The sequence below is a fragment of the Kitasatospora sp. NPDC094015 genome (genome assembly GCF_040304075.1).
Taxonomy (GTDB): domain Bacteria; phylum Actinomycetota; class Actinomycetes; order Streptomycetales; family Streptomycetaceae; genus Kitasatospora.
The window spans coordinates 284,272-336,932 of the sequence record NZ_JBEOUL010000006.1 but is presented as its reverse complement, the minus strand read 5'-3'; the positions used below and the strand labels follow the sequence as shown (position 1 = coordinate 336,932).

Sequence of the window (52,661 nt, the reverse complement as noted above, 5' to 3'; positions counted from 1 at the left end):
GCGCCACCTCCTCGATCACCAGCACCGTCGCCAACGCATCCGCCCCCGCACCACCGAACTCCTCCGGCACGTGCACCGCATGCAGATCGTTGCCCCGCAACGCATCCAGCGCCTCCTGCGGGAACCGCCCCTGCTCGTCCACCTCCGCCGCGAACGGAGCGATCTTCGCCTCCGCCAACGACCGCACCGCCGCACGGAGCATCTCGTGCTCCTCGCTGAGCCGGAAGAGATCGAAGTCCGCCCCGGAGCTGCCCGCCATGTGACACAACCCTTCGTACGTTCATTACCGACCAGTAGTAACGGTCATCCTAGGGTCGGCCCACGGCGGCGCACAGGTGAGATCGGTGACACGGCAGGGCACTCAGCGGACGCTCTCCCCCAGGGTGTCGCTGGTGGTCCGGTGCTGGGCGAGGTAGTCGGTCATCCGGTCGTTGCGGATGGCCTCCCAGAGCGTGGCGGCCGCCGCGTCGTCGAGCTTCACCACGTCCTGGCCGCCGATGCTGTCGAAGCCGCCGAACGGCGCGTTCATGAACCGGACGTCGTCCGGGCGGACGTCGCGCAGGCTCCAACCGAGGTCGTAGAGATCGGAGTTGCTGAGCCGGTCGTCCACGCTGACCACGTCGCCGACGGCCTGGAGCAGGCCGGTCAGCCGGCCCGGGTTACCGAGCGTGCCGGCGTTCATGGTCTGGATCATCAGGGCGCGCAGGAAGTTCTGCTGCCGCTTGGTGCGGTCCAGGTCGCCGTTGGGCAGGCCGTGCCGCTCGCGGACGTAGAGCAGGGCCTCCTCGCCGCTCATGTGGTGGGTGCCCTTGAGCCACTCCCGGGCGTCGCCCTTGGCCTCGATGGTCTGCGGGATGGTGATGTCCACGCCGCCGACGGCGTCCGTGAGCTTCTTGAAGCCGTTCCAGTCGATCACCGCGATGTGGTCGATCCGGATGCCGGTGAGCTTCTGCACGGTGTCGACCATCAGCGGCGGGCCGCCCCAGGAGTAGGCGGCGTTGATCTTCGCCATGCCGTGGCCGGGCACCGGCACCCAGGTGTCCCGGGCTATCGAGACCAGCGAGACGCTCTTCCGGTCCGCCGAGAGGTGCATCAGCATCATCGTGTCGCTGCGGCTGGCGCCCTCCTTCCACGCCGGGGCCTTGGCCTGGCCGCCGGTGGTGGGCACGTCCGAGCGGGCGTCCAGGCCGACCAGCAGGAAGGTCGTGCCGGTGCCGGGGACGGGCTTGGGCTGGGCGGACTCCGGGACGCTGGGGAAGGCACCGGGGATCCGCTCGACCGAGGAGGCGTAGTGCTCGGCCGTCCAGTAGATCCCGCCGATGCCGGCACCGATCAGCACCAGCAGGGCGGTCAGCGTCCAGACCAGCACCCGCCTGGTCCGGCGCCGGCGCCGGCCGCGGGCCGCCTCGGCCGCCGGATCCCCGTCCTCGGGCGGCCCGTCGACCCCGTCGGCCGCGTCCTCCCCGCCCGCCCCGGCCGGCTCCCCGGCCCCGTCCCGCCCCTCGAAGAGGCTCAGCGATCCGGGCCGCTCGCCCGCCCCGTCCTCGTGCTCCCGCGCGTCCATGGGCGCATTCTGTCGGTCCGCCCGCGGGCGCGGTATTGAAACTCCCGTTCCCACCGCGACCGATACCCGCAGGTGGTCATCCCGTTACCCGGAGCTGCCGCCACCGCTTCCCCGGGCCCGGCCCACCGTCCCGCGTCCGGCGGATACCATCAGGGCCTGCGGCCTCGGGTATCCGACGACCCACCCGGCCAGCGTCCCGACCACAAAGGGGAAGCACGTGACCCTCCGGCTCACCGTGATCGGTACCGGCTACCTCGGCGCCACGCACGCCGCCTGCATGGCGGAGCTCGGCTTCGAGGTGCTCGGCCTGGACATCGACCCGGAGAAGGTGGCCGCGCTGTCGGCGGGCCGGGTGCCGATGTACGAGCCCGGCCTGGCCGACCTGTTGGTCAAGCACGTGGCCGGGCACGAGGGCTCGACCGGGCGGCTGCGCTTCACCGACTCCCCGCAGGAGGTCGCCGAATTCGGCGACGTGCACTTCATCTGCGTGAACACTCCGCAGAAGAAGGGCGAATTCGCGGCCGACATGTCCTACGTCGACGCCGCGCTGGACTCGCTGGCCCCGCACCTGACCCGGCCGACGCTGGTGGTCGGCAAGTCGACCGTGCCGGTCGGCAGCGCGGCCCGGCTGGCCGAGCGGCTGGCCGCCCTGGCCCCGGCCGGCGAGGCCGCCGAGCTGGCCTGGAACCCGGAGTTCCTGCGCGAGGGCTACGCGGTCGGCGACACCCTGCACCCGGACCGGCTGGTGGTCGGCGTGCGCAGCGAGCGCGCCGAGCAGCTGCTGCGCCAGGTGTACGCGACCCCGATCGCCGAGGGCGTGCCGTTCGTGGTGACCGACTTCCCGACCGCCGAGCTGGTCAAGGCCGCCGCCAACTCCTTCCTGGCCACCAAGATCTCCTTCATCAACGCGATGGCCGAGGTCTGCGAGAGCGCGGGCGCGGACGTGGTCCAGCTCAGCCGGGCGCTCGCGCACGACGAGCGGATCGGCGGCAAGTTCCTCAACGCCGGGCTCGGCTTCGGCGGCGGCTGCCTGCCCAAGGACATCCGGGCGTTCATGGCCCGGGCCGGGGAGCTGGGCGCCGACCAGGCGCTGACCTTCCTGCGCGAGGTCGACTCGATCAACATGCGGCGCCGCTCGCGGATGGTCGAGCTGGCCCGCGAGCAGTGCGGCGGCGGCTTCCTGGGCCGCCGGGTGGCGGTGCTGGGCGCCGCGTTCAAGCCCAACTCGGACGACATCCGGGACTCGCCCGCGCTCAACGTGGCCGGGCAGATCCAGCTCCAGGGCGCCCAGGTCACGGTCTACGACCCGAAGGCGATGGACAACGCCCGCAAGATGTTCCCGAGCCTCGCCTACGCGGCGTCGGCGCAGGAGGCCGTCGAGGGCGCGCACGTGGTGCTGCACCTGACGGAGTGGCAGGAGTTCCGCGAGCTGGACCCGGCGGCGCTGGGCACGCTGGTGGCCGAGCGGCGGATACTGGACGGCCGCAACATCCTGGACGTCGAGCGCTGGCGGGCGGCCGGCTGGACGTACCGGGCGATGGGCCGGCCCGGCGCGGAGTAGCAGCCGGACGCGGGCCGCCGGAATGCGGCGGCCCGCGCCGTGGTTTTTCGTGGCATGAGCTACGGAGACCGGGACACGGTGCGCAGGATCCTCCAGGACACCGGCGACACCTGGGCGGTGGTCGGCCTGTCGAACAACACCCGCCGGGCCGCGTACGGCGTCGCGCAGGTGCTGCAGCGCGCGGGCAAGCGGGTGGTGCCGGTGCACCCCAAGGCGGAGACGGTGCTGGGCGAGCCGGGCTACGCCTCGCTCGCCGAGATCCCGTTCGGGGTCGACGTGGTGGACGTGTTCGTGAACAGCGGCCTGGCCGGTGAGGTCGCCGACCAGGCCGTGGCGGTGGGTGCGCAGGCGGTCTGGTTCCAGCTGGACGTGGTCGACGAAGCCGCCTACGCGCGCACCACGGCCGCCGGGGTGGACATGGTCATGGACCGCTGCCCGGCGATCGAGCTGCCCCTGCTCGACCGGGCCTGAGCCCCGGCGCCGAGCCGGACGCTAGCCCAGCGGCACCGCGATGTCGCAGGCCGGGTCGCCCGGCCCGGCCTCGTCCCAGTCCGCGAAGTAGACCTCGCGCGGCCCGGCGGTGACCGTCGCACCGTGCTCCTTGACCCACTGGAAGACGGCGTCGTAGGCCGAGAGGATCTGCGGGTACACCACCTGGGCCTTGGTGAGGGTGGTGTACGCCTCGCGGTGGGCCGGCTCCACCCGGGCCGCCGCTGCGAAGGCGGCCGCCCGGGCCGGGTCCACCGGGACGCACAGCTCCACCGGCCCGTCACTGTCGTCGTTGACCTCCCCGTGGTAGACCACGAACGGCGCGCCGTACACCCCGCCGTCGCCCTCGGCGACCGCGAAGAGCCGCTCGCAGGCCGCCGGGATCCAGGCCGGCAGCTCCTCCGGCCGGATGCGCCGCCGCTCGGTCAGCACCAGCTGCTCCGGCACCTCGCGCTGCTGAATGTCGAACATGTCCAGGATCCCTTCGCCACCGGTGAGTTGGATGCGGAGGTAGGCCGCCAGCGCCCGCTGGGCGGCGGTCCGGCGTTCGACCCGCTCCCAGTACGCGGCGACCAGGTCGGCGCCCTGCGGGCCGGGGACGGCCAGCACCTCGGCCACCTCCGCCAGCGGCATGTCCAGACCGCGCAGCAGCCTGATCCGCCGGGCGTCGGTCAGCCGGCTCTCCCGGTAGGAGCGGTAGCCGGTGACCGGGTCCACCCGGTCGGGGCGCAGCACGCCCTGGCGGTCGTACAGCCGGAGCGCCTTCTGCGACAGCCGGGACCGGCGCGCGAACGCTCCGATGCCCAGCAGGGCGTCCTCCTCCACACCCGCCACACTTCCGTCTGCCCCAGGGGGAAGGTCAACCACGGCCGTCGAGCTGCTCGATGGTGGCCAGCGAGGGGCGGCGGGTGCGCCGCAGGCCGGCGGCCACCTGCTCGGCGTCCCGGAGCACCCGCACCGCGTTGTGCCAGGTGAGCTTGGAGACGTCGGCCCCGGACCAGCCGCGGCCGAGCAGCTCGGCGATCAGGTGCGGGTAGCCGGCGACGTCCTGGAGGTCCGCGGGGAGGAAGGCGGTGCCGTCGAAGTCGCCGCCGATGCCGATGTGGTCGATCCCGGCGACCTCCCGCATGTGGTCCAGGTGGTCGGCGACGGTGGCCGCGGTCGCCACCGGCCGTGGGTGGGCGGCCTCGTACGCGTGCTGGACCGCCATCGCCTCCGGGGTGGTCTCCAGCGGGTGGAAGCCGTGCGCGCGCAGGTTCTCGTCCGCGGCCGCGGTCCACTCGATGGCCGCCGGCAGGATGAACTTCGGGACGAAGGTGGCCATCGCCAGGCCACCGTTGGCGGGCAGCTGGGCGAGCACGTCGTCCGGGACGTTGCGGGGGTGGTCGCAGACGGCGCGGGCGGAGGAGTGCGAGAAGATCACCGGCGCGGTGGACACCCGGAGCGCCGCCCGCATGGTGTCGGCCGAGACGTGCGAGAGGTCGACCAGCATCCCGAGCCGGTTCATCTCCCGCACCACCTCCTCGCCGAAGGCGGTCAGCCCGCCGGCGGCCGGCTCGTCGGTGGCGGAGTCGGCCCAGGGCACGTTGTCGTTGTGGGTCAGCGTCAGGTAGCGCACGCCCAGTTCGAACATCATCCGCAGGGTGCCGAGCGAGCTGTTGATCGAGTGGCCGCCCTCGGCGCCCATCAGCGAGGCGATCCGGCCGTCGGCCCGGGCCGCCTCCATGTCGTCCGCGGTGAGGGCGAGCCGGAGCGCGGTCGGGTGCCGCTCGGCCATCGTCCGGACGAAGTCGACCTGTTCGAGGGTGGCGGTGACGGCCCGGTCGCCGGCGAAGTCCGAACGGACGTAGACCGACCAGAACTGCGCACCGACCCCGCCGGCGCGGAGCCGGCCGAGGTCGGTGTGCAGCCGGCCGCTCTGGTCGGCCGTCAGGTCGACGGCGTCCAGGTCGTAGCCGGCCTGGACCCGCATCGCCCAGGGCAGGTCGTTGTGGCCGTCCACCACCGGGGCCTCGCGGAGCACGGCGCGGGCTCGGTCGAGCAGTTCAGAGGTCATCCCCCTGTTCTACCGCCTGGTGGTGCGGGTACGGGCTACTTGCCGAAGCCGAACGAGCCGGAGCCGGCCACCTTGGCCCGCAGCTTCTTGCCCTTCTCGGTGGCCTGGGTGTTCAGGTCGGCCTGGAACTCCACCATCCGCTCGGCCAGTTCGGGGTCGAACGCGGCGAGCATCCGGACCGCCAGCAGGCCGGCGTTGCGGGCCCCGGCGACCGAGACGGTGGCCACCGGCACGCCGGCCGGCATCTGCACGATGGACAGCAGGCTGTCCATCCCGTCCAGGTAGCGCAGCGGCACCGGCACGCCGATCACCGGCAGCGGGGTGACCGAGGCCAGCATGCCCGGCAGGTGCGCGGCGCCGCCGGCACCCGCGATGATCGCCTTCAGCCCGCGCCCGTGCGCCCGCTCGCCGTAGGCCACCATCTCGCGCGGCATCCGGTGCGCGGAGACCACGTCGACCTCGTACGGGATCTCGAACTCTTCCAGCGCCTGGGCGGCCGCCTCCATCACGGGCCAGTCGGAGTCCGAACCCATGACGATGCCGATGATCGGGTCAGTCATTCTGTGATGGTCCCTCGCAGGTAGGCGGCCGCGTGGCGGGCGCGCTCGCGGACGTCGTCGAGGTCGTCCCCGAAGACGTTGACGTGGCCGACCTTGCGGCCGGGCTTCACGTCCTTCCCGTACATGTGGATCCGCAGCCCGGGGTCGCGGGCCATGCAGTGCAGGAAGGCGTGGTACATGTCGGGGTAGTCGCCGCCGAGGACGTTGACCATCACGGTCCACCTCGCGCGCGGGCGCGGGTCGCCCAGCGGGAGGTCGAGCACGGCCCGCAGGTGGTTCTCGAACTGCGAGGTGACCGAGCCGTCCTGGGTCCAGTGACCGGAGTTGTGCGGGCGCATGGCGAGCTCGTTGACCAGGATCCGGCCGTCGCGGGTCTGGAACAGCTCGACCGCCAGGTGGCCGGTGATGTCCAGCTCGCCGGCGATCCGCAGGGCCAGTGCCTGGGCCTCGCCGGCCAGTTCCGGGTCGAGGTCGGGCGCGGGCGCGGTGACCTCGGCGCAGACGCCGTTCTCCTGGAGGCTCTCCACCACCGGGTAGGCCACGGCCTGGCCGCTGGGCGAGCGGACCACGTTGGCGGCCAGCTCGCGCAGGAAGTCGACCTTCTCCTCGGCCAGCACCGGGACCCCGGCGAGGAACGGCGCGGCGGCCTCCTGCTCGTCGCGGACCACCCAGACGCCCTTGCCGTCGTAGCCGCCGCGGACGGTCTTCAGGACCACGGGGTAGCCGTCGCCCTCCCCCGCGAAGGCGGTGACGTCGGCCGGGTCGGCGACCAGCCGGTGTCGCGGGCAGGGCACGCCGATCGAGTCCAGCTTGGCCCGCATCACGCCCTTGTCCTGGGCGTTCACCAGCGCGTCGGGGCCAGGCCGGACGGCCACGCCGTCGGCCTGCAGCGCCCGCAGGTGCTCGGTGGGGACGTGCTCGTGGTCGAACGTGATCACGTCGCAGCCGGCCGCGAACCGGCGCAGGGTGTCGAGGTCCCGGTAGTCACCGAGGACGACGTCGGAGACCACCTGCGCGGCGGAGTCCTGAGGGGTGTCGGCGAGGAGCTTGAACCGGATGCCCAGCGGGATGCCCGCCTGGTGCGCCATCCGCGCCAGCTGTCCGCCGCCGACCACACCGACCACTGGAAAATTTGCCTTGCCCGCGAGAGTCACGCCGCCCAGGATATCCGGGCCGGTCATGGCGGGTGCACCGGCCGCCCGGGGGCGGTGGGCGGATGCCGGGGTGCGGACGGGCCTCCGGGGAGCGAGTAGCCTGGATGGCCGGACCCCACGAAGCACAATCCGATCATCTGTGTATATGGGGTACCGCCCGTGCCGCCGCGGCACGTGCAGGCATCCACGCAGGCGAGCACAGGAGACAGTCGGGTATGACGACCACCACCGATTCGAAGCCGTCGCTCGCGAACCGCCTGGACGGTGTCTCGGGCGAGGTGGTGAAGTTCGGGATCGTCGGGCTGAGCGGCGTCGCCGTCAACTTCGTCGTCTTCTGGGTCTGCATCAACGGTCTGGGGCTCGCCTCGCTGCGCTCCAACATCGCGGCCACCCTGATCGCGATCGCGACCAACTACCTCGGCTACCGCTACTGGCTCTACCGCGACCGGGACGCGGCCTCGCGCAAGCGCGAGATCACCCTGTTCCTGCTGTTCAGCGGGGCGGGCATGCTGATCGAGACCGGGGTCCTCGGCTTCTCGGTGTACGTCCTCGAACTCACCACGCACGTCGAGCAGCTCGCCGCCAAGCTGGTCGGGCTCGCGGCCGGCACGGTCTTCCGGTTCTTCTCGTACCGGACCTGGGTGTTCAAGGCGCTGCCGGAGCTGGCCGAACCGGCGGCGCCCGCCGCCACCCAGCCCCTCGCCGCCGAGCCCGCCGCGGCCGGTGCGCCCGCCGAGCCCGCCGAGCCCGAGGCGGTCGTCGCCGAGGCGGAGTTGCTGCTCGCCGCCAAGCGCAAGCCCTTTGCCGAGCAGCGCTGACGGCCGCTGCCGTCCGTGGGCGGCCGCTGCCCGCCTAGGCCCAATGCCGGTGACTTTGGCCTGTCTGACTCGTTGGTTGTGGTGTGGCGAGGGTGGGGCAGGTCAAGTCGCCTGCGGGTGAGCGGTTGTCGGATCGGATCGCGATCGGGGTGCTGACCCAGGCGTTTCCGCCGGGTCTGGTCGACGAGGTGATCGCCGAGACCGGGCGGATCGAACAGCGCAGTCGGCTGCTGCCGGCACGGGTGGTCGTGTACTTCGTGCTCGCGATGTGCCTGTTCTTCGGGCAGGGCTACGAGGAGGTCGCGCGGCTTCTGGGTGAGGGGCTCTGGGACGGGCGGCGGGTGTGGCGGGTGCCGACGACCGCCGCGATCGGCCGGGCTCGTCGAAGGCTGGGCCCGGAGCCCTTACGGCTGCTGTTCGCGCGGGTGTGCCGTCCGGTGGCCGTGGCCGGGACGGCGGGTGCCTTGTACCGACGCTGGCAACTGGTCGCTGTGGATGGCACCACGCTGGACCTGGCGGACACCGAGGCCAACGACGAGTTCTTCGGCCGGCCGGGCTCAGGGCGCGGGATCGGTGCGTTCCCGCAGGCCAGGCTGGTCGGACTGGCGGAGTGCGGCACCCACACCGTGTTCGGTGCCGCGCTCGGGCCGCTGTCGGTCAGCGAGCAGACCCTGTCCCGGCAGCTGTTCACCCACCTGCGGGCAGGGATGCTGCTGCTGGCCGACCGCGGCTTCTACGGGTTCGAGCTGTGGCAGCAGGCCCGGGCCACCGGCGCGAACCTGCTGTGGCGGGTCAAGAAGAACGCGGCACTGCCGATGACGCGGGTACTCGACGACGGCTCGTACCTCAGCGCGGTCCACGCCGAACAGGACCGTAGGACGCGCCGCAACCCGGTGACCGTCCGGGTCGTCGAGTACACACTCGCCCGCACCGGCGACGCGACCGTCTACCGCCTGATCACCACCCTCCTCGACCCCACCCGGGCGCCGGCAGCCGAGCTGGCCGCGCTCTACGCCCAGCGCTGGGAGATCGAGACCACCCTGGACGAGATCAAGACCCACCAGCGCGGCCCCAAACTCGTCCTGCGCTCCAGGTACCCGTGGGGAGTCGAGCAGGAGGTCTACGGCCTCCTGCTCGTCCACTACGCGATCCGACAGCTGATGCACCGGGCAGCCCTGCACGAGGGCCTGGATCCCGACCGGCTGTCCTTCACCCGCAGCCTGCGTGTCGTGCGCCGCCAAGTACCCGCCCAGGCGGGACTTTCCCCCCGGCAGACTCGCCGCGGCACTCACCCGAACCCTGGCTGAGATCACCGAACGCCTGCTACCCGAACGCCGCCAACGGACATGCCCCCGCGTCATCAAACGCAAGATGTCCAATTGGCCCCTCAAACGCACCCGACACCGCAACTGGCCACCACCAGAACCGGCAACAGTCACAATCACCCAGCCAGCCGCAACCCAAAGTCACCGGCATTGCGCCTAGGCCCGGCTCAGCCCCACGAAGAGGGCGAACACCGGGGGCCGCAGCGAGAGCAGCTCCAGCCGGCCGCCGTCCGCCTCGGCCAGGTCGCGGGCGACCGCCAGGCCGATGCCGGTGGAGTTGCGGCCGCTGACCGCCCGTTCGAAGACCCGGTTGCCCAGCTCCGGCGGCACCCCCGCACCCTCGTCCTGGACCTCGGCGACGATCGAGCTGCCGGAGCGGCGGATCCGCAGGGTGATGGTGCCCGCGCCGTGCATCAGCGAGTTCTCGATCAGGGTCGCCAGCACCTGGGCGACGGTGCCCGGGGTGCCGGTCACGTAGGCGCCCTGGAGCCCCTCGATCACCAGCCGCCGTCCGCTGTCGCGCAGCGGCGGCCCCCACTCCTCGACCTGCTGCTTGATCACCTCGTCCAGCGGGAAGCCGACCGCGGTCGGACTGCTGCGGTCGCGCTGGTTGGTGAGCAGCCGCTGCACCACGTCGGTCAGCCGCTCGACCTGCTGGAGGCCGATCGCGGCCTCCTCCCGGACCGTCCCCGGGTCCTCGGCGAGCGCGGTGATCTCCTCCAGCCGCATGGAGAGCGCGGTCAGCGGGGTGCGCAGCTGATGGGAGGCGTCGGCGGCGAGCCGGCGCTCGGCGGTGAGCATCCGGGCGATCCGCTCGGCGCTGGCGTCCAGCACCTCGGCGACCCGGTCGAGTTCCGGCACGCCGTAGCGGCGGTCGCGCGGGCGCGGGTCGCCCGAGCCGAGCCGTTCGGCGGTCTCGGCGAGGTCGGTGAGCGGGCGGGCCAGCCGCTTGGCCTGCCAGACCGCGAGGGCCACGGCCGCCTGGACGGCGAGCAGCGCGACCACGCCGAGCAGCAGCAGCATGTTGCCGATCTCGTGGTCGACCGACTCCCGGGACTGCATCACGGTGACGGTCTCGCCGCTCGCGCCCTCCTCGGTGGCGGTCAGCGCGGCGCCCTGCACCGGGCGGCCGGCCGCGATCAGCGGCTGCCCGGGGATGTCCACCAGGACGAACGAGCCGTCGGTGACCTGGGCGGCGAACTTCTCGCCGGTCACCGGCTCGCCCGCGGCCAGCCGGCTCTCCACCAGGCCGAGCACCCGGACGGCGGCCGCGTCGACCCGGTCGTTGGCGGCGCTGACGATGCTCTGCTTCTCGATCAGGGCCAGCGGCACGCAGAACACCGCGACCACCACCAGGACCACACCCAGCAGCGAATTGATCATCCTGCGCTTCACGCCGGGGGGTCCTCTGTCCTCGGTCCGTCTGGAAGGTGCGCTCGAACGGGCCCGGCAGGGGCTCAGAGCGCGGGCGCCGTCAGTTCTTCTCGAACCGGAAGCCGACGCCCCGGACGGTGGCGATGTAGCGCGGGTTGGCCGCGTCGTCGCCGAGCTTCTTGCGCAGCCAGGAGATGTGCATGTCCAGGGTCTTGGTGGAGGTCCACCAGGTGGTGTCCCAGACCTGGCGCATGATCTCCTCGCGGGTGACCACCCGGCCGGCGTCCCGGACCAGCACCCGGAGCAGCTCGAACTCCTTGGCGGAGAGCGTGAGCTCCTCCTCGCCGAGCCAGGCGCGGTGCGACTCGATGTCGATCTTCACGCCGTGCGCGCCGGTGGTGAGCTGGTCCACGTTGCCGCGGCGCAGCAGCGCCCGGACCCGGGCGAGCAGCTCGGCGAGCCGGAACGGCTTGGTGACGTAGTCGTCGGCGCCCGCGTCCAGGCCGACCACGGTGTCGACCTCGTCGGCGCGCGCGGTGAGGACCAGGACCGGGAAGCTCTTGCCGTCGGCCCGCAGCCGCCGGCAGACCTCCAGGCCGTCCATCTCGGGCAGGCCCAGGTCGAGCACGATGAGGTCGACCTCCTCGGTGAGCCCCGCCCCCAGCGCGGCGGGCCCGTCCTCGCGGACCAGCACCTCATAGCCCTCCCGGCGCAGCGCGCGGGCCAGCGGTTCGGAGATTGCCGGGTCGTCCTCGGCCAGCAGCACACAGGTCATGGGCTGATGGTAGACCGCCGGGCGCCCCGTGATCAGGGAGCGTATCGGCCCTTGACCTCCGCATGACCTGCCGACGGGGCAACCGTGACGGGCCGGGGCGGGCTGTGAACTAGTTCACAGGCTGTGATCGCCCGTCGGGGGCCGCCATGGTTTCGAAGGCCCGCCCTCCCGCCGCCCTTCACCGAAGATTTCGACGTGCTACCTTCACTTCAAAGGACATTTTCCGGTTGAGCCATTGAAATGGCACCCGGAAGCCTGCCGGACTTTACTTGCACGTTACCCGGCCCGCACGGTTTGTCCGTCCATGTCACGTAATACCGCCACGTACAGTGGTTTGGTCCCCGTCCGCCTCCACCCCCCTTGGCGGACGAAGTCAGGCAAGGAACCCACGACACATGGCGTCTACCACCCTGGACCCCGGCACTCAGTCGGCTCCCCCCAGCGGCAAGACCTTTCTCGGGCACCCCCGGGGACTCGCCACGCTCTTCATGACCGAGATGTGGGAGCGCTTCAGCTTCTACGGCATGCGGGCCCTGCTGGTGCTCTACCTGGTCGCCGACCACGCGGACGGCGGCCTGGGGTACAAGGCGGCCGTCGGCGCCGCGATCGTCAGCGTCTACAACGCGATGGTCTACCTGACCGCCCTGCCCGGTGGCTGGATCGCGGACCGCTTCTGGGGGCCGCGCAAGACCGTCGCGGTCGGCGGCGGCGTGATCATGATCGGCCACTTCCTGCTGGCCGTCCCCGGCTCGGGGCTGTTCTTCGCCGGCCTGGCCTTCATCGCGGTCGGCTCCGGCCTGCTGAAGTCCAACATCTCGACCATGGTCGGCCACCTGTACGACGGGCCGAACGACCCGCGTCGGGACGGCGGCTTCACCGTCTTCTACATGGGCATCAACCTCGGTGCCTTCGCCGCCCCGCTGGTCATCGGCACGGTCGGCCAGAAGGTCGACTGGCACCTGGGCTTCGCGCTGGCCGGTGTCGGCATGGCGCTGGGCCTGGCCCAGTACCTGCTGGGCACCCGCCACCTGAGCCCGCAGAGCAACGTGGTCAACTCGCCGATCTCCGCGGCCGAGAAGCGCTCGGTGCTGCGCAAGGCCGCCCTGTGGCTGGCCGCCGCCGTGGCGTTCTACGCCGTGGTCGCGCTGTCCGGCAGCTTCACCGTCGACTGGGTGATCTGGCCGCTGTCCATCGCGGGCATCGCGATCCCGGTGATCTACTTCGCCCGGATGCAGCGGGACAAGGACCTCAGCCGGGACGAGAAGTCCAAGATGACCGGCTACATCTGGTTCTTCGTCGCGGCCGCCGTGTTCTGGATGATCTACGACCAGTCCAGCTCGACGCTGAACATCTTCGCCACCGACAGCACCTCCTCCACGCTGTTCGGCTTCGACTTCCCGTCCAGCTGGTTCCAGTCGCTGAACCCGCTCTACATCATGGCGCTGGCCCCGGTCTTCGCCTGGCTGTGGGTCTGGCTGGCCCGGCGCGGGAAGAACCCGAGCACCACCGTCAAGTTCGCCATCGGCCTGCTGATGATCGGTGCCTCGTTCCTGGTGATGATGCTGGCGATGGCCGCCGCCTCCGGCGGCACCAAGGTCTCGCCGCTCTGGCTGGCGATGGTCTACCTGATCCAGACCGTCGGCGAGCTGACCCTCTCCCCGGTCGGCCTGTCGGTCACCACCAAGCTGGCCCCGGCCAAGTACGCCAGCCAGATGATGGGCCTGTGGTTCCTCGCCGTCACGGCGGGCGACTGCGTGGCGGCCGTGGTGCAGCTGGTGATGGGCGACGCGACCGGCTCGACCTGGTACTTCGCCTCCCAGGGCGTGCTGGCGATCATCGCCGGCGTGGCGCTGTGGATGTACCGGCGCCGGGTGGTCTCCCTCATGGGCGACGTGCACTGACCCCACCCCCGTACGGCCGAGGGCCGGTACCCGTCACGGGTACCGGCCCTCGGCCGTTGTCACCCGGGCGGCCGACCCGGGCCGTGCTCAGAACTCGCGCGCACCCGCCCGCCAGACCGCGGCGGTGAGCGGCACGCCCGGCCGGTAGGCCAGGTGGACGTGCGAGGGGGCCTCCAGCAGCAGCAGGTCGGCCCGGGCGCCCGGGGTGATCACGCCGACGTCGTCCCGGCGCAGCGCGCGGGCCCCGCCCCAGGTGGCCGCGTGCACCGCCTCGTCCGGGGTCATCCCCATCTCGCGGACCGCGACCGCGATGCAGAACGCCATCGAGCTGGTGAAGCTGGAGCCGGGGTTGCAGTCGGTGGACAGCGCGACGGTGGCCCCCGCGTCCAGCAGTCGGCGGGCGTTCGGGTACTCGGCGCGGGTGGAGAACTCGGCGCCGGGCAGCAGGGTGGCCACCGTCCGCGAGCCGGCCAGCGCCGCCACGTCCTCGTCGGTCAGGTGGGTGCAGTGGTCCGCCGAGGCCGCGCCCAGCTCCACCGCCAGCTGCACGCCCGGCCCGTACGAGAGCTGGTTGGCGTGCACCCGCGGGATCAGGCCGCGCTCGGCGCCCGCGGTGAGGACGGCGCGGGCCTGGTCGCCGTCGAAGGCGCCGCGCTCGCAGAACACGTCCACCCAGCGCGCGTGCGGGGCGCAGGCGTCCAGCATCTCGCCGGTCACCAGGTCGACGTAGCCGGCCGGGTCGTCGGCGAACTCCGGGGCGACCACGTGGGCGCCCAGGTAGGTGGTCTCGGGGGTGTGCGAGGCCGCGATCCGCAGCGCGCGGGCCTCGTCGGCGACGGTCAGGCCGTAGCCGGACTTGCACTCCACGGTGGTGGTGCCCTGGTGCAGCGCCTCGCGCAGGAAGCGGACCAGGTTGGCGTCCAGCTCGGCGTCGGTGGCCGCCCGGGTGGCGGCGACCGTGGTGCGGATGCCGCCGGCGCTGTAGGCCTGGCCGGACATCCGGGCGTTGAACTCGGCGGTGCGGTCGCCCGCGAACACCAGGTGGGCGTGCGAGTCGACGAAGCCGGGCAGCAGCGCCCGGTGCCGGGCGTCGTACCGCTCGTCGGCGGCGGGCGCGGCGGCGGCCGGGCCGACCCAGGCGATCCGGCTGCCCTCGACGACCACGGCGGCGTCCTCGACCAGGCCCAGCGGGCCCGATCCGAGCGCGGGGTCGTTGGTCACCAGGGTGCCGATGTCGGTGATCAGGAGGCTCAAGGGGACCCTTTCACGGCGGTTCACGTCGGGTCCGGGTACGGGCTCCACCAGATCAGCCCTGGTGGAGCCCGCACCCGGAATTCTATGACTGCAGGGCGGCGATCGACTCGCGCAGGGCGCCCGGCACGTCCGCGACCAGCTGGTGCACGCCGTCCTTGACGATGTGCCGCCCGCCGACCACCACGTGCCGCACGTCCGCGGCCGAGGCGGCGAAGACGGCCGTCTCCGCGCCGAGGGCGGGCCGCGGCCCGGCCGTGCGGACGCTGTCCAGCGCGACGGCGGTGAGGTCCGCGAGTGCGCCGGCCTCGATCCGGCCGGCCTCCGGCCAACCCAGCGAGGCGTGGCCGTCCTCGGTGCCGGCCCGCAGCAGCGCGTTGGCGGTCCAGTGGCCGCGGGTGCGGGTGCGCAGGCGCTCGTCCAGCTCCAGCGCGCGGGCCTCCTCGAACGGGTCGATCACCGCGTGGCTGTCGCTGCCCAGGCTGATCGGACAGCCCGCGCTCGCCAGCCGGCGGGCCGGCCCGATGCCGTCCGCCAGGTCCCGTTCGGTGGTGGGGCACATGCAGATGGTGGTGGAGGAGCCGGAGAGCAGCCGGATGTCGTCGTCGCTCAGGTGGGTGGCGTGCACGGCCGAGGTGCGCGGACCGAGCACGCCGTGGTCGGCGAGCAGCCGGGTCGGGGTGACCCCGTGCGCGGTCAGGCAGGCGTCGTTCTCCGCGGTCTGCTCGGAGAGGTGCACGTGCAGCGGCGCCTTGTGCATCGACGCCCAGTGCGCGACGGTGCTCAACTGGTCGGCCGGGACGGCCCGCACCGAGTGCACGGCGGCGCCGATCCGGGCGTGCTCGGCGGCCTTCAGGCTGTCCACCCGGGCCGCCCAGGCGTCCGCGTCGCCGTCGCTGAACCGCAGCTGCGGCTTGGTCGGCTCGGCGCCGAAGCCGGCCGAGAGGTAGCAGGTGTCGAGCAGCGTGATCCGGATCCCGGCCCGCAGCGCGGCCTCGATCAGCGCCTCGCCCATCGCGTTCGGCTCGTCGTAACGGCCGCCGCCCGGGGCGTGGTGCAGGTAGTGGAACTCGCCGACCGCGGTGATGCCGGCCAGCGCCATCTCCGCGTAGACGGCGGTGGCCAGCGCCAGGTAGCTGTCCGGGTCGAGCGCGCCGGCGAACCGGTACATGGTGTCGCGCCAGGTCCAGAAGGTGCCGGAGCCGACCTGGACGGTGCCGCGCAGCGCCCGGTGGAAGGCGTGCGAGTGGGCGTTGGCCTGCCCCGGCAGGACCAGCCCGCCGAGCCGGACCGCCCCGGGCGGGCAGGGCCCGCTGTCCGGGGTGACCTTGGCGATCCGGCCGCCCGGGCCGACCGCGATCAGCACCTGCTGCTCGACGACCGGCCCGTTGGCGTGCGGCAGCCAGGCGTACTCGGCCCAGTACGTCACCGCTGCTGACATGCGAGATCCTCCAGTACGTCGGCGAGGGCGGTCACGCCGGCGAGGCAGTCGGGCTCCTCGGCGTGCTCGGCCGGGGAGTGCGACACACCGCTCGGGTTCCTGACGAACAGCATGGCGGTCGGGATCGCCGATGCCAGGATTCCGGCGTCGTGTCCCGCGCCGGTCGGCAGCACCGGCACCTTGCCGAGCCGCTCGGCCAGCCGGTCGCGCAGCGGTCCGTCGAAGTCCACCACGGGGGTGTACGACTCCCGGGTCAGCTCGACCCGGACGCCGTCGCGCCCGCCGCGCTCGGTGGCGGCCGCGCGGATCTCCTCCACCAGGGCGGTCAGGGTCCGCTCGTCGGCGGCCCGGGAGTCCAGCCAGCCGCGGATCAGCGAGGCGATCGCGTTGGTGCCGTTGGGCTCCACCGCGACCTTGCCGAAGGTGGCCAGGGCGCCGGCCAGTTCGGCCTTCTCCCGGGCGCTGAGCACGGTGCTCGCGAAGGTGAGCATCGGGTCCCTGCGGTCCTCGATCCGGGTGGTGCCGGCGTGGTTGGCCTCGCCGTGGAAGTCGAACCGCCAGCGGCCGTGCGGCCAGATCGCGCTGGCCACGCCGACCGGGTGCTCCTCGGTCAGGTAGCGGCCCTGCTCGACGTGCAGCTCCACGTAGGCGCCGACCCGGCCGAGCCGCTCGTGGTCGGCCCCGATCGCGGCGGGGTCGTGGCCGGCCCGCTCCATCGCGTCGGGCAGCCGGACACCGTCCGCGTCGCGCAGCGCGTACGCCTGCTCCTTGCCGAGCACGCCGGCGGTGAGCCGGGAGCCGATACAGGCCACGCCGAACCGGGCGCCCTCCTCGTCGCCGAAGTTGACGATCGCCAGCGGCTTGTCGAACTCGGCCCCGCGGGCGCGCAGTTCGTCCAGCGCGGCGAAGGCGGAGACCACGCCGAGCGGGCCGTCGAAGGCGCCGCCGTCCGGGACGGAGTCCAGGTGCGAGCCGGTGACGATCGCGCCGCCGGCGTTCGGGTCGCCGAGCCAGGCCCACTGGTTGCCGTTGCGGTCCAGCTCGTAGGTCAGGGCGCGGGAGCGGGCCTGCTCCTCGAACCAGGCCCGGCACTCGGCGTCGGCCGAGTTCCAGGCGAAGCGGCGGTACCCGCCGGAGGAGGCGGAGCGGCCCACGGGGAGCAGCTCCGCCCACATCCGACGGAAGGAGTCCTCGGTCACAGCTCGTTCATGGGGACGCGGACCCCGCGCTCGTCCGCGACCTCGACGGCGCGGTCGTAGCCGGCGTCGACGTGCCGGATGACGCCCATGCCCGGGTCGTTGGTGAGCACCCGGCGGATCTTCTCGCCCGCCAGCGCGGTGCCGTCGGCCACCGTGACCTGGCCGGCGTGGATCGAGCGGCCGATGCCGACACCGCCGCCGTGGTGGATGGAGACCCAGGAGGCGCCGGAGGCGACGTTGACCATCGCGTTGATCAGCGGCCAGTCGGCGATCGCGTCCGAGCCGTCCAGCATGGACTCGGTCTCGCGGTACGGGGAGGCCACCGAGCCGCAGTCCAGGTGGTCGCGGCCGATCACGATCGGGGCGGACAGCTCGCCGCGCGCGACCATGTCGTTGAAGCGCTCGCCGGCCTTGTCGCGCTCGCCGTAGCCGAGCCAGCAGATCCGCGCCGGCAGGCCCTGGAAGTGCACCTTCTCCTGGGCCATCTTGATCCAGCGGTGCAGCGACTCGTTCTCCGGGAAGAGGTCGAGCACGGCCTTGTCGGTCTTGTAGATGTCCTGCGCGTCGCCGGACAGCGCGGCCCAGCGGAACGGGCCCTTGCCCTCGCAGAACAGCGGCCGGATGTACGCCGGCACGAAGCCGGGGAAGTCGAACGCCCGCTCGTAGCCGGCCAGCTGGGCCTCGCCGCGGATCGAGTTGCCGTAGTCGAAGACCTCGGCGCCCTTGTCCTGGAAGCCGACCATCGCCTCCACGTGGCGGGCCATCGACTCACGGGCGCGGCGGGTGAAGTCGGCCGGCTCGGCGGCCGCGTAGGAGGCCATGTCGTCGAAGTCGACGCCGATCGGCAGGTAGCTGAGCGGGTCGTGCGCGCTGGTCTGGTCGGTGACGATGTCGATCGGCGCGTCCATCGCGAGCAGCTGCGGGAACAGCTCGGCGGCGTTGCCCAGCAGGCCGATGGAGAGCGGCTGCTTCTTGTCGCGGGCGGCGACGGCCAGCTCCAGCGCGTGGTCGAGGTTCTTGGCCTCGACGTCCAGGTAGCGGTGCTCGATCCGGCGGGAGATCCGGGACGGGTCGCAGTCGATGCAGATCGCCACGCCGCCGTTCATGGTGACGGCCAGCGGCTGGGCGCCGCCCATGCCGCCGAGGCCGGCGGTGAGGGTGATGGTGCCCTCGAGGGTGTCGTTGAACTTCTTGGCCGCGACGGCGCCGAAGGTCTCGTAGGTGCCCTGCAGGATGCCCTGGGTGCCGATGTAGATCCACGAACCGGCGGTCATCTGGCCGTACATGGTGAGCCCGAGGCTCTCCAGCCGGCGGAACTCCTCCCAGTTGGCCCAGTCGCCGACCAGGTTGGAGTTGGCGATCAGCACCCGCGGCGCCCACTCGTGCGTCTGCATGACGCCGACCGGGCGGCCGGACTGGACCAGCATGGTCTCGTCCTGCTTCAGGGTCTGCAGGGTGCGCACCATCGCGTCGAACGAGCGCCAGTCGCGGGCCGCCTTGCCGGTGCCGCCGTAGACGACCAGCTTGGACGGGTGCTCGGCCACCTCGGGGTCGAGGTTGTTCATGAGCATCCGCAGGGCGGCCTCCTGCTGCCACCCCTGCGTGGTCAGGTTCGTCCCGCGCGCCGCGCGGACCTCGCGCGGACCACTGCCCGTCTGCTGCTGCACCATGCTGCCGGCCTCTCTGCGGATGGATTCATTCAGGCTTACCTGGTCTGAATATATCCAATCAATCCGCGGTCGGCCAGAGCCCCGCCCATGGACATTCGTCCAGGGATGTGCGGGGTCCCGCGCGGCGCAGGGCGGTCCGCGGCGCGCGGGTGGGGGTCAGGCCGCCGCGTCGCCGTCCCAGTCGATGCCGATCTCGGCCAGCCAGCGGCGGTCGTCCGCACCGAGCTGCTCGGCCCGCACCGGGCGCTCGGCGCTGTCGGGGCCGGCGGGCGCGGGGCCGGCCGGCCGCGGCGGGCGCGGGATCTCCCGGATCGGGCCCAGGCCGTACTTCTCGGCCACGCCGGCCGAGGCGTCGGGGTCGATCACGCCGACGTGCACGGCCGTCTCGTCGCCGGGCTCCAGGACCACCAGGTCCGGTTCGGGCGGCTGCTTGAGCGAGATCCGGCGACCGCAGGTCGGGCAGGACCATTCGTCCGCCCCCGAGGCGAGCCGGCCGGTCAGTCTCATCTGGTGGATCGGGCCCATCGCTGCCACCCCCGTCCGGCCCTGGCGCCAGGGCCTGCAGAAGGGATGCCCGCTGCACGGCGCCGGCCAACCCGCCGACGCCAAGCTGTGGCCTGGACGGTCCCGCCCCGGCTCCGGCGCTACTCCAGGAACAGCCCGCGCGCGGTGGCCGACTGCTCGATCGCCTCCAGCCGCGCCTCGGTGCCGGGGATCTCGTCGCACATGGTCTGCAGCAGCACCCGGCCCAGCATCATCGGCGCGCAGGCGGTGTCGAAGACCAGTCCGGTGCCGACCGCCGCCGGCAGCATCAGGTCGGAGAGCTTGGCGACCGGCGCGAAGGCGCTGTCCGCCACCGTCAGCACGGTCAGCCCGCAGTCCCGGGCCACCGTGAGCGCGTCCATCAGCTCGCGCGGGTAGCGCGGCAGCGCGAAGCACAGCAGGGCGGAGGCGCCGGCGAAGGCCGCCTGCTCGATCCGGTCGGCCAGCATCGAGCCGCCCTCGTCCAGCAGCCGCACGTCGGGGTGCACCTTGGCGGCGAAGTACGCGAACCCGCGGGCCTGCGCGGAGGCGGCCCGGAGCCCGAGCACCGGCAGCGGCCGGGAGGCGGCCAGCAGCCGGGCCGCGCGGACGATCGGCTCCGGGTCGGCGAGCAGCGCGGCCAGGTGCCGCAGGTGCTCGATCTCGGCCAGCACGGCCTGCTGGTGCTCGTTGCGCACCACCTCGGCCGGGGTCTCGGGGGCGGCGCCCTCGCCGGCGCCGAGCTCGCGCAGCTGCTTGCGCAGCGCCGGGTAGCCGTCGTAGCCGAGCGCCACCGCGAAGCGGGTGACGGAGGGCTGGCTGACGCCGGCCAGCTCGGCCACCTCCACGCTGGACAGGAACGGGGCCTCGGTGGCGTGCCGGACCAGCGAGTGGGCGATCCGGCGCTGCGTCGGCGTCAGCCGGTGGCCCTCGAAGAGCTGCAACAGGCGGGCGGACGGGCCCACGGCGCCGTTCTCCTCCGGGGCGGTCATCGGCGGTACCTCCGAGATCGGGTTCTGGCGCCCACCGCTGGCGGCGGCGGCAGGGACGACTGTGGCGCAGTCCCGTCAGGTGGGCAACGGTGTTTCGGACTGCGGGACGGGCCGATCCTCGGGGTGACCCTGACTTCCCCCTGAACCTTCCCCGAAATCCTGGCCTCCGGCTGGTCTTTCCGCTCTCCCGGCCCCGACCATGGTCCCCATGGACACTTCCCAGGACGAGCTGCGCCGTGACCTCGACGCCGCCGTGCAGACCCGCAAGGAACTGGGCAAGGAGTACGAGTCGGAGATCGTCGACTCCTTCCTCGCCCGGCTCGACTCCCGGCTCGACGCCCGGGTCGAACAGCGGGTCGCGGAACGGCTGGAGCGGTCGGGCGGGGGTCCGAGCGGGGCCCGGGGGCGCGGCGGGCGCCTCGGGCTGAGCATCGTCTCACTGGTGATGGGCATCCCGCTGACCGCCATCGCCTCCGAGAGCGCCGGGCCCACCGGCCTGGTCGTCTGCTGGCTCGGCATCGTCGGGGTCAACGTGGCCGCCGCGCTGGGCGACCGCCGGTCCGGCCGGGAGCTGCCCCGCGGTGCCCGGAGCGACTGGACCTGACGGCCCCTCGCCCCGGGCACCGGACGGGTCAGGCCAGCGGGCCGGTGACCCGCTCGACGGCGTCGACCAGGTCACCGGAGGCGACCAGGACGTGCGCGGCCTCCAGGTCGGGCGACAGGAAGCGGTCCCGGCCGGGGCCCTGCACGCCGGCCTCGCGGGCGGCGGCGATCGCCGCGGCGGTGGCCGGCGCCAACTGGCCGCTGCCGCCGTCGGCCCGGATCTCCAGCGCGCGGGCCGAGGCGAGCAGCTCGACGGCCAGCACCCGGGCGAGGTTGTCCACGGCCTGGCGGAGCTTGCGCGCGGCCGACCAGCCCATCGAGACGTGGTCCTCCTGCATCGCGGAGGACGGGATCGAGTCGACCGAGGCCGGCACGGCGAGCCGCTTGTTCTCGCTGACCAGGGCGGCCTGGGTGTACTGGGCGATCATCAGGCCGGAGTCCACGCCGGGGTCGTCGGCCAGGAAGGCCGGCAGGCCGTGCGAGCGGGCCTTGTCCAGCAGCCGGTCGGTGCGGCGCTCGGAGATCGAGGCCAGGTCGGCGGCGGCGATGGCGAGGAAGTCCAGCACGTAGGCGACCGGGGCGCCGTGGAAGTTGCCGTTGGACTCGACCCGACCGTCGGGCAGCACCACCGGGTTGTCGACCGAGGCGGCCAGCTCGCGCGAGGCGACCAGCTGGGCGTGCGCGAGGGTGTCGCGGCCGGCGCCGGCCACCTGCGGGGCGCAGCGGATCGAGTACGCGTCCTGGACCCGCGGCGCGTCGTCCTGGTGGTGGCCGGTCAGGCCGGAGCCCTTGAGCACGGCGAGCATGTTGGCGGCGCTGAGCGCCTGGCCCGGGTGCGGGCGGATCGCGGAGTGCAGCTCGGGGGCGAGCACCCGGTCGGTGCCGAGCAGCGCCTCCAGGCTCATCGCGGCGGTGATGTCGGCGGTGGTGAACAGGCGGGAGAGGTCGGCGATCGCCATCACCAGCATGCCGAGCATGCCGTCGGTGCCGTTGATGAGGGCCAGGCCCTCCTTCTCCAGCAGCTCGACCGGCTCGATGCCGGCCTCGGCGAGCAGCTCGCCGGCCGGGCGCTCGACGCCGTCGGGGCCGTACGCGACGCCCTCGCCCATCAGCACCAGCGCGCAGTGCGAGAGCGGCGCGAGGTCGCCGGAGCAGCCGAGCGAGCCGAACTCGCGCACCACGGGGGTGATGCCGGCGTTGAGGATGGCGGCCATCGTGTGGGCGACCAGCGGGCGCACGCCGGTGCGGCCGGAGGCCAGGGTCTTCATCCGCAGGAACATCAGCGCGCGGACCACCTCGCGCTCGACGGCCGGGCCCATCCCGGCGGCGTGCGAGCGGACCAGCGAGCGCTGCAGCTGGGCGCGCAGCTCGGGGCTGATGTGGCGGACGGCGAGCGCGCCGAAGCCGGTCGAGACGCCGTAGACCGGGCGCGGTTCGGCGGCGAGGGCCTCGATCGTGGCGCGGGCAGCGGCCATCTCGGCCTGCGCGTCCGGGCCGATCTCGACCCGGGCGTTGCCGCGCGCGACGGCGAGCACGTCCTCGGCACTGACGTCGGCCTTGCCGACCTGGATCACGGGGGCATCGGCGGCCACAGCACTGTGCATATCCATATGCACAATCAGATCAGGTGAATGAGGATATGACAACCGTCCGGGGCGACACTCGAGGGTCAGGTGTGGCGCAGGTCACCCGAGCGGCGGGCGGGACCGGCCCGGGGGCACCCCCGGCCGGGTCGATTTCCCGACCGGGCGGGGCGTGGCGCAAGCTGGGGCGGGGCGGAGATGCGGAGGCGACAGGGCGATGGCGCGGGCGACGGTACGACGGCGGGTGATACGGCTGGCGGGCGCGGAGCAGTCGGCCCGCCCGGATTCGCTGGCGGCGGAGGAGCCGCTGGAGATCAGGCTGGGCGGCGAACCGCTGACGGTGACCATGCGCACCCCCGGCCACGACTTCGACCTGGTGGCCGGCTTCCTGGTCGGCGAGGGCCTGGTGCACCGCGGCGAGCAGCTGGCCGCGCTGCGCTACTGCGCCGGCACCGACGCCGAGGGCGCCAACACCTACAACGTGGTCGACGCGACCGTCCGCGGCGGCGCCGTCCCGCTGTCCGCCCACCGCAACCTGCTCACCACCAGCGCCTGCGGCCTGTGCGGCCGGGACACCGTGGAGGCGGTCCGCACGCACAGCCACTGGCCGGTGGCGCAGGACGGCCTGAAGGTGCGCCAGCAACTGCTGTACGAGCTGCCGGACCGGCTCCGGGCCGCCCAGCGGACCTTCGAGTCGACCGGCGGCCTGCACGCGGCCGGCCTGTTCGACGCCGACGGCGGGCTGCTCTGCGCCCGCGAGGACGTCGGCCGGCACAACGCGGTGGACAAGGTGATCGGCTGGGCGCTGCGGGAGGGCCGGCTCCCGCTGACCGGGCACATGCTGCTGGTCAGCGGGCGGGCCTCGTTCGAGCTGACCCAGAAGGCGGCGCTGGCGGGCATCCCGCTGCTGGCCGCCGTCTCGGCACCGTCCTCGCTCGCGGTGGACCTGGCCGAGGAGCTCGGGCTGACCCTGGTCGGCTTCCTGCGCGGGCAGGGCGGCAACGTCTACACCCGGGCCGACCGGATCGGCTGACGGGCCGGGGCGCGGGGCCCAAGGGCCGGCGGCGCTCAGGGCCAGCGGGGCTCAAGGGCCGACGGCGCTCAGGCCCGGCGGCGGGAGCGGCGGAGCAGCCACAGGCCCAGCACCAGCAGCGGGACGGCGATCACCAGCACCAGCACGATCAGGACGACCCCGAGGATCCCGGCGAAGAAGCCGCCCTTCTTCTTTTTCTTCAGCTTGCTCTTGGCCAGCTCGGTCCCGGTCGCCGTGCCGGCGCGCGGGGCGGCCGCCACCGTGGCGGCCACGGTGGCCGCGGCGGGCGCACCGACCGCCGCCTGCCGCGCTGCTGCCGGAGCTGCCACCACCGTCGGAGCCGCCCCGGCCGGGGCGGCGGCCACCGAGAGCCCGCCGAACGCCAGCGCCGCGGACAGGGCCACACTCGCCCAGCGAGTCGTCGTCACGTCAACCTCCCGGGTTCCGGCGGGGATCCGCCGCGGCCGATCGGCTCGGCCTGCGACCGCTCGGCTTCCTCGCCGGGCCCGGCGGCAAACCTGGCCGGCTCAGGAACGCCGGGTGCTCCGGCGGATCAGCCACACCACCAGGGCGATCGCCAGGATCACCAGGATCGCCACCACCAGGAAGCCGATCAGGCCGCCCTTGGACTTCTTCTTCGACTTGCTCTTGCTCTTGGCCAGCTGGGTGGCGGCCTGCGCCCGCTGCCCGGTCGGCGCCTGGGCCTGCGCGCCGACCGCCGGCGCCGCGGCGGGCGCCTGCTGCACGGCCGCGACCGTGGCGGTGCGCGGCGCGGCCGCCGCCGTACCGGTGGCCAGCGTGGCGCCGCCGCCCGCCAGCGCCAGGGCGAGCAGTACCCCTGCCAGACGTGTTCTCATCTGCCCAACCTCGTTCCCCGCCCGGCCCCCATGGCCTGCGACCGGCTCACTGTGGCAGGCCCCGGCCGCGGTCGACAGGGGGGAGGGGAGGCCCGTTCCCAGACTGTGACGGTGTAACGGCAGTGCGTCACCCGGCCGCTTCGGCCTCGGCCACGGCCTCGGCGCGCGCGGTGACGGCGGCCAGCACCCGGGCGGCCGCGGCCAGGTCCTCGGCCGGCAGGTCGCCGTACAGCCGCGCGGTCAGCCCGGCCACCTCGGCCCGGATCTCCTCCTGCCGTGCCCGGCCGCGAGAGGTGAGCGCGAGGCGGTCCGGCTCGCCGGGCGGCTCGGCGAGCAGCCCGTCGGCGGTCAGGCCGGCGAGGGCGGCGAGCACCACCGGCGGGTCGACCTTCAGGCCCCCGGTCAGCCGGGCGACCAGGTGCTCGCGGGTGGCCGAACCCCCTTGGTCCGCCGTCGCGTTGAGCGCCAGCGACTGGTGGAAGGTGAGGCCGGAGCGGGCCAGCCGGCGCTCCAGCAGGACGCGGGTGGCGTAGTGCGCGCGGCCGATGATCTGGCCGTTGAGCTGCGGTGCGGCAGGCGGCGCGGTGGGCAGTGCGGTGGGCAGTGCGGTGGTCATGACCTACTCCTCGTTCGTCGTGGTGGGGCCGCTCGGAAGGTCGAGCGGCACGTCCAGCAGGGCCGTGAGGTCGGCGACGAAGGCCTCGGCGCGCTCGCCGGACCGGCCGCCGAGCGGCTCCATCAGCCGGTCGACCAGCTCGCGCACCACCGTGATCGCCCGGCCGGTGACCTCCCGCCCCTCGGCGGTCAGCGACAGCTGGACGGCCCGGGTGTCGGCCGGATCGGCGACCCGCTCCACCAGCCCGGCCGCCGCCAGCGCACGGGCCAGCTTGGAGACGTACAGCGGCTCCAGGCCGACGTGGTCGGCGAGTTGGCGCTGACTCGGCCCGGCGCCGGCCCGGCGCATGCCGTGCAGCGAGGCCAGCAGCGTGTACTGGGCATGGGTCAGCCCCAGCGGGGCGAGGGCCCGGTCGACGGCCACCCGCCACTTGGTGGACAGCCGCCAGACCAGGAAGCCGGGGGTCGGGCCCTCGGTGGATGCGCTCATACGAGATACAGTACATGGCTATTAAGTACATGGCTAGCATCTACGCCCGCCGCGACAGCGGAGGCCAAGGGCCCAGGGCCGGGTCAGCCGGGGGGCGGCGAGGCGGGCCCCGCGAGGGCGACCGCGACCAGCGCGCGCAGGGCGGAGGCGACCTGCCCGAGCGGGAGGGTGGAGTCGTCCGCGAACAGCTCCACCAGCCAGCCGCCGGCCGGGTTGGCGCCACCCGCGGCGACCATCCCCCGGTAGCCGCTGACCACCATCACGGCCTCCTCCGCCGGGTCGTTCCCGGACGCCCCGGCGCGCAGCGAGAACGCGCCGCCGCGCACCGCCCGCAGCGTGGTCGGGTAGTGGCCGAGGTCGAACACCGCGTCCGGGGCCTCGATCTGGGCCCGCTGGGTCTGCGCCTTGTTGCCGCTCGGCCCGCTGGTCATCCGGTACACGGCGTGCTGCGCGGTCCGCATCAGCTGGGAGCCCGGCGGCACGTACGAGATCCACCAGCCGACCGCGTTCAGCAGCCGGGCCGAGGTCTCCGCCACCGTGGCCAGCCGGGCCAGGGTGTCGGCGGGGTGGCTGCTGCGCCGCTCGCTGCCCTGGTCGAGGGCGGCGAGCACGGCGGCGAGCAGCTGGCCCGGGTCGGCGCTGTGCGCGGCGCCCCGGAACCGGCGGCGGTCGTGGTTGCCGAGCCGCCCGCCGCTCTGGCCGGGCTTGCGGCCGTCCGCGCGGTGGTGCGGATCGGCGGCGTCGGCCAGCAGCACGGTCGGGTCGGGGGCGAGCCCCGGCCCGTGGCTGCGGCCGGCCACCACCGGATGGGCGGCCCGGGCCGCCTTGGCCCGGTACTGCGCGGCGTCGGCGAGCCGGAACAGCCGGTCGGGGGTGGTGACCGGGCCGATCGAGTCGCCGGTGGAGGCGACCCCGCAGGCCACCCCCTCGCCCTCGGTCAGCTCCAGCGCCCTGGTGCACAGCTCCTCGGCGACCGCGACCACCTCGTCGGCCTTCTGCCCCTCGGCGAGCAGGCAGAACTCGTCGCCGCCGAGCCGGGCGGCGAGGCTGCCCGGCAGCCGGGCGGCGGAGAGCGAGAGCTGCTGGGCGAACCGTTCCAGCAGCCGGTCGCCCATCTCGTGCCCGAGCTCGTCGTTGACCCGCTTGAGTCCGTTGACGTCGCAGACCACCAGACTGACCACGGTGTTGTCGCGGTTGTGGGCCTTCAGCGCGCTCTCCAGCCGGGCGTCCACCGCGCGGCGGTTGGCCAGGCCCGTCAGGCCGTCGGTGAAGGCCAGCCGGCGCAGGTCCGCGACCCGCTCGGTCTGGGCCAGACCGGCCGAGATCTGCGCGGCCAACAGGGTGGCGTAGTCGGCGTCCGCGTCGGCGAACACCGGCAGCCCCACCGCCCGGGCGAGGTAGAGCTCCCCCCAGGCCCGGCCGTGCAGCGCGATCGGGGCCACCAGGCAGCAGGCCCGGCCGCGGCGGCGCAGCCCGGCGCTGCGCTGCTGGCCGAAGGCGCCGGCCGCCGGGTGCGGGTCGGCGGTGTGCGGCGGGTGGTCCTCGGCGGTCTGCACCCAGGCGCGGGGCAGCCGGCCGGTGCTCCAGTGCTCCTCCAGGTAGCTGACGATCTCCGGGAAGTCGGCGACCGGGTACGACTCGTCCTCCGGCAGCTCCTCCTCGCCGGCCGCCAGGTCGCCGTGGTTGACCAGCACCCGCAGCCGGCCCGACTCGCGGTCCCAGACCGAGACGGCGGCCATGGTCGCGGACAGCGCGCCGGTGGCGCGCACCGCGGCGGCGCGGACCGCCTCCAGCGGGGTGAGCGCCCCGGCCATGTCCTGGGCGAGTTCGACCACCGCCTGGAGCCGCAGGTCGGGGGCGGGCTCGGGGTGGGAACAGCCGTTGGTCATGGTCGCCTCGCCACTCACGGATCGCCTCGTCCCTCGCCGCGGGTCCAGTCCTGGATCAAGACTATGGCGGCACACGAGTGCTATGCCCGATTTGTCAAGGTCAATCCCCGCGAACGGGGGGAGGCTCCCCCGGGGCGGGCGAGCCGGTCAGCCCAGCCGGCCCGGGCGGGCCAGCATCCACGGCTCGACCAGGCCGAGCCCGCGCACCGGCCGGCGCCACATCGGCTGCAGGTGGAAGCGGTGCTCCCCGGGCCCGGGGACCGGCCCGTCCGGCGCGGCGTCCTCCCGGGTGACCGGCGGGGCGGCCCCGATCTGCTCCAGCGCGGTGGCCATCTCCCCGTCGACCAGTACCGCGTCGCGCGGCGCGATCGAGGTCAGCCGGCTGGCCAGGTTGACGGTGGTGCCGAACACGTCGCCCATCCGGGAGGTGACGGTGCCGAAGGCCATCCCGACCCGCAGCGCGGGCATGGTGTCCTCCTTGGCCAGCGTCTCGACCAGGCTGAGCGCGATCTCGGCGGCGGTGCCCGGGTCCTCGGAGACGTAGAGGATCTCGTCGCCCAGGGTCTTGATCACCCGGCCGCCCTGGCCGGCGATCAGGTCGGAGCAGGTGTTCTCGAAGGTCTCGACCAGCTCGCCGAGCTCCTCCTCCTCCAGCCGGCGGGAGAGCCGGGTGAAGCCCACCAGGTCGGCGAAGCCGACGGCGAGGCGCCCGCTGGTCATCTCGGTGTCCTCGGCGGCCTGCACCACCCGGCCGGTGACGGCGGCCAGCTGCCGGCGCCACACGTAGACCAGGAACTGCTCCAGCTCCGGCAGCAGCAGCTCGACCAGCGGGTAGGCCACGTCCGCCCGGGTCATCCCGGGCTCGACGGCCTGGGTGAGGTTCTCCAGGAAGGTGTCCATCTGCCAGCCGGCCAGCCGCGCCGTGGTCTGGCCGGTCGAGCGGGCCACCTGGATCGCCATCGGCTCGCTGAGCAGGCCGGACTCCACCAGACCGGCCAGCCGGCGCAGGGCGATCACGTCGCTCTCGGTCAGGGCCCGGGACTGGCCGATGTCGGGGAAGCCCATCGCCCGCCAGAAGCGGGTGGCCAGTTCCATCGGCACGTCGGCGGCGCGGGCCGCCTGGTACGGGGTGTAGCGGCGGGGCGCGTCCAGGATCAGCCGCTCCAGGTCGAGCGCGACCGTCTGGTCGTCGTCGTCCTCCTGCCCGCCACCGCCGCCGCTCTCGTCTGCCACCGATCCGTCCCCGTGCGGTCGCCGCACTTGCCTCATGTCCTGCCTGTCCAGGGGCGCGCGACCACCTCTCGGGTAGTGGCGCGCCTCACACCGCTGCCAGGTGGAATGGTCGCACGGAATTGCAGGGCATGTCTCCTGAGCTGTACCGACGGCCGGGCCACCGCGCGTGTCCCCGGTGGTCGGCCGGTCAGACCGGCTCGGGACGCACGTGCACCACGTCGCCGGCCGCCACCGGGTGCCGGGCGCCGTCGGCGGTGCGCACCACCAGGCGCCCGTCACCGTCCACCGCGACCGCCTCGCCGCGCAGCTCGCGCTCGCCCGGCAGCTGCACCAGGACCTGCCGTCCGAGGGTGCCGCACAGCGCGGTGTAGGCCGGCAGCAGGCCGCTGGCGTGCGGGTCGCCCGCCGCCGCGGTCCACTCCCGGTACAGCCCGGCGAACTCGCGCAGCAGCGCCCGCAGCAGGGTCTGCCGGTCGGTGACGGCGGCCCCGGCCAGCGCCAGCGAGGTGGCCGCCGGCACCGGCAGCTCGGCCTCGCGCAGCGAGACGTTGATCCCGAGACCGACCACCACCGCGCCGTCGGCCAGCTCGGCCAGGATGCCGCCGACCTTGCGCTCGGCCCCGTCCACGGTCACCAGCAGGTCGTTGGGCCACTTCAAGGAGGTCGACGCCACCTCCGCCACCCGGGACAGCACCGAGGCGGCCGCCACCCCGGTCAGGATCGGCAGCCAGCCGTAGCGCTCGACCGGCACCCCCGCGGGCCGCAGCAGCACCGACAGGAAGAGGCCGGAGCGGGCGGGCGCGGACCACTGCCGGTCCAGCCGGCCGCGCCCGGCGCTCTGCTCCTCGGCGATCAGCACGCTGCCCTCCGGGTCCCCCTGCTTGGCCCGGGCGGCCAGGTCGCTGTTGGTCGAACCGGTGCCGGTCACCACCTCCAGGGAGGTCCACAGCCCGCCCGGCACCACCAGGTCGCGGCGCAGCGCGGCGGCGTCCAGCGGCGGGCGGTCGAGATCGGTCCACGGGGAGGGTCCGGCGTGGCCGAAGCCACGCAGTCCGCTGCGGCGGGGAGGGGTGGGGCCGGTGGGCTCGCTGGGCTCGGTCACCGGGCCAGCGTACCGACGGGGTGTCAGCCGCCCGCCGAGGTGACGGGGGCGCGCCGGGCCCGGCGCCGGCACCCGGCCGTAAGCCGCCCCATCATCGCGCAGAACGCCGCCGGACACACTGTGTCGCCTGCCATAACCGGAACGGCCCGGGGCTGGCTACGCTACTCAACGGTAGTTCGCAGCGCCGCCCTGCCCGGAGTCCACCCCTGCGTCAGGCCGCGGCCCATGGACCAGGGAGAGCCACCGGATGACCGAGGCCCCGTACGACCCGCACACCACCGCCGGCAAGCTGGCGGACCTGCGGCGCAGGCTCGACGAGGCGGTGCACTCCGGCTCCGCCGCCGCCGTCGAGAAGCAGCACGCCAAGGGCAAGCTGACGGCCCGTGAGCGGATCGTCGAGCTGCTGGACGAGGACTCCTTCGTGGAGTTCGACGAGTTCGCCCGGCACCGCTCCACCAATTTCGGCCAGGAGAAGAACCGGCCCTACGGCGACGGCGTGGTGACCGGCTACGGCACCGTGGACGGCCGCCAGGTCGCGGTCTTCGCGCAGGACTTCACGGTCTTCGGCGGTTCGCTGGGCGAGGTGTTCGGCGAGAAGATCGTCAAGGTGATGGACTTCGCGCTGAAGACCGGCTGCCCGATGATCGGCATCAACGACTCCGGCGGCGCGCGGATCCAGGAGGGCGTGGTCTCGCTCGGCCTGTACGGCGAGATCTTCCGCCGCAACGTGCACGCCTCGGGCGTGATCCCGCAGATCTCGCTGATCATGGGCCCCTGCGCGGGCGGCGCGGTCTACTCCCCCGCCGTCACCGACTTCGTGGTGATGGCCGACCAGACCTCGCACATGTTCATCACCGGGCCGGACGTGATCAAGACCGTCACCGGCGAGGACGTCGGCATGGAGGAGCTGGGCGGCGCCCGGACCCACAACACCAAGTCCGGCAACGCGCACTACCTGGCCGCCGACGAGAAGGAGGCGATCGAGTACGTCAAGAACCTGCTGTCGTACCTGCCCTCCAACAACCTCTCGGACCCGCCGGTGGTCCCCGAGCAGGCCGACCTGGCCGTCTCGGACGAGGACCTGGAGCTCGACACCCTGGTGCCCGACTCGGCGAACCAGCCGTACGACATGCACACCGTGATCGAGCACGTGCTGGACGACGGCGAGTTCCTGGAGGTCCAGGGGCTGTACGCGGGCAACATCCTGACCGGCTTCGGCCGGGTCGAGGGCCACCCGGTGGGCATCGTCGGCAACCAGCCGATGAACCTCGCCGGCTGCCTGGACATCGCCGCCAGCGAGAAGGCGGCCCGGTTCGTGCGCACCTGCGACGCCTTCAACATCCCGGTGCTGACCTTCGTCGACGTGCCCGGCTTCCTGCCCGGCACCGGCCAGGAGTGGGACGGCATCATCCGCCGCGGCGCCAAGCTGATCTACGCCTACGCCGAGGCCACCGTGCCGCTGATCACCGTGATCACCCGCAAGGCCTTCGGCGGGGCGTACGACGTGATGGGCTCCAAGCACCTGGGCGCCGACCTCAACCTGGCCTGGCCGACCGCGCAGATCGCCGTGATGGGCGCCCAGGGCGCCGTCAACATCCTGCACCGGCGCGAGATCGCGGCGGCCGAGGACGTCGAGGCCAAGCGGGCCGAGCTGCTGGCCTCGTACGAGGACACCCTGCTCAACCCGTACCTGGCCGCCGAGCGCGGCTACGTGGACGCGGTGATCGCGCCGAGCGAGACCCGCCGGCACATCGTGCGCGGGCTGCGGGCCCTGCGCGGCAAGCGCGAGACCCTGCCGCCCAAGAAGCACGGCAACATTCCGCTGTAGGCCCCGACGGGAGAGGATGGACCCATGGCCCCGATCCATGTGCTGCACGGGCAGCCGACCCCCGAGGAGCTGGCCACCGTCCTGGCGGTGGTCTCAGCCCGGGCCGCCGCCGCGCAGGCCGCCGCAGAGGCGGCCCGCCGGACGGACGGCCCGGCCTCCCCGTGGCAGGACCACGCCCGCCGGGTCCGCCCGGTGCTGCGCCCCGGCGCGCACGCCTGGCGCACCTCCGGCTGGGCGCGCTGACCGAATGAACCGAAGGCCCCCGCGAGGGGGCCTTCGGCCGTTCCGGGCTCAGGCCTCGGCGGGGACCAGCTCCTCGGCCGGGGCGGGGGTGGCGGCGGCCGACCGCCGGCCCAGCACGGTGCCGAGCGCGAAGCTGCCAGGACCGGCGAAGGCGAGCAGCAGGAAGATCCAGCAGTACAGCGCGGCGCTCTCGCCGCCGTTCTGGATCGGGAAGAGCGCCTGCTCCTGGTGGACGTCGAAGTACGCGAAGGCCATCGAGCCGGAGCAGAGCAGCGCGGCCACCCGTGAGCCGAGGCCGACCAGCACCAGGCTGCCCGCGACCAGCTCGATCAGCCCGGCGTAGAACCCGGGCCAGGCCCAGGTGTCCACGGTGCCGCCGTCGCCGACCCCGCCGAGCACGCCGAACAGCTTGGCGGCGCCGTGGCAGACGAACAGCAGGGCGACCACGATCCTGAACACGCCGAGCACGTGCGGTCGGACGGCGTCGACGGTCTCGCGCGGGACGAACGGCATGGGACGACTCCTCGTTCTGGGGGGATGAGCCGGGGAACTCGACGGGGACGTGACAGGGACGTGACGGGGGGACCTGACGGGGATGCACCAGGGGTCCACTTAGGTTTGCCTAAGCTAACCTGGCGCCGCAATCCCGCCCGCGCGGAATTCACCCGTGCGTGACAAACCGTCACACCGCCGACACATCAAGTGACGCGCCCCGACCGGGAGTCCACCGCAGCGCCGGACCTGAGTACCCGTACTCAGGCGTCCGCCCCGCGCCGCGGCGCAAGCTGGTGATGTGCTCTGGTCAGACCCTCGCGACGAGCCCTCGCCCGAAGCCCGCCAGGTGCAGCGCATGCTGCGCCGGGCCGGACTGCTGCTGGGCGCCATCACCGTGCTGGCCGCGCTGCTGCTGATGTGGCAACGGGTCCCCTGACCGTCCTCCCGACCACTGCCCGGTCACCGCCCGCCAGGCCCTAGGCTGACCCCCATGACCGACCGCCGCACCCTGGTACTCGCCTCCGCCTCCCCCGCCCGGCTCGGGCTCCTGCGCCAGGCGGGTCTCGACCCGCGGGTCCAGGTGAGCGGGGTCGACGAGGACGCGCTCAGCGCCCCCACCCCCGCCGAACTCGCCCTGGTGCTGGCCGAGGCCAAGGCCACCGCGGTCGCCGCCACCCTGACCGGGGGCGAGCTGGTGATCGGCTGCGACTCGGTGCTGGAGCTGGACGGCCTGGCGCTCGGCAAGCCCGCCGACGCCGCCGAGGCGCTCCTGCGCTGGCAGTCGATGCGCGGGCGGGCCGGCGTGCTGCAGACCGGCCACTGCGTGATCGACACCGCGAACGGCCGGCGGGCGTCCGCCACCGCCTCGACCACGGTGCGGTTCGGCACCCCGGACGACGCCGAGGTCGCCGCCTACATCGCCAGCGGCGAACCCCTGCACGTGGCGGGCGCGTTCACCCTGGACGGCCGCTCGGCGCCGTTCGTCGAGGGCATCGACGGCGACCCGGGCAACGTGATCGGTCTGTCGCTGCCGCTGCTGCGCACGCTGCTCGCCGAGCTCGACGTGCGGATCACCGACCTCTGGGTCTGACCCCCTGCCCTCGGGGATCCGGCCGCGGGATCAGCCGGTCGGCGGCGCGTACCGGGCGAGGAAGGCCTGCACGTCCGGCAGCGCACCGTCGGCCAGCAGCGCCGCGCCGTGGTTGGCGCCCGGGTAGATCTTGAGCTGCTTGTCGGCCGAGACCGCCGCCGCGTGCAGGCTCCGCGCATCCGCCGGGAAGGTGCCGTCGTGCTCCTCGGCGGCGAAGAACACCGGCGTGGCGAGCCGCTTGACCGCGATGGCCGCGTTGTCCCCGCCGAACGACTCCGGGCCGCTCAGCGAGACCACGGCGACCACCGGCACCGCCAGTCCGGGCAGCGCGCCGGCCACCAGCGAGCCGGTGCCGCCCTTGGAGGCGCCGATCAGCACCAGCCGGTTCACGCCCTTGGTCTTCAGGTACCCGGCCACCGACTCGATCCCGGTGGCGACGTCCCCGTTGGCGGTGAAGGGCAGCACCGCGTAGCCGGCCCGGGTGAAGCCGTCCAGGTAGGGCACCCAGTCGCAGAGGCTGCCGCCGTTCTGGTGCGAGAACACGATCGCGACCCCGGCGCCGCCCGCGTCGGAGTCCCGGTAGTACCCGTCGACGCTGCTGATGTCACTCGGTACGGTGATCGCGCCCTTGGCGCCCTGCTCCGCGGTCAGGCAGCCGTAGGTGACCACCGAGGCGCTCGGCACCGGGGCGGCCTCGCCCGCCGCGCCGCCCGTACCGCCGCCGGCGCCGCCGTCCGGGCCGCACCCGACCAGCAGCAGCGCGAGCGCCGCCGACACCGGCATGAACCAGCCGATCCGCTTCATCTCTCCCCCGTGGACGTGCCGTTCGGCCACCTGCGGGCCGTGCGCCGCACGCTAGGGACCGGGCCGGGGACCGTCAATGGTCTGGACCATTACGGTTGAGGCACGACCGATCCGGAGTGCCGCGCTCCGATTCGCCGTTGCGGATCCGGACAGAACCGGCCGCGCACATCTGTCGCAGTGACCCACCGCCCCCGGGCCGCCCGCGCCGCTAGGCTGGCGCAGCCGTCCGACCGGAAAGGAGGCCCGGGGATGACCGACAGCGTGCTGAACGTGGTGCTCGGCCTGGTGGCCACGGCCATCAGCGCAGGTCTCGGCTGGCTCGCGCAGTCCCTGCGGCGCCGGCGCCGGCTCGGCCGGATCCGGGCGTTCTTCGGGATGCCCGCCGGCACCGAGTGCCTGCTGGTGGTGAACCACCATGCCGGTTCGGAGAGTTCCAAGAGCGTGTCGCGGCACGACGTGTACGCGCTGATGGAGCTGTCCGCGCTGGTCAAGGAGTGCGGCGCGCAGGCCGAGATCGTGGTGCACGACCAGGTCCGACAGGGGCTCGGCAACAAGGCGGAGTTCTGCCTCGGCGGCCCGGCCAGCAACGCCCGCACCTCGGCCCACCTGGCCTCCTGGCTGCCGGGCCTCGAGTTCGCGATACAGAACCCGGACGGGCCGTACGGCGACACCACCATCACGGTGGGCGGCCAGGAGTTCGCGTACGTGCACCCGGACGCCGCGCCCGAGGGGCAGACGTACGTGCTGCTCGCCCGGCTGCACCCGCGCCCGGGCAGCCGCCCGGTGTTCCTGATCGCCGGCCAGACCGCCACCTCGAACCACGCGGCGGTGCGCCACCTGGTGGCCAACCACCGCGCGCTGGCCCGCCGGCACGGGGTCGACGGCACCTTCGCGCTCGTCCTGAAGGTGGTCAACGCCCGGGCCTACGGGCCCGACGTGGTCGAGCTCGCCGCCGACGTGACCGCCGCGGCCACCGCCAGGACGTCCCCGGTGGCCGCCTGACCGCCCTCATGTGGCCAAGACCACACCCTCCACCGCGCGGCTCGAGCCGCCCGCGGGCCCGGCTCGACGGGCGCGCGTAACGTCGCCACCAGCGAGGTGTCCCGCTCCGTGACCGGATGATCACGAGGGTGCGTCACGCTCCGCGTGGGCTAGCTCACCACCTGGGGCTACTCGCCGGTACGACCCTGCAATCCCTAGACTCAACGAGGTTCAAGAAGGGAGCCACAGTGCGCAAGGTGCTCATCGCCAACCGCGGAGAAATCGCCGTCCGGGTCGCCCGGGCCTGCCGGGACTCCGGTATCGCCAGCGTCGCCGTGTACGCCGAGCCGGACCGGGACGCGCTGCACGTCCGCGCGGCCGACGAGGCCTACGCGCTCGGCGGCGACACCCCGGCCACCAGCTACCTGGACATCGCCAAGGTGCTCAAGGCCGCCGCGGACTCGGGTGCGGACGCCGTCCACCCCGGCTACGGCTTCCTGTCGGAGAACGCCGAGTTCGCCCAGGCCGTGCTGGACGCCGGGCTGACCTGGATCGGCCCGCCCCCGCAGGCCATCCGCGACCTCGGTGACAAGGTCACCGCCCGGCACGTCGCCCAGCGCGCCGGCGCGCCGCTGGTCGCCGGCACCGCGGACCCGGTCGACGGCGCCGACGAGGTCGTCGCGTTCGCCCGGGAGCACGGCCTGCCGGTCGCCATCAAGGCGGCCTTCGGCGGTGGCGGCCGCGGCCTCAAGGTCGCCCGCACGCTGGAGGAGATCCCGGAGCTGTTCGACTCCGCGGTCCGCGAGGCGGTCGCCGCCTTCGGGCGCGGCGAGTGCTTCGTCGAGCAGTACCTGGACAACCCGCGGCACGTCGAGACCCAGTGCCTGGCCGACAGCCACGGCAACGTGGTGGTCGTCTCCACCCGTGACTGCTCGCTGCAGCGCCGCCACCAGAAGCTGGTCGAGGAGGCCCCCGCGCCGTTCCTGACCGCCGAGCAGAACGCCGAGCTGTACCGGGCGTCCAAGGCGATCCTGCGCGAGGCCGGCTACGTCGGCGCCGGCACCTGCGAGTTCCTGGTCTCCCAGGACGGGCTGATCTCCTTCCTGGAGGTCAACACCCGCCTGCAGGTCGAGCACCCGGTCTCCGAGGAGGTCACCGGCCTCGACCTGGTCCGCGAGATGTTCCGGATCGCGGACGGCGAGGAGCTCGGCTACGACGACCCGGAGGTCCGCGGTCACTCGATCGAGTTCCGGATCAACGGCGAGGACCCGGGCCGGGGCTTCCTGCCGGCCCCGGGCAGCGTCACGCTGTTCGCCCCGCCGTCCGGCCCGGGCGTGCGGCTGGACGCGGGCGTGGAGACCGGCTCGGTCATCGGCCCCGCCTGGGACTCGCTGCTGGCCAAGCTGATCATCACCGGCGCCACCCGCAAGCAGGCGCTGCAGCGCGCCGCCCGCGCGCTGTCGGAGTTCAAGGTGGAGGGCATGGCCACGGCCATCCCGTTCCACCAGGTGGTCGTCACCGACCCGGCGTTCGCGCCCGAGGTGCACGGCAGCGACGAGCCGTTCACGGTCTTCACCCGCTGGATCGAGACCGAGTTCGACAACACCATCCCGGCCTTCACCGGTGCGGGCGCGGACGCCGACGAGGCGGACCAGCGGGAGACCGTGGTGGTCGAGGTCGGCGGCAAGCGGATCGAGGTCTCGCTGCCCTCCTCGCTGGGCGTCTCCACCGTCCCGGCCGCGGGCGGCGCCGCGACCAAGACCAAGCGCCGTGCGGGCGCCAAGAAGGCGGGCTCCGCGGTCAGCGGTGACACGCTGGCCTCGCCGATGCAGGGCACCATCGTCAAGGTCGCCGTGACGGAGGGCCAGACGGTCGCCGAGGGCGAGCTGATCGTCGTCCTGGAGGCGATGAAGATGGAGCAGCCGCTCAACGCGCACAAGGCCGGCACCATCGTCGGCCTGAAGGCCGAGGTCGGCGCGAGCGTCAGCAGCGGCGCCGCGCTCTGCGAGATCAAGGACTGACACCGGATCCGGTCCGGGAACCGGTCCGTGCGCCCTCGGGGGGTGCGCGGACCGGTTCTTCCTTTTGTGCCGGTTTCGCGTCAGTGACTGACGAGGTCACGACAGAGACTCAGCGGTGTGACGAGTGCGTGGTACTCGTCGGTATTCGGTGATGGGGATTCCGATACCCGGACGTAGCCGCTAGTTTGCCCGAATCGCGTGATTCCGTCCCCACATCCCTCCGGCAGCAGTGGCCGAGGGTCCGGGTTCGCGCGGGAAAGGCAGTACCTCCTCATGAGCGCGGACACCACCCAGCGCACCAGGACCGGCCCCGAGGCCGCCGACGGCAACCCCGACGGCAACCTGCAGGCCGGGCTCAAGAACCGCCACCTGTCGATGATCGCCATCGGCGGCGTGATCGGCGCCGGCCTCTTCGTGGGCTCCGGCGCGGGCATCGCCGCCACCGGCCCCGGCATCCTGCTCTCGTACGCCCTGGCCGGGGTGCTGGTCGTGATGGTCATGCGGATGCTCGGCGAGATGGCCGCGGCCGACCCGCAGAGCGGTTCGTTCTCCGCGTACGCGGACCGGGCGCTGGGCCGCTGGGCCGGCTTCTCGATCGGGTGGCTCTACTGGTTCTTCTGGGTGGTGGTGCTGGCCGTGGAGGCCACCGCCGGCGCGAAGATCCTCAACAGCTGGGTGCCCGGGGTCCCGCAGTGGGCCTTCGCCCTGCTGGTGATGGCGGTGCTGACCGCCACCAACCTGTTCTCGGTCGCCTCCTACGGCGAGTTCGAGTTCTGGTTCGCCGGCATCAAGGTGGTGGCGATCGCCGCGTTCATCGTGATCGGCGTGCTGGCCGTGTTCGGCCTGCTGCCCGGCACCGACGCGGTCGGCACCGCCAACCTGACCGGCCACGGCGGCTTCCTGCCGCACGGGGTGGGCGCGGTCTTCACCGGCATGCTGACGGTGGTCTTCGCCTTCATGGGCAGCGAGATCGTCACCCTGGCCGCCGGCGAGTCGGCCGACCCGGAGCGTGCCGTCAGCAAGGCCACCAACAGCGTGATCTGGCGGATCGGGATCTTCTACCTGGGCTCGATCGCGATCGTGGTCACCCTGCTCCCGTGGGACTCGGCCGCCGTCAAGGGCAGCCCGTACGTGGCCGTGCTGGAGCACGTGGGCATCCCCGGCGCGGGCCGGGTGATGGACGTCATCGTGCTGACGGCCGTGCTGTCCTGCCTCAACTCGGGCCTGTACACGGCCTCCCGGATGGCCTTCTCGCTCGGCCGCCGGGGCGATGCGCCGGCCGCCTTCGCCAAGGTGAGCAGCCGGGGCGTGCCCACCGTGGCGATCCTGTCCTCGGTGGTCTTCGGCTTCGTCGCGGTGTTCTTCAACTACACCTCGCCGAACACCGTGTTCCAGTTCCTGCTGAACTCCTCGGGCGCGGTGGCGCTCTTCGTCTGGCTGGTGATCTGCTTCTCCCAGCTGCGGATGCGCAAGATCATCGAGCGTGAGTCGCCCGAGCGGCTGACCGTGCGGATGTGGCTGTTCCCGTACCTGACCTGGGCCACCATCGGCCTGATCGGCTTCGTGGTGGTCTACATGTTCACCGACCCGGACGGCCGGGTGCAGATGTACCTGTCCCTGGCGGCCGCGGCCGTGGTGCTGGCCGCGGCGCCGATCGTGCAGCGGCGCCGGGCCGGCCGGGCCCTGGCCGCGGAGGCGGCCCGGACCTCCTGACCACCGGGTGGCCCCCGACGGGCCCCGGGCCGCGGCGATCGTCAGCGGACCCGGGGCCCGCCCAGTTCGGCGAGGCGGGTGGGCAGCTGGCCCGGCGGGCCGCTGTGCGCGCCCGGGCGGCGCTGACCGGGCAGCGGGGCGCCGCCCGGTGGCGGGGCGACCCGGCGCGGGACACCCGGGCCGCCGACCGGTGGCTGGTGCCGCTCCGGCCCGCCGTGCGCCGCCGGCTCGGCCGGCAGGCCCAGCGGCGCCACCGAGATCCGCACCCCGCAGTCGGCCAGCGCGCCCAACTCGCAGGCGGTGGCGTCCTCGGCGGCGGACTGCTCGTCGGTGACCAGGTGGGTGATCGCCTCGGTCGGCACCGTCTGGAACATGGTGTCGGCCCCGAGCTTGGTGTGGTCGGCGAGCACGATCACCTCGGCGGCGGCCTGGACCAGGGCGCGGTCCACGCTGGCGGAGAGCATGTTGGTGGTGGACAGGCCGCGCTCGGCGGTGAGCCCGCTGCCGGAGATGAAGGCCTTGGAGACCCGCAGCCCGTGCAGGGACTGCTCGGCCCCACTGCCCACCAGGGCGTAGTTGGAGCCCCGCAGGGTGCCACCGGTCATCACCACCTCCACCCGGTTGGCGTGCGCGAGCGCCTGGGCGACCAGCAGGGAGTTGGTGACCACCGTCAGGCCCGGCACCCGGGCCAGCCGGCGGGCCAGCTCCTGCGTGGTGGTGCCGGCGCCGACCACCACGGCGTCGCCCTCCTCGACCAGGCCGGCGGCCAGGTCGGCGATGGCGCTCTTCTCGGCGGCGGCGAGGTGGGTCTTCTGGGGATAGCCGGGCTCCCGGCTGAAGCCGCCGGGGAGCACCGCGCCGCCGTGCCGGCGGTCGAGCAGCCCTTCGGCCTCCAGCGCCCGGACGTCCCTGCGGACGGTGACTTCGGAGGTCTGGACGACGCGGGCCAACTCCCGGAGCGAGACCGCTCCGTTGGCGCGCACCATCTCAAGGATCAACTGGCGACGTTCTGCTGCAAACACAGAACCGACGGTAACTGAATGACCGTCTGCTTTCAGGCGTTTGCAGCTGGTAGCGGGAAATGCTCACCTCGGCCCAGCGCGCGACCGTACAATGCGCGCCGCTGTCCGCCGGTGCACGCGCTCCACCGCGCGGGTGGGGCGGCCCGGGAACGGCAGAGGCGGCCGCCACCGGCGACCGCCCCAACTGGACTGCCAGGGTCAGGAGTCCGCATCCTCGCGCTTGCGGATGTGCAGCTGGCGGGCGGCCTCGGCGGTGGAGCCGGACAGCGACGGGTAGACCGTGAACGCGCTGGCCACCTGTTCGACCGTCAAGTTGTTGTCCACCGCGAGCGAGATCGAGTGGATCAGCTCGCTGGCGCGCGGGGAGACCACCACGCCGCCGACCACGATGCCGGTGCCCGGGCGGCAGAACAGCTTCACGAAGCCGTCCCGGATGCCCTGCATCTTGGCCCGCGGGTTGCCCCGCAGCGGCAGCTTGATCTCGACCGCGTCCATCTTGCCGCAGGCCACGTCGGCCGCGGTGTAGCCGACGGTGGCGATCTCCGGGTCGGTGAAGACGTTGGAGGCCACGGTCTTCAGGTTGAGCGGCTGCACCGCGTCGCCGAGCGCGTGGTACATCGCGATCCGGCCCTGCATGGCGGCGACCGAGGCGAGCATGAAGACGCCGGTGCAGTCGCCCGCCGCGTACACGCCCGGGGCGGTGGTCCGGGAGACCCGGTCGACCTTGATCTGGCCCCAGTCGTTGAGCGTGACGCCGGCCTGCTCCAGGCCCATGTCCGCGGTGTTGGGGATCGAGCCGACCGCCATCAGGCAGTGCGTGCCGGTGATCACCCGGCCGTCGGCGAGGGTCACCTCGACGTGGTCGTCGCCGCCCTCCTCGCCCGCGCCGCCCCCGGCCGGGGAACCGGCCGTCGCGCCGGCCGTCGCGCCGGTGCGCGTGGAGACCCGCTTGACCGTCTCCGCGCGGGAGCGGCTCATCACGTTCATGCCGCGGCGGCGGAAGACCTCCTCCAGCACCTCGGCGGCGTCCGGGTCCTCGCCGGGCAGCACCCGGTCGCGCGAGGAGACCAGGGTGACCTTCGAGCCGAGCGCCTGGTACGCGCCGGCGAACTCGGCGCCGGTGACGCCGGAGCCGACCACGACCAGCTCCCGGGGCAGCTCCTCCAGGTCGTACACCTGGGTCCAGGTGAGGATCCGCTCGCCGTCCGGCAGCGCGTCCGGCAGCTCGCGCGGCCGCACGCCGGTGGCGATCAGCACGGCGTCGGCGCGCAGCGTCTCGGTGCTGCCGTCCTCGCGGTCGACCAGCACCTCGCGGGAGCCGTCCACGCCCTGGCCGTCGGCGCCGAGCCGGCCCTTGCCGCGCAGCACGGTGACCCCGGCCCGGGTGACCGCCTGGGTGATGTCGTGGGACTGCGCGATCGCCAGCCGCTTCACCCGTCGGTTGACCTTGCCGAGGTCGACGCCGACCACCCGGGCCGCGCGCTCCAGCGGCGGGGTGTCGTCGGCGACGATGATGCCGAGCTCCTCGTAGGAGCTGTCGAAGGTGGTCATCACCTCGGCGGTGGCGATCAGCGTCTTGGACGGGACGCAGTCCGTGAGCACCGCCGATCCGCCCAGGCCGTCGCGGTCGACGACGGTCACCTCCGCGCCGAGCTGGGCGGCCACCAGGGCCGCCTCGTATCCGCCGGGTCCGCCACCGATGATCACGATCCGAGTCACGTGCTCCATTGTCCTTCATGCCGGAACCTGCGCCACGCCGGGGGCGTTGATTCTGCCCGGCCCGCGGCGGATGTGATGGTGAACACTCCCCGGCCCGGAGGCCGGGTCGATCTCCCGTAGGCTGACGCCATGTCGCTCTACGCCGCGTACGCCACGAATCTCGATGCCCGGCAGATGAGCCGGCGCGCCCCGCACTCCCCGCTGCGCGGCACCGGCTGGCTGACCGGCTGGCGGCTCACCTTCGGCGGCGAGCACCTCGGCTGGGAGGGTTCGCTGGCCACCGTGGTGGAGGACGAGAAGGACCAGGTCTTCGTCTCGCTCTACGACGTGGCGCCGATGGACGAGGAGGGCCTCGACCGCTGGGAGGGCGTCCAGCTCGGCATCTACCGCAAGATCCGGCTGCGCGCGCAGACCCTGGACGGCGAGGTGCCGGTCTGGACGTACGTGCTCAACGACTACGAGGGCGGGCTGCCCGCGGCGCGCTACCTCGGGCTGGTGGCGGACGCCGCCGAGAGCGCCGGGGCGCCGGACGACTACGTGTCGGACCTGCGGCGCCGCCCCTGCTGAGGCGGGCCGGGCGCGCTGCCCGCGGTGGGTCGGGTTCCCGGCCGACGGCCGCCGGGAGCTCCTGCCGGGACCGGTCCGCGACCGGGCGGTCACGGGAGGCCACCGGGCGTCGGAGATTGCTCCAGGCACGAGCGGCGCATTCCGGCCCCGACCTGTTGTTTCGGGTCAACCGGGTAACAATCCGGCAAGCCTTGGCGCGTTGGTCTACGCGCGTAGGCGAATGGCGACTATTCTCGCCTCCGTGAACGAATCTCCTCAGTCGGTCGTCTCCGCCGACCCCTACGCCGCCGCCCAGGACGCCGCCGAGCGCCTGCGCGAGCTGACCGGTGCCGAGCGCCACGACGTCGCCCTGGTGATGGGCTCCGGCTGGGTGCCGGCCGCCGACGCGCTGGGTGAGACCGTGGCCGAGTTCCCGGTCACCGACCTCCCCGGCTTCCCCGCCCCCTCGGTGGCCGGCCACGCCGGCAAGATCCGCTCGGTCCGCGTCCCGGGCGCCGACGGCGGCGAGAAGCGCGCGCTGGTCTTCCTCGGCCGCAACCACTACTACGAGGGCCACGGCGTGGCCACCGTGGTCCACGGTGTGCGCACCGCCGCCGCCGCCGGCTGCGAGACCATCGTGCTCACCAACGGCTGCGGCGGCCTGCGCCAGGGCTGGGTGCCCGGCCAGCCGGTGCTGATCAGCGACCACATCAACCTGACGGCGGACTCGCCGATCGTGGGCGCCAACTTCGTCGACCTCACGGACCTCTACTCCAAGCGGCTGCGCGAGCTCTGCCGCGAGGTGGACCCGAGCCTGGACGAGGCCGTCTACGTGCAGTTCCGCGGCCCGCACTACGAGACCCCGGCCGAGGTCAACATGGCCCGGGTGATCGGTGGCGAGCTGGTCGGCATGTCGACCACGCTGGAGGCCATCGCGGCCCGCGAGGCGGGCGCCGAGGTGCTCGGCATCTCGCTGGTCACCAACCTGGCCGCGGGCATGACCGGCGAGCCGCTGAACCACGCCGAGGTGCTCGAGGCCGGCAAGGCCTCGGCCGAGCGGATGGGCGCGCTGCTGGGGAAGGTCCTTGAGCGGATCTGATCGTCCGCTGACGCAGAATCAGTAGGCAGGGGCCGTCGGACCGATGTCGGATGACAGATTTCACTATCTGTCATCCGACATCGGTCCGACGGCCCCCCCTTCACATCAACCCCAGAGGAGCTGGCAAGCCATGCCTCAGGCCCCCACCACCGATCTCCTCGCCCGAGCCCGGACCTGGCTCGCCGAGGACCCCGACCCGCAGACCCGCGAGGAGCTCGCCGCGCTGCTGGCCGCCGCCGAGGGTCCCGCCGCCGAGTCGGGCGAGCGCATCGCCTGGTCCCGGCTGAGCGAGCGGTTCGCCGACCGCCTCCAGTTCGGCACCGCCGGCCTGCGCGGCGAGCTCGGGGCCGGCCCGATGCGGATGAACCGCGCCGTGGTGATCCGGGCCGCCGCAGGCCTGGCCGCCTACGTCCGCAAGGAGAAGCTCGGCGACCTGGTGGTGATCGGCTACGACGCGCGCCACAAGTCGTACGACTTCGCCGTCGACACCGCTGCCGTGGTGGTGGGCGCCGGCCTGCGCGCCGCCCTGCTGCCCCGCGCGCTGCCCACACCCGTGCTGGCCTTCGCCATCCGCCACCTCGGCGCCGCCGCCGGTGTCACCGTCACCGCCAGCCACAACCCGCCGCAGGACAACGGCTACAAGGTCTACCTGGGCGACGGCTCGCAGATCGTGCCGCCTGCCGACATCGACATCGCCGCCGAGATCGACGCCATCGACTCGCTCGCCGACGTCCCGCGCGCCGAGTCCGGCTGGGACGTGCTCGGCGAGGACGTCATCGACGCCTACCTCGCCCGCGCCGTCTCGATCCTGGACCCGAGCAGCCCGCGCGCGCTCGACGTGGTCTACACCCCGATGCACGGCGTCGGCCGGGACGTCCTGGTGGCAGCCTTCGAGCGGGCCGGCTTCCCGACCCCGACCGTGGTCGCCGAGCAGGGCGACCCGGACCCGGACTTCCCCACCGTGGCCTTCCCCAACCCGGAGGAGCCGGGCGCGATGGACCTCGCGTTCCGCACCGCCGCCGAGGCCCGCCCCGACATCGTGATCGCCAACGACCCCGACGCCGACCGCTGCGCCGTCGCCGTGCCCGAGCGGGGCAACGGCGGCTGGCGGATGCTGCACGGCGACGACGTGGGCGCACTGCTCGGCTCGGCCCTGGTCGCCAAGCGGGCCACCGGCACGTTCGCCACCACGATCGTCTCCTCCACCCTGCTGGGCCGGATCGCCGAGGCCGCCGGCCTCGGCTACGCGGAGACGCTGACCGGCTTCAAGTGGATCGCCCGCGCCGAGGGCCTGCGGTACGGCTACGAGGAGGCGCTCGGCTACTGCGTGGACCCGAACGGGGTCCGCGACAAGGACGGCATCACCGCCGCCCTGCTGGTCGCCGAGCTGGCCGCCACCCTCAAGCGCAGCGGCCGCACGGTCACGGACCTGCTGGACGACCTGGCGCTGGAGCACGGCCTGCACGCCACCGACCAGCTCTCCGTCCGGGTCGACGACCTCTCGGTGATCAGCGACGCGATGCAGCGCCTGCGCGAGCAGCCGCCGACCGTCCTGGCCGGCCTCCAGGTCACCCGCGCCGACGACCTCAGCGCCGGCTCCGCCGAGCTGCCGCCCACCGACGGCCTGCGCTACTACCTGGCCGGCGACGCCGTCCGCTCCGCCCGGATCGTGGTCCGGCCCTCCGGCACCGAGCCCAAGCTCAAGTGCTACCTGGAGGTCGTGCTCCCGGTGGCCTCCGCCGCCGAGCTGGCCGACACCCGCCGCGCCGCCGCCGCGCTGCTCGACTCCGTCAAGCGCGACCTGGCCGCCGCCGCGGGCATCTGACCGGCCCGACCACGGGGACGGCCACGCCCGCTCCCCCGCGCCCCGAGGGCGTCCACCCGGCACCTGCCGCCGGGCGGACGCCCTCCGCCGTACCTGCCGCTGCCGCAGCGGGACCGCCCTGGCCCGCACGCGCGAGGGTCCAAGGACCGGGTCCGGGAAGTCCCTTCACCCGCCACCGCCGCCGCGCCTAACCTGCCACCCGACCCACCGGCGAGCCGGCGCGGCGACGGACGGGCGGACCCACAGGCGGACGGACGGAAGAGGCCGGATGACCAGCACCCTGCGCACGCGGACCCTGCACCTCCCGGACGCCGCCGCCCCGCCCACCGCCGGCCCGCTCCCGCTCCCTGCACGGCCTCGGGGCCGCCGTCGAGGCGCCGGACGCCGACCCGGCGACGGCCGCGCGGATGGCGTACGGCCGACCGGCCACCCTGCTCCCGTACACCGGCCAGGGCCGCTACGACCGCAGCCGCGGCCCGCGCGACCTGCCCGCCGTGGAGCTGGAGAACGAGGAGCTCACCGCCGTCTTCCTGCCGGGCCTGGGCGGCCGGCTGTGGTCGCTGCGGCACCGGCCGTCGGGGCGCGAACTGCTGCACCGCAACCCGGCGTTGCAGCCGGCCGACCTGGCGCTGCGGGGTGCCTGGTTCGCCGGCGGGGTGGAGTGGAACCTGGGCGCCACCGGCCACCACCCGCTCACCTGCGAACCCCTGCACGCCGTCCGCACCGAGCGCGCCGACGGCACGCCGGTGCTGCGGATGTACGAGTTCGAGCGGATGCGCCGCCTGGTGCTGCAACTGGACGCCTGGCTGCCCGCCGGATCGCCGCTGCTGCACGTCCAGGTCACCGTGCACAACCCGGGCCCGGAGCCGGTGCCGGTGTACTGGTGGTCCAACGCCGCCGTCCCCGAGCAGGACGGCGGCCGGGTGCTGGCCCCGGCCGAGGCCGCGTACCACCTCGACCGCACCGGCCGGCTGCGACGGGTCCCGTTCCCGGGCGAGCAGCGCCCCGACCCCAGCCGGCCGGCCGAACTTCCCCACGCGGCCGACCACTTCTTCGAGCTGCCGGACTCCCTCGACCGGCCGTGGATCGCCGCGCTCGGCCCGGACGGCAGCGGGCTGGTCCAGCTGTCCACCGGCCGGCTGCGCGGCCGCAAGCTGTTCCGCTGGGGCAACGGTCCGGGCGGGCGGCGCTGGCAGGAGTGGCTCGGCGGCCCCGGCGCCCGCTACCTGGAGATCCAGGCGGGCCTGGCCACCACCCAGCTGGAACACCTGCCGCTGCCGGGCGGCACCGCCTGGAGCTGGACCGAGGGCTACGGGCTGCTGACCGCCGATCCGGCCCCCGCCAACGGCGACGCGATCAGGGGTGACCGGGCCGACGCCCGGCAGGACGGCTGGGCCGCCACCGTCCGGGGCGACTGGGCCGACGCCGTCCGCGCGGTCGGCGACCGGGTGGCCGCACTGGCACTGGACACCGCCGCGACCCCGGCCGGCGCCCCCGTCGAGCTGCTGGCCCACGGCTCCGGCTGGGGCGGGCTGGAACAGCTGGCGGGTGCGCTGCCCGACCTCCCCGGCCTGCCCTTCCCGGCTCCCGGTGACGAACAGCGGCCCTGGGAACGGTTGCTGGCGAGCGGCACGCTCCCGGCCTGCGACCCGCCCGCGCCGCCCGTGCTCGGCGGGCACTGGCAACTGCGGCTGGCCGGCGCCGAGGACTGGCACGGGCTGCTCCACCTCGGCCTGCTGGAGCTGGCCGCCGGCCGGCCGGAGGCGGCCGAGCAGGCCTGGCGGCGCTCGCTCGACGCCGTCCGGACCCCCTGGGCGCTGCGGCACCTCGGCGAACTCGCCCGGCTCGCCGGACGGCCCGAGCAGGCCGCCGAACTCCTCACCGAGGCCCACCGGTTGCTCCCCGACCTGGTCGAGCTCACGGTCGAGGCGCTCGGCGCCCTGCTCGACGCCGGCCGGCCCGCGACGGCCTCGGCCCTGGCGGACGGCCTGCCGGCGGAGCAGCGCGGACTCGGCCGGGTGCGCCTGCTGGCGGCCCGGGCGGCGCTGGCCGCCGGCGAGGTCGACCGTGCCCGGCAGCTGGTGGACGAGGGCATCGAGCCGGCCGACCTGCGGGAGGGCGAGGACGCGCTGGACGTGCTCTGGTTCGACGTGCACGAGGCCGTGCTGGCGGCGGGCGGCGCGGTCACCGACCAGGTGCGGGCGCAGGCCCGCGAGCGCTTCCCGCTGCCGCGCCGCTACGACTTCCGGATGCACGGCTGAGCCGCCCGGCCGCGAACGGCGGTGGGCCCCCTCGGCCGGAGCGGTCGAGGGGGCCCACCAGGAGATACGGCGGGTACCCGCCAGGGCTACGGCCCCGGTTCGCCGGGCTCAGCCCGCGACGATCAGCGCCACCAGCGCGATCAGACCGGCCAGGGTCGGGGCGATGATCCACCAGCACCAGCGGACGGCGACCTCGCCGGCGGCGTCGGGGCGGCCCGCGTTGCGCTCGGCCAGCTCCTGGAGCGAGTCGACCACCTGGTCGGACCAGGCGCGGGTCGGGTCCGGGTCACCCGCGCGGGCGGCCCGGGCGGCCAGCGGGTTGGCGGTGCGGCCGCCGGTGGAGCGCGGGTGGCCCCCGGAGATCACCGGATCGCCGGCCGCCGCGGCCCGGGCGGCCTGCCGGTTGGCCCGCTTGCGCTGGCGCAGCGAGACCGGGACGGCCCACACCTGGTACTTGTTGCCGCTCGCGAACAGCTCGACCGAGTACCCGGCGCGCAGGCCCTCGACCGTCGCCCAGGGGGCTTCGACGGTGCGCAGCGGGTTGCGGACCAGCAGCCGGCGCTCGTTCGCGTAGACCACCGGCCGCAGCGTGTAGGCGATCACCGGGAAGACGAAGACCGGGGCCGCGGCGAGCGCGATCCACGGGGTCCTGCCGGTGCCGGAGACCACCGCGTCGATGATCAGCCAGGCGGCCACGGCGAGCAGCATGACGCCGGAGATGATGCCGGGGACGGATCGGTAGGCCCGGTCGGCGTACTGCGGCTCGGGGGCGGCGGAGCCCTGGTCGGGCTGGCCGGCGGATTCGGTCATGGGGACGATTCTGCACCATGGGTGCCACGGATCCCTAGGGTCGCAGCGGCCCGGATCTGCGGGTTCGCGGCGGGCCCGGAGCCGCCGGCCCGGGTGGCCGCCGGGCGCGGCGGACTCGGGCGGTGCCGCGGACTCGGGCGGTGCCGCGGACCGTCAGGCGGTACGGCGGCGCAGCGTGGCCGCGCCGAGGCCGAGGGCGAGCAGGGTGGCCCCGGCGATGACGGCCAGGTCCACCAGGACGGCGGAGCCGACCCCGGCCGTTGCGGTGAGCCGGGTCATCGCGTCCACCGCGTAGGAGAGCGGCAGCACGTCGGAGGCCCAGCGCAGCCCGGTGGCCATCGAGTCGCGGGGCGCGAACAGTCCGCACAGCAGCAGCTGCGGCAGCAGGACGGCGGGCAGGAACTGCACCGCCTGGAACTCGGTGGCGGCGAAGGCCGAGACCAGCAGGCCCAGCGCCATGCCGAGCAGCCCGTCGCCGACCGCGACCGCGAAGAGCAGCCAGGTCGGCCCGGCGACCCGGACCCCGAGCGGGCCGAGGGCGAGCGCCGAGGCCAGCACGGCCTGGACGAGGGCGACGGCGCCGAACGCCAGGCCGTACCCGAGCAGCAGGTCGAGCCGGCCGAGCGGCATGGTGAGCAGGCGTTCCAGGGTGCCGGTGGTGCGCTCGCGGAGCATCGCGACCGAGGTGACCAGGAACATCACCAGCAGCGGGAAGATGCCGAGCAGGGCCGGGCCGATCCGGTCGAAGGCGCCCGGCTGCCCGTCGAACATGTACTTCAGGAGGGTGAGCAGCACGCACGGCACCACCAGCAGCATGGCGATGGTGCGGGGGTCGTGGCGCAGCTGGGTGAGGACCCGGCGGGCGGTGGCGAGGGTGCGCCGGAGGTTCATCGGACGGTCTCCACGGGTGCCGCCCGGACCAGGCTGAGGAAGGCGGCGTCGATGTCGGTCGCCCCGGTGGCCCGGAGCAGTTCGGCGGGGGTGTCGTGGGCGAGCAGCCGGCCCTCGCGCATCAGCAGCAGGCGGTCGCAGCGGGTGGCCTCGTCCATCACGTGGCTGGACACCAGCAGGGTGGCGCCTTGGTCGGCGAGGTCGCGGAAGAGCCGCCAGAGGTCCTGCCGCAGCACCGGGTCGAGGCCGACCGTGGGCTCGTCGAGGATCAGCAGCTCGGGGGCGCCGAGCAGGGCGGCGGCGAGCGAGACCCGGGCCCGCTGGCCGCCGGAGAGCCGGTCGGCGCGGTCGTCCCGGTGCCCGTCCAGGCCGACCTGGGCGATCACCCGGTCCGGGTCGCCGGCGGGCGCGCCGAGCACGGCGGCGAAGTACCGGAGGTTCTCGGCCACGGTGAGGTCGCTGTAGACGGACGGCGCCTGGGTCACGTAGCCGACCCGGTCGCGCAGCCCGGCGCTGCCGGCGGGGAGGCCGAGCACCTCGACCACCCCGCCGCTGATCCGCTGCACCCCGACCACCGAGCGCAGCAGGGTGGTCTTGCCGCAGCCGCTCGGCCCGAGCAGTCCGGTGATCGACCCGCGCGGGACGTCGAGGTCGAGCCCGTGCAGCACGGTGTGCCCGCCGCGGCGGACGGTGAGGCCGTCGACCCGGATCGCCGGGCCTTCGGCCGCCAAGGAATTCATCATGTGATGAGTTTTGCCTGCCGGCGACGGGCCGTCAAGGGACGGCGCCGAAATCGGCTGTCCCCCGCACCCCGTCGAGCGGCTACCGTGCGGCCGCCGGCCGCGCCGAGCGCGCCACGCCGAGCAGGCCACGACCACCGGGAGCGACCATGACCGGCACACCCGGGCGGGCGCCCGCCCCGCCGTACGGATCAGGCCCTGGGCCGCGGGCGATCTGGCCCTGCTGCGCAGCGTCAACACCCCGGCGATGAAGCAGCACCTCGGCGGCCCGGAGACCGCGGAGCAGCTCCTGCTCCGCCACCGCCGCTACCTCGGCTTCGTGGCGGCCGGCACCGGCCGGATGTTCGCCGTCCTGCTCGGCCCGGAACTGCTGCCGGTCGGCACGATCGGCTACGCGGAACGCGCGTGGCGCGGCGAGCTCGGGTACGAGATGGGGTGGAACGTGCTGCCCCCGTTCCAGGGCCGGGGCATCGCGGGCGCCGCCGTCACCGCGGCGATCACCCGGGCCCGCGCCGAACGGACCCACCCCCACCTGCGGGCCTTCCCGTCCGTCGACAACCCGACGTCCAACGCCCTGTGCCGCACGACCGGCTTCACCCGCATCGCCGAGTGCGACTTCGAATTCCCCCCGGGCACCCTGATGCGAAGCAACGAATGGCGCCTGGACCTCACCTGACCGGCCCCCCGGGGGGCGCCCTACCCCGCCAGATACCCCTGCACCGTCCGGGCCAGCAGCGGGGCAAGGTCCGCGGGCGCGGCGGACGCGAGCGGCTCCACCCCGATCACGTACCGCGCCATGGCCAGCCCGACGATCTGGGACATCATCAGCTCCAGCCGCAACTCCGCCTGCGGGATCCCCAGTTCGGCGGCGGCCGGCCCGACCAGCTCGCTCACCATGAAGCCGCGCATCAGCTGCGCGACCTGCTCGTTGGTGGCAGCGGTCCGCAGCAGTGCGAGCATCCGCTCCCGCACCTCCGGCTGCTCCCAGAGCCCGAGGACGAAGGCGGCGACCCGCTCCCCCACCGTGGCCCGGTCACCGGCCAGCACCTGCCCGACCACCACCCGGGGGTCGATCGGCACCTCCAGCGCGGCCAGGAACAGGCGGTCCTTGGTCCCGAAGTAGTGGTGCAGCAGGGCCGCGTCCACACCGGCGGCCCGGCCGATGGCCCGCATGCTCGCCTTCTCGTAGCCGCGCGCGGCGAACTCCGCGCGGGCCGCCTCCAGCACCGTGCGGCGGGTGTCAGCACCGCCGGGGCGCCGCCCGGTCTTCTTGCGGGCGGCTGGGGGCGGCGGCTGCTCGGCGGAGGTCACCCGATCATTGTCACCGGCCCGGCCCGCGACCGGTCCGCCGGCCGGAGCCACCACACGAGCGGAGAGGGCAGGATTCGAACCTGCGAAGGCGGGCAAAACCACCCGACCAGAGCCAGAGCCCCGGCCCCCGATCAACCACTCCGGGCACCTCTCCCGACACACCGACACACCGGCACCACCCGGCACACCGCGCGGAGAGGGCAGGATTCGAACCTGCGAAGGCGGGCAGAACCACCCGACCGGAGCCAGAGCCCCGGCCCCCGATCAACCACTCCGGGCACCTCTCCTCGTGTTCGGCCCGGACTCCCGCGCCGCTCACGGGAGAAACATTGCCACCCCGGCCTGACCGCCCCCTGACCGTCCACTGACGCCCCGGCGCTCCCACCCGCCCACACCCGCCCACACCCGCCGCACCCGCCCCACCCCGGGCCCGCACGGCATCCCCCCGACGCCCCCACGCCTTCCGGACAGATCTCGGTCCCGCATCGAAAGGCACTGCCCCTAGCGCATGACTACGCGCGTAGATATGCTGGTCTGGTGACTATGTCCACTCTTGCAGCCAATGCCCTCCCCCAGCCTGGCGGCGGGGAGATGCCCCCGGGCGCTGCGGGCAGCGGTCTCGCAGACGTCGCCGCGTCCGAGGCATCGCTCCGCCGCTTCCTGCACGGCCTGCCCGGTGTCGACCAGGTCGGCCTGGAAGCCCGCGCCGCCTCCCTCGGCACCCGGTCGATCAAGGCCACGGCCAAGGCCCGCGCCATCGATCTGGCCATCTCCATGATCGACCTGACCACGCTGGAAGGCGCGGACACGGTCGGCAAGGTGCGCTCGCTCTGCATCAAGGGCCGCAACCCCGACCCCAGCGACCCGAGCACCCCGCAGGTGGCCGCGATCTGCGTCTATCCGGACATGGTCGCCACCGCGAAGGCCACCCTGGCCGGCACCCCGATCCAGGTCGCCTCGGTCGCCACCGCCTTTCCCGCGGGCCGCGCCGCCCTGCCGGTGAAGCTGGCCGACACGGCCGACGCGGTCGCCGCCGGTGCCGACGAGATCGACATGGTGATCGACCGCGGGGCCTTCCTCTCCGGCCGCTACCTGTCGGTCTTCGAGGAGATCGTCGCGGTCAAGGAGGCGTGCAAGCGCCCCGACGGCACCGCCGCCCACCTCAAGGTCATCTTCGAGACCGGCGAGCTGCAGACGTACGACAA

General features: G+C 73.7%; 50 protein-coding genes and 2 tRNA genes (1 of these 52 running past the window's edge). 20 read left to right on the top strand and 32 right to left on the bottom strand.

Annotated features, from left to right (window positions below; translation table 11 throughout):
* The coding region (locus ABT014_RS11040) for an acyl-CoA dehydrogenase family protein (RefSeq protein WP_350638379.1) at nucleotides 1-259 on the bottom strand (259 nt) is incomplete at its 3' end.
* A gap of 102 nt (nucleotides 260-361) precedes the next feature.
* Nucleotides 362-1,564: an LCP family protein gene (locus ABT014_RS11035; RefSeq protein WP_350638378.1), complete on the bottom strand. Its 1,203-nt coding sequence runs from the start codon at nucleotides 1,562-1,564 to the stop codon at nucleotides 362-364.
* Between the two features lie 217 nt (nucleotides 1,565-1,781).
* Here ABT014_RS11035 and ABT014_RS11030 point away from each other — a divergent pair, with 217 nt between their 5' ends.
* Both ABT014_RS11030 and ABT014_RS11025 read left to right on the top strand, forming a co-directional pair.
* Nucleotides 1,782-3,125 (top strand): UDP-glucose dehydrogenase family protein, encoded by a 1,344-nt coding sequence (locus ABT014_RS11030; protein ID WP_350638377.1) that lies wholly within the window; start codon nucleotides 1,782-1,784, stop codon nucleotides 3,123-3,125.
* Nucleotides 3,126-3,179: 54 nt separating this feature from the next.
* The gene (locus tag ABT014_RS11025; protein WP_350638376.1) at nucleotides 3,180-3,596 is read left to right on the top strand and encodes a CoA-binding protein; all 417 of its coding nucleotides are present in this window, start codon (nucleotides 3,180-3,182) and stop codon (nucleotides 3,594-3,596) included.
* Nucleotides 3,597-3,617: 21 nt separating this feature from the next.
* Here the strand turns inward: ABT014_RS11025 and ABT014_RS11020 are convergent, their stop codons facing one another.
* From ABT014_RS11020 to ABT014_RS11005, 4 genes are read right to left on the bottom strand one after another with little or no spacing between them, the layout of a single operon-like run.
* Entirely contained in the window at nucleotides 3,618-4,439 is an 822-nt protein-coding gene (locus tag ABT014_RS11020; protein ID WP_350638375.1) for a MerR family transcriptional regulator, read from the bottom strand.
* A 34-nt stretch (nucleotides 4,440-4,473) separates the two neighbouring features.
* Nucleotides 4,474-5,670, bottom strand: coding sequence for a dipeptidase (locus tag ABT014_RS11015; protein WP_350638374.1), 1,197 nt, complete (start codon nucleotides 5,668-5,670; stop codon nucleotides 4,474-4,476).
* Between the two features lie 35 nt (nucleotides 5,671-5,705).
* Nucleotides 5,706-6,230 (bottom strand): 5-(carboxyamino)imidazole ribonucleotide mutase, encoded by a 525-nt coding sequence (purE, locus tag ABT014_RS11010; RefSeq protein ID WP_350638373.1) that lies wholly within the window; start codon nucleotides 6,228-6,230, stop codon nucleotides 5,706-5,708.
* Nucleotides 6,227-7,318, bottom strand: a complete 1,092-nt coding sequence (locus ABT014_RS11005) for a 5-(carboxyamino)imidazole ribonucleotide synthase (protein ID WP_350638397.1) — start codon at nucleotides 7,316-7,318, stop codon at nucleotides 6,227-6,229. The genes purE and ABT014_RS11005 overlap by 4 nt, the downstream gene beginning before the upstream one ends.
* Nucleotides 7,319-7,599: 281 nt before the next feature.
* Between ABT014_RS11005 and ABT014_RS11000 the strand changes: the two genes are divergently transcribed.
* On the top strand, nucleotides 7,600-8,202 hold the full coding sequence (locus ABT014_RS11000) for a GtrA family protein (protein ID WP_350638372.1): 603 nt from the start codon (nucleotides 7,600-7,602) through the stop codon (nucleotides 8,200-8,202).
* Between the two features lie 83 nt (nucleotides 8,203-8,285).
* Entirely contained in the window at nucleotides 8,286-9,509 is a 1,224-nt protein-coding gene (locus ABT014_RS10995; protein ID WP_350638371.1) for an IS4 family transposase, read from the top strand.
* A 174-nt stretch (nucleotides 9,510-9,683) separates the two neighbouring features.
* Here ABT014_RS10995 and ABT014_RS10990 read toward each other — a convergent pair whose 3' ends face one another.
* Nucleotides 9,684-10,922, bottom strand: coding sequence for a sensor histidine kinase (locus tag ABT014_RS10990; protein WP_350638370.1), 1,239 nt, complete (start codon nucleotides 10,920-10,922; stop codon nucleotides 9,684-9,686).
* A 79-nt stretch (nucleotides 10,923-11,001) separates the two neighbouring features.
* Nucleotides 11,002-11,676: a response regulator transcription factor gene (locus tag ABT014_RS10985; RefSeq protein ID WP_033818466.1), complete on the bottom strand. Its 675-nt coding sequence runs from the start codon at nucleotides 11,674-11,676 to the stop codon at nucleotides 11,002-11,004.
* A 395-nt stretch (nucleotides 11,677-12,071) separates the two neighbouring features.
* On the opposite strand from ABT014_RS10985, the gene ABT014_RS10980 reads away from it, so the two are divergent.
* A complete protein-coding gene (locus ABT014_RS10980; RefSeq protein ID WP_350638369.1) occupies nucleotides 12,072-13,577 on the top strand; it encodes a peptide MFS transporter in 1,506 nt (501 codons plus the stop codon).
* 87 nt (nucleotides 13,578-13,664) lie between these two features.
* On the opposite strand, the gene hutI is transcribed toward ABT014_RS10980, so the two are convergent.
* From hutI to ABT014_RS10950, 6 genes are all read right to left on the bottom strand, one after another.
* Nucleotides 13,665-14,831: an imidazolonepropionase gene (hutI, locus tag ABT014_RS10975; RefSeq protein ID WP_350638368.1), complete on the bottom strand. Its 1,167-nt coding sequence runs from the start codon at nucleotides 14,829-14,831 to the stop codon at nucleotides 13,665-13,667.
* An 82-nt stretch (nucleotides 14,832-14,913) separates the two neighbouring features.
* Nucleotides 14,914-16,269, bottom strand: a complete 1,356-nt coding sequence (locus tag ABT014_RS10970; protein WP_350638367.1) for a formimidoylglutamate deiminase — start codon at nucleotides 16,267-16,269, stop codon at nucleotides 14,914-14,916.
* Nucleotides 16,254-17,444, bottom strand: coding sequence for an allantoate amidohydrolase (locus ABT014_RS10965; protein WP_350638396.1), 1,191 nt, complete (start codon nucleotides 17,442-17,444; stop codon nucleotides 16,254-16,256). Before ABT014_RS10965 ends, ABT014_RS10970 begins: the two co-directional genes overlap by 16 nt.
* Nucleotides 17,445-17,464: 20 nt before the next feature.
* The gene (gene hutU, locus ABT014_RS10960; protein ID WP_350638366.1) at nucleotides 17,465-19,138 is read right to left on the bottom strand and encodes a urocanate hydratase; all 1,674 of its coding nucleotides are present in this window, start codon (nucleotides 19,136-19,138) and stop codon (nucleotides 17,465-17,467) included.
* Nucleotides 19,139-19,294: 156 nt separating this feature from the next.
* Complete coding sequence (locus tag ABT014_RS10955; RefSeq protein ID WP_350638365.1) at nucleotides 19,295-19,645, bottom strand: hypothetical protein; 351 nt, start codon at nucleotides 19,643-19,645, stop codon at nucleotides 19,295-19,297.
* A 137-nt stretch (nucleotides 19,646-19,782) separates the two neighbouring features.
* Nucleotides 19,783-20,652: a MurR/RpiR family transcriptional regulator gene (locus ABT014_RS10950; RefSeq protein ID WP_350638364.1), complete on the bottom strand. Its 870-nt coding sequence runs from the start codon at nucleotides 20,650-20,652 to the stop codon at nucleotides 19,783-19,785.
* Nucleotides 20,653-20,860: 208 nt separating this feature from the next.
* On the opposite strand from ABT014_RS10950, the gene ABT014_RS10945 reads away from it, so the two are divergent.
* Nucleotides 20,861-21,256, top strand: coding sequence for a hypothetical protein (locus tag ABT014_RS10945; RefSeq protein WP_350638363.1), 396 nt, complete (start codon nucleotides 20,861-20,863; stop codon nucleotides 21,254-21,256).
* 28 nt (nucleotides 21,257-21,284) lie between these two features.
* Here the strand turns inward: ABT014_RS10945 and hutH are convergent, their stop codons facing one another.
* A complete protein-coding gene (gene hutH / locus ABT014_RS10940; protein WP_502894932.1) occupies nucleotides 21,285-22,859 on the bottom strand; it encodes a histidine ammonia-lyase in 1,575 nt (524 codons plus the stop codon).
* 196 nt (nucleotides 22,860-23,055) lie between these two features.
* On the opposite strand from hutH, the gene fdhD reads away from it, so the two are divergent.
* A complete protein-coding gene (gene fdhD / locus ABT014_RS10935; protein WP_350638361.1) occupies nucleotides 23,056-23,871 on the top strand; it encodes a formate dehydrogenase accessory sulfurtransferase FdhD in 816 nt (271 codons plus the stop codon).
* Between the two features lie 68 nt (nucleotides 23,872-23,939).
* Here fdhD and ABT014_RS10930 read toward each other — a convergent pair whose 3' ends face one another.
* The 7 genes from ABT014_RS10930 to ABT014_RS10900 all read right to left on the bottom strand — a co-directional run bounded on the left by ABT014_RS10930 (nucleotide 23,940) and on the right by ABT014_RS10900 (nucleotide 30,006).
* Nucleotides 23,940-24,299, bottom strand: coding sequence for a hypothetical protein (locus ABT014_RS10930; RefSeq protein WP_350638360.1), 360 nt, complete (start codon nucleotides 24,297-24,299; stop codon nucleotides 23,940-23,942).
* Between the two features lie 99 nt (nucleotides 24,300-24,398).
* A complete protein-coding gene (locus ABT014_RS10925) occupies nucleotides 24,399-24,728 on the bottom strand; it encodes a hypothetical protein (RefSeq protein ID WP_350638359.1) in 330 nt (109 codons plus the stop codon).
* 127 nt (nucleotides 24,729-24,855) lie between these two features.
* Nucleotides 24,856-25,344 (bottom strand): winged helix DNA-binding protein, encoded by a 489-nt coding sequence (locus ABT014_RS10920; RefSeq protein WP_350638358.1) that lies wholly within the window; start codon nucleotides 25,342-25,344, stop codon nucleotides 24,856-24,858.
* Between the two features lie 3 nt (nucleotides 25,345-25,347).
* Nucleotides 25,348-25,833 carry a MarR family winged helix-turn-helix transcriptional regulator gene (locus ABT014_RS10915; RefSeq protein WP_350638357.1) on the bottom strand — a complete coding sequence of 162 codons (486 nt, stop codon included), beginning with the start codon at nucleotides 25,831-25,833 and terminating at the stop codon, nucleotides 25,348-25,350.
* An 83-nt stretch (nucleotides 25,834-25,916) separates the two neighbouring features.
* Entirely contained in the window at nucleotides 25,917-27,740 is a 1,824-nt protein-coding gene (locus ABT014_RS10910; RefSeq protein ID WP_350638356.1) for a GGDEF domain-containing protein, read from the bottom strand.
* Nucleotides 27,741-27,869: 129 nt separating this feature from the next.
* Nucleotides 27,870-28,991, bottom strand: a complete 1,122-nt coding sequence (locus tag ABT014_RS10905) for an adenylate/guanylate cyclase domain-containing protein (protein WP_502894931.1) — start codon at nucleotides 28,989-28,991, stop codon at nucleotides 27,870-27,872.
* Between the two features lie 151 nt (nucleotides 28,992-29,142).
* A complete protein-coding gene (locus tag ABT014_RS10900; RefSeq protein WP_350638395.1) occupies nucleotides 29,143-30,006 on the bottom strand; it encodes a biotin--[acetyl-CoA-carboxylase] ligase in 864 nt (287 codons plus the stop codon).
* A 298-nt stretch (nucleotides 30,007-30,304) separates the two neighbouring features.
* On the opposite strand from ABT014_RS10900, the gene ABT014_RS10895 reads away from it, so the two are divergent.
* Nucleotides 30,305-31,885, top strand: a complete 1,581-nt coding sequence (locus ABT014_RS10895; protein WP_350638354.1) for an acyl-CoA carboxylase subunit beta — start codon at nucleotides 30,305-30,307, stop codon at nucleotides 31,883-31,885.
* Nucleotides 31,886-31,909: 24 nt separating this feature from the next.
* Nucleotides 31,910-32,128 (top strand): acyl-CoA carboxylase subunit epsilon, encoded by a 219-nt coding sequence (locus ABT014_RS10890; protein ID WP_350638353.1) that lies wholly within the window; start codon nucleotides 31,910-31,912, stop codon nucleotides 32,126-32,128.
* A gap of 48 nt (nucleotides 32,129-32,176) precedes the next feature.
* Here the strand turns inward: ABT014_RS10890 and ABT014_RS10885 are convergent, their stop codons facing one another.
* Nucleotides 32,177-32,641 (bottom strand): DoxX family protein, encoded by a 465-nt coding sequence (locus tag ABT014_RS10885; RefSeq protein ID WP_350638352.1) that lies wholly within the window; start codon nucleotides 32,639-32,641, stop codon nucleotides 32,177-32,179.
* A 280-nt stretch (nucleotides 32,642-32,921) separates the two neighbouring features.
* On the opposite strand from ABT014_RS10885, the gene mmpB reads away from it, so the two are divergent.
* Both mmpB and ABT014_RS10875 read left to right on the top strand, forming a co-directional pair.
* The gene (gene mmpB / locus ABT014_RS10880) at nucleotides 32,922-33,059 is read left to right on the top strand and encodes a morphogenic membrane protein MmpB (RefSeq protein ID WP_350638351.1); all 138 of its coding nucleotides are present in this window, start codon (nucleotides 32,922-32,924) and stop codon (nucleotides 33,057-33,059) included.
* A gap of 54 nt (nucleotides 33,060-33,113) precedes the next feature.
* Nucleotides 33,114-33,713, top strand: a complete 600-nt coding sequence (locus tag ABT014_RS10875) for a nucleoside triphosphate pyrophosphatase (protein ID WP_350638350.1) — start codon at nucleotides 33,114-33,116, stop codon at nucleotides 33,711-33,713.
* 30 nt (nucleotides 33,714-33,743) lie between these two features.
* Here the strand turns inward: ABT014_RS10875 and ABT014_RS10870 are convergent, their stop codons facing one another.
* Entirely contained in the window at nucleotides 33,744-34,517 is a 774-nt protein-coding gene (locus ABT014_RS10870; protein ID WP_350638349.1) for an alpha/beta hydrolase family protein, read from the bottom strand.
* A 249-nt stretch (nucleotides 34,518-34,766) separates the two neighbouring features.
* On the opposite strand from ABT014_RS10870, the gene ABT014_RS10865 reads away from it, so the two are divergent.
* The 3 genes from ABT014_RS10865 (at nucleotide 34,767) to ABT014_RS10855 (ending at nucleotide 39,232) form a co-directional block, all read left to right on the top strand.
* Entirely contained in the window at nucleotides 34,767-35,519 is a 753-nt protein-coding gene (locus ABT014_RS10865; RefSeq protein ID WP_350638348.1) for a hypothetical protein, read from the top strand.
* A gap of 227 nt (nucleotides 35,520-35,746) precedes the next feature.
* Entirely contained in the window at nucleotides 35,747-37,519 is a 1,773-nt protein-coding gene (locus tag ABT014_RS10860) for an acetyl/propionyl/methylcrotonyl-CoA carboxylase subunit alpha (protein ID WP_350638347.1), read from the top strand.
* 273 nt (nucleotides 37,520-37,792) lie between these two features.
* Nucleotides 37,793-39,232: an amino acid permease gene (locus ABT014_RS10855; protein WP_350638346.1), complete on the top strand. Its 1,440-nt coding sequence runs from the start codon at nucleotides 37,793-37,795 to the stop codon at nucleotides 39,230-39,232.
* 41 nt (nucleotides 39,233-39,273) lie between these two features.
* On the opposite strand, the gene ABT014_RS10850 is transcribed toward ABT014_RS10855, so the two are convergent.
* Nucleotides 39,274-40,218, bottom strand: coding sequence for a DeoR/GlpR family DNA-binding transcription regulator (locus tag ABT014_RS10850; protein ID WP_502894940.1), 945 nt, complete (start codon nucleotides 40,216-40,218; stop codon nucleotides 39,274-39,276).
* Between the two features lie 234 nt (nucleotides 40,219-40,452).
* Nucleotides 40,453-41,982 carry an NAD(P)H-quinone dehydrogenase gene (locus tag ABT014_RS10845; RefSeq protein WP_350638344.1) on the bottom strand — a complete coding sequence of 510 codons (1,530 nt, stop codon included), beginning with the start codon at nucleotides 41,980-41,982 and terminating at the stop codon, nucleotides 40,453-40,455.
* Between the two features lie 120 nt (nucleotides 41,983-42,102).
* Between ABT014_RS10845 and ABT014_RS10840 the strand changes: the two genes are divergently transcribed.
* From ABT014_RS10840 to ABT014_RS10825, 4 genes are all read left to right on the top strand, one after another.
* Nucleotides 42,103-42,540 carry a gamma-glutamylcyclotransferase family protein gene (locus ABT014_RS10840; RefSeq protein WP_350638343.1) on the top strand — a complete coding sequence of 146 codons (438 nt, stop codon included), beginning with the start codon at nucleotides 42,103-42,105 and terminating at the stop codon, nucleotides 42,538-42,540.
* A 220-nt stretch (nucleotides 42,541-42,760) separates the two neighbouring features.
* A complete protein-coding gene (locus ABT014_RS10835) occupies nucleotides 42,761-43,618 on the top strand; it encodes a purine-nucleoside phosphorylase (RefSeq protein ID WP_350638342.1) in 858 nt (285 codons plus the stop codon).
* Between the two features lie 130 nt (nucleotides 43,619-43,748).
* Entirely contained in the window at nucleotides 43,749-45,443 is a 1,695-nt protein-coding gene (locus tag ABT014_RS10830; RefSeq protein WP_350638341.1) for a phospho-sugar mutase, read from the top strand.
* Between the two features lie 407 nt (nucleotides 45,444-45,850).
* Nucleotides 45,851-47,704, top strand: coding sequence for a DUF5107 domain-containing protein (locus ABT014_RS10825; RefSeq protein WP_350638340.1), 1,854 nt, complete (start codon nucleotides 45,851-45,853; stop codon nucleotides 47,702-47,704).
* A 108-nt stretch (nucleotides 47,705-47,812) separates the two neighbouring features.
* Here the strand turns inward: ABT014_RS10825 and ABT014_RS10820 are convergent, their stop codons facing one another.
* From ABT014_RS10820 to ABT014_RS10810, 3 genes are all read right to left on the bottom strand, one after another.
* Nucleotides 47,813-48,514 (bottom strand): PH domain-containing protein, encoded by a 702-nt coding sequence (locus ABT014_RS10820; RefSeq protein ID WP_350638339.1) that lies wholly within the window; start codon nucleotides 48,512-48,514, stop codon nucleotides 47,813-47,815.
* Nucleotides 48,515-48,667: 153 nt separating this feature from the next.
* A complete protein-coding gene (locus tag ABT014_RS10815; protein WP_350638338.1) occupies nucleotides 48,668-49,405 on the bottom strand; it encodes an ABC transporter permease in 738 nt (245 codons plus the stop codon).
* A complete protein-coding gene (locus ABT014_RS10810) occupies nucleotides 49,402-50,148 on the bottom strand; it encodes an ABC transporter ATP-binding protein (RefSeq protein ID WP_350638337.1) in 747 nt (248 codons plus the stop codon). Before ABT014_RS10810 ends, ABT014_RS10815 begins: the two co-directional genes overlap by 4 nt.
* Nucleotides 50,149-50,335: 187 nt before the next feature.
* On the opposite strand from ABT014_RS10810, the gene ABT014_RS10805 reads away from it, so the two are divergent.
* The gene (locus tag ABT014_RS10805) at nucleotides 50,336-50,821 is read left to right on the top strand and encodes a GNAT family N-acetyltransferase (RefSeq protein WP_350638394.1); all 486 of its coding nucleotides are present in this window, start codon (nucleotides 50,336-50,338) and stop codon (nucleotides 50,819-50,821) included.
* Between the two features lie 20 nt (nucleotides 50,822-50,841).
* Here the strand turns inward: ABT014_RS10805 and ABT014_RS10800 are convergent, their stop codons facing one another.
* The 3 genes from ABT014_RS10800 to ABT014_RS10790 form a co-directional block, all read right to left on the bottom strand.
* A complete protein-coding gene (locus tag ABT014_RS10800) occupies nucleotides 50,842-51,456 on the bottom strand; it encodes a TetR/AcrR family transcriptional regulator (RefSeq protein WP_350638336.1) in 615 nt (204 codons plus the stop codon).
* 59 nt (nucleotides 51,457-51,515) lie between these two features.
* A tRNA-Gln gene (locus tag ABT014_RS10795) sits at nucleotides 51,516-51,610 on the bottom strand.
* 38 nt (nucleotides 51,611-51,648) lie between these two features.
* Nucleotides 51,649-51,743, bottom strand: a tRNA-Gln gene (locus ABT014_RS10790).
* A 304-nt stretch (nucleotides 51,744-52,047) separates the two neighbouring features.
* On the opposite strand from ABT014_RS10790, the gene deoC reads away from it, so the two are divergent.
* On the top strand, nucleotides 52,048-52,661 hold the 5' portion of the coding sequence (gene deoC / locus ABT014_RS10785; protein ID WP_350638393.1) for a deoxyribose-phosphate aldolase. It continues 355 nt past the right edge of the window; the window shows 614 of its 969 coding nt (coding positions 1-614); the start codon lies at nucleotides 52,048-52,050; its stop codon lies off the right edge, out of view.

Coding starts and splice junctions, on each gene's coding strand:
- ABT014_RS11015 (WP_350638374.1), bottom strand. CDS start 5,670: ATGACCTCTGAACTGCTCGACCGAGCCCGCGCCGTGCTCCGCGAGGCC.
- ABT014_RS11000 (WP_350638372.1), top strand. CDS start 7,600: ATGACGACCACCACCGATTCGAAGCCGTCGCTCGCGAACCGCCTGGAC.
- ABT014_RS10985 (WP_033818466.1), bottom strand. CDS start 11,676: ATGACCTGTGTGCTGCTGGCCGAGGACGACCCGGCAATCTCCGAACCG.
- ABT014_RS10915 (WP_350638357.1), bottom strand. CDS start 25,833: ATGAGCGCATCCACCGAGGGCCCGACCCCCGGCTTCCTGGTCTGGCGG.
- fdhD (WP_350638361.1), top strand. CDS start 23,056: ATGGCGCGGGCGACGGTACGACGGCGGGTGATACGGCTGGCGGGCGCG.
- ABT014_RS11025 (WP_350638376.1), top strand. CDS start 3,180: ATGAGCTACGGAGACCGGGACACGGTGCGCAGGATCCTCCAGGACACC.
- ABT014_RS10925 (WP_350638359.1), bottom strand. CDS start 24,728: ATGAGAACACGTCTGGCAGGGGTACTGCTCGCCCTGGCGCTGGCGGGC.
- ABT014_RS10820 (WP_350638339.1), bottom strand. CDS start 48,514: ATGACCGAATCCGCCGGCCAGCCCGACCAGGGCTCCGCCGCCCCCGAG.
- ABT014_RS10865 (WP_350638348.1), top strand. CDS start 34,767: ATGACCGACAGCGTGCTGAACGTGGTGCTCGGCCTGGTGGCCACGGCC.
- ABT014_RS10835 (WP_350638342.1), top strand. CDS start 42,761: ATGGCGACTATTCTCGCCTCCGTGAACGAATCTCCTCAGTCGGTCGTC.
- ABT014_RS10845 (WP_350638344.1), bottom strand. CDS start 41,982: ATGGAGCACGTGACTCGGATCGTGATCATCGGTGGCGGACCCGGCGGA.
- ABT014_RS10810 (WP_350638337.1), bottom strand. CDS start 50,148: ATGATGAATTCCTTGGCGGCCGAAGGCCCGGCGATCCGGGTCGACGGC.
- hutH (WP_502894932.1), bottom strand. CDS start 22,859: ATGCACAGTGCTGTGGCCGCCGATGCCCCCGTGATCCAGGTCGGCAAG.
- ABT014_RS10815 (WP_350638338.1), bottom strand. CDS start 49,405: ATGAACCTCCGGCGCACCCTCGCCACCGCCCGCCGGGTCCTCACCCAG.
- ABT014_RS10970 (WP_350638367.1), bottom strand. CDS start 16,269: ATGTCAGCAGCGGTGACGTACTGGGCCGAGTACGCCTGGCTGCCGCAC.
- ABT014_RS10875 (WP_350638350.1), top strand. CDS start 33,114: ATGACCGACCGCCGCACCCTGGTACTCGCCTCCGCCTCCCCCGCCCGG.
- purE (WP_350638373.1), bottom strand. CDS start 6,230: ATGACTGACCCGATCATCGGCATCGTCATGGGTTCGGACTCCGACTGG.
- ABT014_RS10870 (WP_350638349.1), bottom strand. CDS start 34,517: ATGAAGCGGATCGGCTGGTTCATGCCGGTGTCGGCGGCGCTCGCGCTG.
- ABT014_RS10895 (WP_350638354.1), top strand. CDS start 30,305: ATGACCGAGGCCCCGTACGACCCGCACACCACCGCCGGCAAGCTGGCG.
- ABT014_RS10945 (WP_350638363.1), top strand. CDS start 20,861: ATGGACACTTCCCAGGACGAGCTGCGCCGTGACCTCGACGCCGCCGTG.
- hutU (WP_350638366.1), bottom strand. CDS start 19,138: ATGGTGCAGCAGCAGACGGGCAGTGGTCCGCGCGAGGTCCGCGCGGCG.
- ABT014_RS10950 (WP_350638364.1), bottom strand. CDS start 20,652: ATGACCGCCCCGGAGGAGAACGGCGCCGTGGGCCCGTCCGCCCGCCTG.
- ABT014_RS10885 (WP_350638352.1), bottom strand. CDS start 32,641: ATGCCGTTCGTCCCGCGCGAGACCGTCGACGCCGTCCGACCGCACGTG.
- ABT014_RS10855 (WP_350638346.1), top strand. CDS start 37,793: ATGAGCGCGGACACCACCCAGCGCACCAGGACCGGCCCCGAGGCCGCC.
- ABT014_RS11035 (WP_350638378.1), bottom strand. CDS start 1,564: ATGGACGCGCGGGAGCACGAGGACGGGGCGGGCGAGCGGCCCGGATCG.
- ABT014_RS10980 (WP_350638369.1), top strand. CDS start 12,072: ATGGCGTCTACCACCCTGGACCCCGGCACTCAGTCGGCTCCCCCCAGC.
- ABT014_RS10905 (WP_502894931.1), bottom strand. CDS start 28,991: ATGAGGCAAGTGCGGCGACCGCACGGGGACGGATCGGTGGCAGACGAG.
- ABT014_RS10840 (WP_350638343.1), top strand. CDS start 42,103: ATGTCGCTCTACGCCGCGTACGCCACGAATCTCGATGCCCGGCAGATG.
- ABT014_RS10920 (WP_350638358.1), bottom strand. CDS start 25,344: ATGACCACCGCACTGCCCACCGCACTGCCCACCGCGCCGCCTGCCGCA.
- ABT014_RS10890 (WP_350638353.1), top strand. CDS start 31,910: ATGGCCCCGATCCATGTGCTGCACGGGCAGCCGACCCCCGAGGAGCTG.
- ABT014_RS10830 (WP_350638341.1), top strand. CDS start 43,749: ATGCCTCAGGCCCCCACCACCGATCTCCTCGCCCGAGCCCGGACCTGG.
- ABT014_RS10955 (WP_350638365.1), bottom strand. CDS start 19,645: ATGAGACTGACCGGCCGGCTCGCCTCGGGGGCGGACGAATGGTCCTGC.
- ABT014_RS11005 (WP_350638397.1), bottom strand. CDS start 7,318: ATGGCGCACCAGGCGGGCATCCCGCTGGGCATCCGGTTCAAGCTCCTC.
- ABT014_RS10825 (WP_350638340.1), top strand. CDS start 45,851: ATGGCGTACGGCCGACCGGCCACCCTGCTCCCGTACACCGGCCAGGGC.
- ABT014_RS10965 (WP_350638396.1), bottom strand. CDS start 17,444: ATGTGGGCGGAGCTGCTCCCCGTGGGCCGCTCCGCCTCCTCCGGCGGG.
- ABT014_RS10850 (WP_502894940.1), bottom strand. CDS start 40,218: ATGGTGCGCGCCAACGGAGCGGTCTCGCTCCGGGAGTTGGCCCGCGTC.